The sequence below is a fragment of the Pantoea anthophila genome (assembly GCF_026104315.1).
Classification (GTDB): domain Bacteria; phylum Pseudomonadota; class Gammaproteobacteria; order Enterobacterales; family Enterobacteriaceae; genus Pantoea; species Pantoea anthophila.
The window spans coordinates 114318-171190 of sequence record NZ_CP110471.1; the positions used below are offsets into that span (position 1 = coordinate 114318).

The 56873-nt window shown below is 55.9% G+C and carries 53 protein-coding genes, 3 pseudogenes and 2 riboswitches (1 of these 58 only partly in view); of the genes and pseudogenes, 24 read left to right on the top strand and 32 right to left on the bottom strand.

Annotated features, from left to right (window positions below):
- Positions 1 to 128: the 5' portion of an SDR family oxidoreductase gene (locus OJ965_RS00555; RefSeq protein ID WP_154928879.1), read on the bottom strand. The gene continues 925 nt to the left of window position 1, outside the view; only the first 128 of its 1053 coding nucleotides appear in the window; its start codon is at positions 126 to 128; the stop codon falls past the left edge of the window.
- 103 nt (positions 129 to 231) lie between these two features.
- On the opposite strand from OJ965_RS00555, the gene OJ965_RS00560 reads away from it, so the two are divergent.
- Positions 232 to 1128, top strand: a complete 897-nt coding sequence (locus OJ965_RS00560) for a LysR family transcriptional regulator (protein WP_154928878.1) — start codon at positions 232 to 234, stop codon at positions 1126 to 1128.
- Between the two features lie 192 nt (positions 1129 to 1320).
- Entirely contained in the window at positions 1321 to 1992 is a 672-nt protein-coding gene (locus OJ965_RS00565) for a hypothetical protein (protein WP_154928877.1), read from the top strand.
- Positions 1993 to 2044: 52 nt separating this feature from the next.
- Here the strand turns inward: OJ965_RS00565 and OJ965_RS00570 are convergent, their stop codons facing one another.
- Positions 2045 to 2896: a Vmh family MBL fold metallo-hydrolase gene (locus OJ965_RS00570; RefSeq protein WP_154928876.1), complete on the bottom strand. Its 852-nt coding sequence runs from the start codon at positions 2894 to 2896 to the stop codon at positions 2045 to 2047.
- Positions 2897 to 3040: 144 nt separating this feature from the next.
- Here OJ965_RS00570 and OJ965_RS00575 point away from each other — a divergent pair, with 144 nt between their 5' ends.
- The 3 genes from OJ965_RS00575 (at position 3041) to OJ965_RS00585 (ending at position 5048) form a co-directional block, all read left to right on the top strand.
- Positions 3041 to 3925, top strand: coding sequence for a LysR family transcriptional regulator (locus tag OJ965_RS00575; RefSeq protein ID WP_154928875.1), 885 nt, complete (start codon positions 3041 to 3043; stop codon positions 3923 to 3925).
- Between the two features lie 33 nt (positions 3926 to 3958).
- Positions 3959 to 4378: a bleomycin resistance protein gene (locus tag OJ965_RS00580; protein ID WP_154928874.1), complete on the top strand. Its 420-nt coding sequence runs from the start codon at positions 3959 to 3961 to the stop codon at positions 4376 to 4378.
- Between the two features lie 367 nt (positions 4379 to 4745).
- Positions 4746 to 5048, top strand: coding sequence for a fimbrial protein (locus OJ965_RS00585; protein ID WP_154928873.1), 303 nt, complete (start codon positions 4746 to 4748; stop codon positions 5046 to 5048).
- A gap of 205 nt (positions 5049 to 5253) precedes the next feature.
- Here OJ965_RS00585 and gabP read toward each other — a convergent pair whose 3' ends face one another.
- The gene (gene gabP, locus OJ965_RS00590) at positions 5254 to 6669 is read right to left on the bottom strand and encodes a GABA permease (RefSeq protein ID WP_009092823.1); all 1416 of its coding nucleotides are present in this window, start codon (positions 6667 to 6669) and stop codon (positions 5254 to 5256) included.
- A gap of 78 nt (positions 6670 to 6747) precedes the next feature.
- Positions 6748 to 8034, bottom strand: coding sequence for a 4-aminobutyrate--2-oxoglutarate transaminase (gene gabT, locus OJ965_RS00595; RefSeq protein WP_046102773.1), 1287 nt, complete (start codon positions 8032 to 8034; stop codon positions 6748 to 6750).
- A gap of 110 nt (positions 8035 to 8144) precedes the next feature.
- Here gabT and pdxR point away from each other — a divergent pair, with 110 nt between their 5' ends.
- Positions 8145 to 9635, top strand: coding sequence for a MocR-like pyridoxine biosynthesis transcription factor PdxR (gene pdxR / locus OJ965_RS00600; protein ID WP_186806405.1), 1491 nt, complete (start codon positions 8145 to 8147; stop codon positions 9633 to 9635).
- A 40-nt stretch (positions 9636 to 9675) separates the two neighbouring features.
- On the top strand, positions 9676 to 11052 hold the full coding sequence (locus OJ965_RS00605; protein ID WP_186806404.1) for a glycoside hydrolase family 10-like protein: 1377 nt from the start codon (positions 9676 to 9678) through the stop codon (positions 11050 to 11052).
- Positions 11053 to 11339: 287 nt separating this feature from the next.
- On the opposite strand, the pseudogene OJ965_RS00610 reads toward OJ965_RS00605, so the two are convergent.
- Together OJ965_RS00610 and OJ965_RS00615 are read right to left on the bottom strand one after the other, a co-directional pair.
- A pseudogene (locus OJ965_RS00610) lies at positions 11340 to 11812 on the bottom strand (Hcp family type VI secretion system effector).
- 235 nt (positions 11813 to 12047) lie between these two features.
- Positions 12048 to 12740, bottom strand: coding sequence for a hypothetical protein (locus OJ965_RS00615; RefSeq protein ID WP_154928871.1), 693 nt, complete (start codon positions 12738 to 12740; stop codon positions 12048 to 12050).
- Positions 12741 to 13317: 577 nt separating this feature from the next.
- Here OJ965_RS00615 and OJ965_RS00620 point away from each other — a divergent pair.
- Positions 13318 to 14058, top strand: a complete 741-nt coding sequence (locus OJ965_RS00620) for a nitroreductase family protein (protein WP_154928870.1) — start codon at positions 13318 to 13320, stop codon at positions 14056 to 14058.
- Between the two features lie 165 nt (positions 14059 to 14223).
- Positions 14224 to 15426: an MFS transporter gene (locus tag OJ965_RS00625; RefSeq protein WP_009092830.1), complete on the top strand. Its 1203-nt coding sequence runs from the start codon at positions 14224 to 14226 to the stop codon at positions 15424 to 15426.
- 62 nt (positions 15427 to 15488) lie between these two features.
- Here the strand turns inward: OJ965_RS00625 and OJ965_RS00630 are convergent, their stop codons facing one another.
- Positions 15489 to 15704, bottom strand: a complete 216-nt coding sequence (locus tag OJ965_RS00630) for a YdgH/BhsA/McbA-like domain containing protein (protein ID WP_009092831.1) — start codon at positions 15702 to 15704, stop codon at positions 15489 to 15491.
- A 366-nt stretch (positions 15705 to 16070) separates the two neighbouring features.
- Here OJ965_RS00630 and OJ965_RS00635 point away from each other — a divergent pair, with 366 nt between their 5' ends.
- The gene (locus tag OJ965_RS00635) at positions 16071 to 16751 is read left to right on the top strand and encodes a type 1 glutamine amidotransferase domain-containing protein (protein ID WP_058957080.1); all 681 of its coding nucleotides are present in this window, start codon (positions 16071 to 16073) and stop codon (positions 16749 to 16751) included.
- 917 nt (positions 16752 to 17668) lie between these two features.
- On the top strand, positions 17669 to 18193 hold the full coding sequence (locus OJ965_RS00640) for a phenolic acid decarboxylase (RefSeq protein ID WP_009092833.1): 525 nt from the start codon (positions 17669 to 17671) through the stop codon (positions 18191 to 18193).
- 76 nt (positions 18194 to 18269) lie between these two features.
- On the opposite strand, the gene clcA is transcribed toward OJ965_RS00640, so the two are convergent.
- Positions 18270 to 19658: a H(+)/Cl(-) exchange transporter ClcA gene (gene clcA / locus OJ965_RS00645; RefSeq protein WP_058957081.1), complete on the bottom strand. Its 1389-nt coding sequence runs from the start codon at positions 19656 to 19658 to the stop codon at positions 18270 to 18272.
- 257 nt (positions 19659 to 19915) lie between these two features.
- Between clcA and OJ965_RS00650 the strand changes: the two genes are divergently transcribed.
- Positions 19916 to 21142 (top strand): FAD-dependent oxidoreductase, encoded by a 1227-nt coding sequence (locus OJ965_RS00650; RefSeq protein WP_265135446.1) that lies wholly within the window; start codon positions 19916 to 19918, stop codon positions 21140 to 21142.
- A gap of 146 nt (positions 21143 to 21288) precedes the next feature.
- On the top strand, positions 21289 to 23061 hold the full coding sequence (locus OJ965_RS00655; protein WP_265135447.1) for a sensor domain-containing phosphodiesterase: 1773 nt from the start codon (positions 21289 to 21291) through the stop codon (positions 23059 to 23061).
- Between the two features lie 36 nt (positions 23062 to 23097).
- On the opposite strand, the gene OJ965_RS00660 is transcribed toward OJ965_RS00655, so the two are convergent.
- From OJ965_RS00660 to ascF, 6 genes are all read right to left on the bottom strand, one after another.
- Positions 23098 to 24033, bottom strand: a complete 936-nt coding sequence (locus OJ965_RS00660; protein WP_265135448.1) for an ABC transporter substrate-binding protein — start codon at positions 24031 to 24033, stop codon at positions 23098 to 23100.
- 24 nt (positions 24034 to 24057) lie between these two features.
- On the bottom strand, positions 24058 to 24816 hold the full coding sequence (locus OJ965_RS00665) for an ABC transporter permease (protein WP_265135449.1): 759 nt from the start codon (positions 24814 to 24816) through the stop codon (positions 24058 to 24060).
- Positions 24813 to 25553 carry an ABC transporter ATP-binding protein gene (locus tag OJ965_RS00670; RefSeq protein ID WP_058957086.1) on the bottom strand — a complete coding sequence of 247 codons (741 nt, stop codon included), beginning with the start codon at positions 25551 to 25553 and terminating at the stop codon, positions 24813 to 24815. Before OJ965_RS00670 ends, OJ965_RS00665 begins: the two co-directional genes overlap by 4 nt.
- Positions 25550 to 26251, bottom strand: a complete 702-nt coding sequence (gene tenA / locus OJ965_RS00675; RefSeq protein ID WP_111207281.1) for a thiaminase II — start codon at positions 26249 to 26251, stop codon at positions 25550 to 25552. The genes OJ965_RS00670 and tenA overlap by 4 nt, the downstream gene beginning before the upstream one ends.
- Positions 26252 to 26321: 70 nt before the next feature.
- A riboswitch (TPP riboswitch) is annotated at positions 26322 to 26424 on the bottom strand.
- Positions 26425 to 26530: 106 nt separating this feature from the next.
- Positions 26531 to 27961, bottom strand: coding sequence for a 6-phospho-beta-glucosidase (locus OJ965_RS00680; protein ID WP_009092841.1), 1431 nt, complete (start codon positions 27959 to 27961; stop codon positions 26531 to 26533).
- 36 nt (positions 27962 to 27997) lie between these two features.
- The gene (gene ascF, locus OJ965_RS00685) at positions 27998 to 29446 is read right to left on the bottom strand and encodes a PTS cellobiose/arbutin/salicin transporter subunit IIBC (RefSeq protein ID WP_009092843.1); all 1449 of its coding nucleotides are present in this window, start codon (positions 29444 to 29446) and stop codon (positions 27998 to 28000) included.
- A 256-nt stretch (positions 29447 to 29702) separates the two neighbouring features.
- Between ascF and OJ965_RS00690 the strand changes: the two genes are divergently transcribed.
- Positions 29703 to 30719, top strand: a complete 1017-nt coding sequence (locus OJ965_RS00690; RefSeq protein ID WP_265135450.1) for a LacI family DNA-binding transcriptional regulator — start codon at positions 29703 to 29705, stop codon at positions 30717 to 30719.
- Here the strand turns inward: OJ965_RS00690 and OJ965_RS00695 are convergent.
- Positions 30716 to 31465, bottom strand: a complete 750-nt coding sequence (locus OJ965_RS00695; RefSeq protein ID WP_058957091.1) for a DeoR/GlpR family DNA-binding transcription regulator — start codon at positions 31463 to 31465, stop codon at positions 30716 to 30718. The two genes, OJ965_RS00690 and OJ965_RS00695, sit on opposite strands and share 4 nt — an antisense overlap.
- A gap of 74 nt (positions 31466 to 31539) precedes the next feature.
- Positions 31540 to 32802, bottom strand: coding sequence for a DUF1479 domain-containing protein (locus OJ965_RS00700; RefSeq protein WP_265135451.1), 1263 nt, complete (start codon positions 32800 to 32802; stop codon positions 31540 to 31542).
- A gap of 253 nt (positions 32803 to 33055) precedes the next feature.
- Between OJ965_RS00700 and OJ965_RS00705 the strand changes: the two genes are divergently transcribed.
- On the top strand, positions 33056 to 33877 hold the full coding sequence (locus OJ965_RS00705; protein WP_154928983.1) for a Cof-type HAD-IIB family hydrolase: 822 nt from the start codon (positions 33056 to 33058) through the stop codon (positions 33875 to 33877).
- Between the two features lie 40 nt (positions 33878 to 33917).
- On the opposite strand, the gene OJ965_RS00710 is transcribed toward OJ965_RS00705, so the two are convergent.
- Entirely contained in the window at positions 33918 to 34304 is a 387-nt protein-coding gene (locus tag OJ965_RS00710) for a winged helix-turn-helix transcriptional regulator (RefSeq protein WP_046102752.1), read from the bottom strand.
- Positions 34305 to 34415: 111 nt separating this feature from the next.
- Here OJ965_RS00710 and OJ965_RS00715 point away from each other — a divergent pair, with 111 nt between their 5' ends.
- Entirely contained in the window at positions 34416 to 35465 is a 1050-nt protein-coding gene (locus OJ965_RS00715) for an NAD(P)-dependent alcohol dehydrogenase (RefSeq protein WP_046102751.1), read from the top strand.
- Positions 35466 to 35668: 203 nt separating this feature from the next.
- Here OJ965_RS00715 and OJ965_RS00720 read toward each other — a convergent pair whose 3' ends face one another.
- Positions 35669 to 36352: a RipA family octameric membrane protein gene (locus OJ965_RS00720; RefSeq protein ID WP_140922838.1), complete on the bottom strand. Its 684-nt coding sequence runs from the start codon at positions 36350 to 36352 to the stop codon at positions 35669 to 35671.
- 178 nt (positions 36353 to 36530) lie between these two features.
- Positions 36531 to 36755 carry a hypothetical protein gene (locus OJ965_RS00725; RefSeq protein WP_009092851.1) on the bottom strand — a complete coding sequence of 75 codons (225 nt, stop codon included), beginning with the start codon at positions 36753 to 36755 and terminating at the stop codon, positions 36531 to 36533.
- Between the two features lie 214 nt (positions 36756 to 36969).
- On the opposite strand from OJ965_RS00725, the gene OJ965_RS00730 reads away from it, so the two are divergent.
- Both OJ965_RS00730 and OJ965_RS00735 read left to right on the top strand, forming a co-directional pair.
- Positions 36970 to 37275, top strand: coding sequence for a hypothetical protein (locus OJ965_RS00730; RefSeq protein ID WP_009092853.1), 306 nt, complete (start codon positions 36970 to 36972; stop codon positions 37273 to 37275).
- A gap of 173 nt (positions 37276 to 37448) precedes the next feature.
- Entirely contained in the window at positions 37449 to 38540 is a 1092-nt protein-coding gene (locus OJ965_RS00735; protein WP_154928861.1) for a diguanylate cyclase, read from the top strand.
- 37 nt (positions 38541 to 38577) lie between these two features.
- Here the strand turns inward: OJ965_RS00735 and map are convergent, their stop codons facing one another.
- The 5 genes and pseudogenes from map to OJ965_RS21310 all read right to left on the bottom strand — a co-directional run bounded on the left by map (position 38578) and on the right by OJ965_RS21310 (position 42693).
- Positions 38578 to 39363, bottom strand: a complete 786-nt coding sequence (gene map, locus OJ965_RS00740; protein WP_009092855.1) for a type I methionyl aminopeptidase — start codon at positions 39361 to 39363, stop codon at positions 38578 to 38580.
- Positions 39360 to 39605: a ParD-like family protein gene (locus tag OJ965_RS00745; RefSeq protein WP_009092856.1), complete on the bottom strand. Its 246-nt coding sequence runs from the start codon at positions 39603 to 39605 to the stop codon at positions 39360 to 39362. Before OJ965_RS00745 ends, map begins: the two co-directional genes overlap by 4 nt.
- Before the next feature lie 317 nt (positions 39606 to 39922).
- Positions 39923 to 41851 carry a methyl-accepting chemotaxis protein gene (locus OJ965_RS00750; protein ID WP_111207291.1) on the bottom strand — a complete coding sequence of 643 codons (1929 nt, stop codon included), beginning with the start codon at positions 41849 to 41851 and terminating at the stop codon, positions 39923 to 39925.
- Between the two features lie 416 nt (positions 41852 to 42267).
- Positions 42268 to 42550 (bottom strand): annotated as a pseudogene (locus OJ965_RS00755) (DDE-type integrase/transposase/recombinase); the annotation flags it as partial.
- Positions 42496 to 42693: a DUF7661 family protein gene (locus tag OJ965_RS21310; protein ID WP_419720119.1), complete on the bottom strand. Its 198-nt coding sequence runs from the start codon at positions 42691 to 42693 to the stop codon at positions 42496 to 42498. The pseudogene OJ965_RS00755 and the gene OJ965_RS21310, both read right to left, overlap by 55 nt.
- A 1201-nt stretch (positions 42694 to 43894) precedes the next feature.
- On the opposite strand from OJ965_RS21310, the gene OJ965_RS00760 reads away from it, so the two are divergent.
- The 5 genes and pseudogenes from OJ965_RS00760 (at position 43895) to OJ965_RS00780 (ending at position 48206) form a co-directional block, all read left to right on the top strand.
- Positions 43895 to 44272 (top strand): peptidase, encoded by a 378-nt coding sequence (locus OJ965_RS00760; protein WP_009092864.1) that lies wholly within the window; start codon positions 43895 to 43897, stop codon positions 44270 to 44272.
- A gap of 2 nt (positions 44273 to 44274) precedes the next feature.
- Positions 44275 to 44502, top strand: a pseudogene (locus OJ965_RS00765) (Y-family DNA polymerase); the annotation flags it as partial.
- Between the two features lie 73 nt (positions 44503 to 44575).
- Complete coding sequence (locus OJ965_RS00770; protein WP_265135462.1) at positions 44576 to 45562, top strand: tyrosine-type recombinase/integrase; 987 nt, start codon at positions 44576 to 44578, stop codon at positions 45560 to 45562.
- Positions 45562 to 47679, top strand: a complete 2118-nt coding sequence (locus tag OJ965_RS00775; RefSeq protein ID WP_110412210.1) for a tyrosine-type recombinase/integrase — start codon at positions 45562 to 45564, stop codon at positions 47677 to 47679. The genes OJ965_RS00770 and OJ965_RS00775 overlap by 1 nt, the downstream gene beginning before the upstream one ends.
- A gap of 125 nt (positions 47680 to 47804) precedes the next feature.
- Entirely contained in the window at positions 47805 to 48206 is a 402-nt protein-coding gene (locus OJ965_RS00780; RefSeq protein WP_085016764.1) for a VOC family protein, read from the top strand.
- Positions 48207 to 48373: 167 nt separating this feature from the next.
- On the opposite strand, the gene crcB is transcribed toward OJ965_RS00780, so the two are convergent.
- The 8 genes from crcB to OJ965_RS00820 all read right to left on the bottom strand — a co-directional run bounded on the left by crcB (position 48374) and on the right by OJ965_RS00820 (position 55242).
- Positions 48374 to 48748 carry a fluoride efflux transporter CrcB gene (gene crcB, locus OJ965_RS00785; protein ID WP_010260804.1) on the bottom strand — a complete coding sequence of 125 codons (375 nt, stop codon included), beginning with the start codon at positions 48746 to 48748 and terminating at the stop codon, positions 48374 to 48376.
- Positions 48749 to 48750: 2 nt separating this feature from the next.
- The gene (locus OJ965_RS00790; protein WP_085016765.1) at positions 48751 to 49458 is read right to left on the bottom strand and encodes a 2,3-bisphosphoglycerate-dependent phosphoglycerate mutase; all 708 of its coding nucleotides are present in this window, start codon (positions 49456 to 49458) and stop codon (positions 48751 to 48753) included.
- A 43-nt stretch (positions 49459 to 49501) separates the two neighbouring features.
- A complete protein-coding gene (gene eno / locus OJ965_RS00795) occupies positions 49502 to 50791 on the bottom strand; it encodes a phosphopyruvate hydratase (protein WP_085016766.1) in 1290 nt (429 codons plus the stop codon).
- A 15-nt stretch (positions 50792 to 50806) separates the two neighbouring features.
- Positions 50807 to 51232 carry a universal stress protein gene (locus OJ965_RS00800; RefSeq protein ID WP_085016767.1) on the bottom strand — a complete coding sequence of 142 codons (426 nt, stop codon included), beginning with the start codon at positions 51230 to 51232 and terminating at the stop codon, positions 50807 to 50809.
- On the bottom strand, positions 51229 to 52137 hold the full coding sequence (locus OJ965_RS00805; protein ID WP_085016768.1) for a DHHA2 domain-containing protein: 909 nt from the start codon (positions 52135 to 52137) through the stop codon (positions 51229 to 51231). Before OJ965_RS00805 ends, OJ965_RS00800 begins: the two co-directional genes overlap by 4 nt.
- 78 nt (positions 52138 to 52215) lie before the next feature.
- A riboswitch (Fluoride riboswitch) is annotated at positions 52216 to 52285 on the bottom strand.
- Positions 52286 to 52334: 49 nt separating this feature from the next.
- Positions 52335 to 52934, bottom strand: a complete 600-nt coding sequence (locus OJ965_RS00810; RefSeq protein WP_085016769.1) for a uracil-DNA glycosylase family protein — start codon at positions 52932 to 52934, stop codon at positions 52335 to 52337.
- Complete coding sequence (locus tag OJ965_RS00815) at positions 52931 to 54091, bottom strand: TDT family transporter (protein ID WP_085016770.1); 1161 nt, start codon at positions 54089 to 54091, stop codon at positions 52931 to 52933. The genes OJ965_RS00810 and OJ965_RS00815 overlap by 4 nt, the downstream gene beginning before the upstream one ends.
- A 152-nt stretch (positions 54092 to 54243) precedes the next feature.
- Complete coding sequence (locus tag OJ965_RS00820; RefSeq protein WP_085016771.1) at positions 54244 to 55242, bottom strand: YncE family protein; 999 nt, start codon at positions 55240 to 55242, stop codon at positions 54244 to 54246.
- A 254-nt stretch (positions 55243 to 55496) separates the two neighbouring features.
- On the opposite strand from OJ965_RS00820, the gene umuC reads away from it, so the two are divergent.
- Positions 55497 to 56522: a translesion error-prone DNA polymerase V subunit UmuC gene (umuC, locus tag OJ965_RS00825; protein WP_265135483.1), complete on the top strand. Its 1026-nt coding sequence runs from the start codon at positions 55497 to 55499 to the stop codon at positions 56520 to 56522.
- Positions 56523 to 56873: the final 351 nt, after the last annotated feature.

Below are 56873 nucleotides of genomic sequence, written 5' to 3' on the forward strand. Positions count from 1 at the left end.
CCGACAGCGGCAGCGCGGTGGGTCAGCGCCCTGACCTGCCAGTGATTGTCAGCCAGCGCCTGGCAGAGTTGCTGCCCGACAATTCCGCTGGCGCCTGCCACTAATGCCACCCTGTTTTTCTGCGTCATGCTTACCTCCACTCTCTTGTTGAGTAACGGAACGCATTCTCACCTGCCAAAGATTCTGATTAAATTCCACCAACCGGATATCACTTATCAGGAAAATCATTAAATGCAGAACAAACTTAACGCCATTCAGACCTTCATCCGGGTGGCGGAAGCGGGCTCCTTCTCGGCGGCGGCACGACAGAACGGCATGAAACAATCGGCCGTGAGTCAGCAGATTGCAGCGCTTGAGGAGGCGCTGGGCGTCGTGCTGCTGCACCGCACCACCCGCAGCATGGCGCTGACGGAGCAGGGGCAGCGTTATCTGCAGCAGGTCAGACACCTGCTCAATGCGATGGATGAGCTGGAGCAGCAACTGCGGCCCGACTCGCAACCGCTGAGCGGGAGGGTACACATCCAGTTACCGAGCGGCATCGGCCAGCGGTTGATGCCGTCTCTGATTGCATTCCAGCAGGCGCATCCGGCCCTGCAGTTAACGCTTGCGCTGGAAGATCGTCTGTCAGACCTGATTGCGGAGGGCGTTGACCTGGCAATTCGGCTGAGTGAGTCGCCACCCGCCACGCTGGCGGCCCGGGTACTGACCACCGTTGAAACCGTGCTGGTGGCGTCCCCTGACTGGATCGCCCGTCACGGTACTCTCCAGACTCCGGCTGAGCTGGCGCATTATCCCCATGTCCGTTTCAGCGGCGTTTCCCCGGACGCCCCGCTGCAGTTGCTCTCGGCGACAGAGAGGATTTCCGTTCCGGTGAAAAGTGTGTTTCGCGCCAACAACAGCGATGCCCTGCGGCAGGCTCTGGAGGCCGGGCTGGGGATAGGCGGATTGCAGACCCTGATTGGCGCGGAGGCGCTGGCTTCCGGCAGGCTGGTACGGCTGTTACCAGACTGGCGGCTTCCCGACCGCTATCTCTACGCCATTTTCCCTGATGCCCGTTTTATTCCTCACCGGGTACGCGCGCTGGTGGCGCGGTTGAGTGAAACACTCAAAACCCTCGCGCAGTTGTGATCTCATAAGCCGGACATCGCGCGTCATCAGGACGCGCCTCTCAGCTGCCTGCTCTGTGTGGTGAAAGATCCTCTGTCGTTCCGCCGGACCACATCCGCCACGGCCATAAAGCGGTCACATTCAGAACAGCGACACTTTTCACTCTGATCAGAGCGTGGCAGGATAAGCGCAAACTATCATGGAGTGAGCCTGATGTTACTGAAAGGTATGAACGATCCGCTGCTGAAAGCGTATCAGCATCCGAAGTCACGGATGATGATCAGCCGTTTCAGGGGACTGGCGGGCGATCGACGCATCAGTGACTGGCAGGCGTTCACTATTCTGGTGACAGGCTTTACCAACTACTGGTTTGTGCAGGCCGGTCACTACTCAATTAATGTCACCCTGACCAAAACCCGCCAGTTCGATTTTCTGCAGGACTTTCTGCATTTTACCGTGACGCTGGATGGCCTGATTGCAGATGAGCATTTTCGCAGCCCGGACTTTGTGCTGCCCCATTACGACGTGCCCTACGAATTCTGCCGCTGGCGCAACAAACGCGGCTACGACGCCTTAACCACCTATGTCAGTAAACAGGGCGTGAAATCCCACAAGGGGATCTTTACCGTCTCGGAAGGCCTCTCCCCGGAGGAGCAGGTGATGAAATGGGAAGGGGTGGTAAACGTCTACGACAAAACCTTTTTCAGCGTGACGAACTTCAACACCACGCAGGAATTTCTGATCAAAGATATCAGCCGATCAATTCAGGAAGGTCTGCAGAAACACCTGAGTTTTTACCGCGACCTGTTTCACTACATCTTCCCCACACCCGCTGAGGCGCGATTGCAGGCGCGGGATGACAGACGCTATCTGGCTAAAAAATAGCGCCCTGGTGCACCCCGCGTTGTGCCGCAAAGTCAGCCGTTTCTCTGCGGGTTTACCACTTCATCTCGCCGGTGTTCACTTTCGCGCTGAGCTCCAGCGAACCCGGCTCGGCCAGTCCTGGCCAGGCGGCCGTCATGGCGCTAATCACCTCTGCTGAGGTTTTGTGCTGCGACAGCGCCTGCTCAAAGGACTTCAGGTAGTTGAGGGTAAAATCCACGGCCTGCGACCCGGCAGGGCGCGCACCCAGATAGTGACCCGGGATGACGTTCTGCGGATGCAGCGTCTGCATCTCTGTCAGGATATGACGCCACGCCGCACGGCTTTCAGGGGGCTGGGTGTCTGCTGTCCAGACATGAATGCCGGAAGAGAGGGCCGTCCCACCCAGAATGGTGCTGGCGGAGGGGATCCAGACGTAAGCGGCATACTGATCCGGATGACGCAGCTCCAGCACTTCACCGTCTACGCTAAACCGTGTCTCATGCGTCACCTCTGGCACGGTCAGCGCGTAAGGCGCGCCCTGTTTCATCTGCGGACCCCAGTACTTCAGCTTCGCCTCATGGGTCTCCTGAATATGTTTCACCACAGCGGGTGAGGCCACCACCTTCACATCCGGCCAGGCTCTAACAATCGGTTCCAGGCCAAAATAGAAGTCGGGATCGCCGGAGGTTATCACGATTTCTTTCAGTTTTTTGCCGCTCTGTTTAATCATCGCCACCAGCTTCTCACCATCCTGCGTGCTGAACTGCGCATCAAACAGAATGGCTTCGGTGGGGCCGGAGACCAGCGTAGATGAAACGGCAAACAGGCCCTTTTCCTGCGGATTATAGGTTTTAAGTTTCAGGGTCGTGGCGCTGGCAGAGGCCGAAGCCAGCATCATAATTAAAGCGTGAGCGGCAATTTTCATGTTTATCCTCAGACGGTAATCGCCACACAGGGCGGCGCAAATGATCATGTTCTGTGTCAGTGGCGCTATTTTACGCATTCTGACATCTGTTAGAATTCCCGAAATCAGACATGCTGAGTTTCATAATCCGAACAGGTAAAACAGATGGACAGAGTGACTGCGGCGGCCGTTTTTAACCGTATCTGCGAACTGGGAAGCCTGAGTGCGGCATCACGCGCACTGGGGATCTCCCGTCCCATGGTGAGCCGTTATCTGGAAGAGATGGAGAACTGGGCCGGAACGCGTCTGCTGCATCGCTCGTCACGTCGTCTGACGATCACCCCTGCAGGCGAGGCGATTCTGGAAAAGACCCGCCAGCTGGCACGCCTTTCGGAGGAGATCCGCCAGGAGACCCCGCAGGGAATACCCGCCGGGACATTGCGCATCGCCTGCGCGCACTTCACGGCTGTCCACCTTGTCGGTCCGGTGATCCCCGACTTTCTGGCGCGCTATCCGGCCCTGCGCATCGAGCTGGAGATCAATAATCAGCCTGTCAGCCTGATTGGTGAACGGATCGACCTCGCCATCCGCATTACCGATACGCCGGAGCCGGGCACTATCGCCCGCCGCCTGGGTGACTGCTACTCTGTCCTCTGCGCCTCACCGGCCTATCTGCAGCAGCACGGGATGCCGCAAACGCCTGACGATCTGGCGCACCATAACTGCCTCTGTTACAGCCATTTCGCCGGACAGAGCTGGCACTTTACCTCCCCGCAGGGAGAGAAAATGGCGGTGGCGGTCAAAGGAAATTTCAGCGCCGGGATCTCCTCTCTGTTGTGTGATGCGGCCAGTGCAGACTGTGGGATTGCGATGGTGCCCGAGCAGGAGGCGCGTCACGCTCTGGAAAGCGGAAAAATGGTCACCTTACTGCCCGATTATGAGCCGGGACGCATTGGCATCTGGGGACTTTACCTGTCGCGGGAACATCAGCCTGCAGCACTGCGGCTGTTACTCGATGAACTGCAGCGCAACCTTTTGAGTCATGCCTGAGCCAGCCTCACAACAGACAACAGGGAAGAAGAAATGAGTGACAATCAACCCCTTTACTGGAACCGTATGGTGCCAGAACTCACCGTAACCGATTTTGCCGCCTCACTGCATTTTTACACGACGGTACTGGGATTCAGCATGAGAATACAGCGGCAGCAGCCGGACTTCGCCTACCTGTGCTATGGCGAGGCGCAACTGATGATTGAGCAGTTTCATCCTCAGGGCTGGAACACGGCAGAGCTTCACTGGCCGCTGGGACGGGGCATCAATTTTCAGATTGAAGTGGATGATATCCAGGTCGTACTGGCTCGGGTGCAAAAGCAGGGTATCGCGCTCTATCGCCCGCTGCGGGATACGGGGTATGACACCGGCGGGACAACCGCCTGTCAGCGCGAGTTTCTTCTGCAGGATCCGGATGGTTATCTGCTGCGGTTCAGCCAGTATCTGGAATGAGCTGAAAACATTTTGGGTGAATTCTGCCGGGCAGCGCGGATATATCTCATCCCGGAATGCCTGAGTCAGGTTTTATATTGAACAGGCAGTCAGAATAAAAACCAGCGTGCGCATTTCTGTCACTGCAGAAAGTGCCTCAGCTTATTCAAGTTCTCCTCTTACACGTATTTGCATTTAAATTCTGTTCTTCTGTGTTGATGTTATTTATACCGTTAACGCCAAAAATTCTTTTTTTACTATCGATGTTAAAAAATCGAGGGCGATGAAAAGTCCGGCTGGCGAAGATTTACATTTAATTCTCTTTTCAGTGCTTAATCTTTTGCGATCTGCGCCGATAACTCCTGACACACATTCAGGAGGATGCAGGATGAAATCATTTTTACTCGCTGGCTTTACCACGCTCTTAATGACAATCGCCGGGGCAGCAAGTGCTGGTTCGGATTCAGGCACGATTACCTTTCGCGGCATGGTGACGAATGATTCATGTGATATGAGCACCGGAAAGAATCAGGTCGTGTTCAGTTGTTATGATTCTGGCAGGGGAAAGACTACGCTGACGACGGCTGACCTCAGAAATCTCCACGCCCTTAACAGGTTACCTGCAGAAGTGAAAATGCACTGGTTAAACGCCGAAAAAACCAGAGGGATTCTGTCCCTCACTTATCTTTAATTTTTTCTGCCATTCTGACGAAAATTGATTGCGCCCGGGGCGAAACAGGAATAAAAGTAACGTTACCAAACCCACAGCGAAAAAGTGGGTATCAGAGAAAACCTTATATCGCCAGACCCTTTTTGTCAGCACCAGGGAACCAGATGCAAAAAAAAGCCCACCTTATAAAAGGTGGGCTTTTTCACTGTTAATGCGCTTCAGTTAATTATGACGGGTCAGAGGAGCGCTGCACAAAATAGCGCGTGCTTTTCTGTTCTGCCTTTTTACGGCGCAGCAGCAGGCTGGTCGCAATAATAACCAGCGTTAAACCGCCCGTCGCCACTAATTCTGTCTGGTGTTTAGGATCAAACAGCATGATCACCAGCACCGTGACGATAAACAGAATCGTGACCCAGGTCAGACCGGGAAACAGCCACATGCGGTAAGTCAGGACTTCACCCGCCTGCTCGCGTTTTTTGCGCAGCACCAGATGGGATGCGGCAATCACCAGGTAGACCAGCAGCGCAATGGCACCCGAGGTGGCGAGTAAAAATTCGAAGACCGCGCTGGGCGCCAGGTAGTTGGCGATCACCGCCAGAAACGCTGCCGCAGTCGAGAGCAGCACCGCAACCCAGGGTGTGCCGCTGCGATTGGTGCGTGAGGCCGCAGCGGGCGCATCCTTGCGGCGTGACAGCGAGTAGAGCATACGCGAGGAGGTGTAGAGCGCCGAATTCAGACAGCTGCACACCGCCATCAGCACCACCAGATCGACGATCAGCCGGGCATGAGGAATGCTCATCGCCTGCAGAGCGGTCTGCCAGGAACCCTGTTCAACCAAGCCTGGCGTATTCCACGGAACCAGCGCCACCACGAAGAAAATCGACAGCAGGTAGAATAGCGCGATACGCCAGATCACCGAGTTGGTGGCTTTCGTAATCTGCCGGCCGGGATTTTTCGACTCTGCGGCGGCGATAGTGACAATCTCGGTGCCCATAAAAGAGAACATCGTGGTCAGGATAGCCGCCACCACCGCGCCGAGTCCATTTGGCATGAAGCCGTTGGTGTCATAAAGATGCGACAGGCCGCTGGTGTGACTGTCAGGCAGCAGGCCAAACACGGCGGCACCTGCGACGGCCAGGAACAGGATGATCGCCACGACCTTGATCAGGGCAAACCAGAATTCGAACTCACCGTAGTTTTTCACGCTCAGCAGGTTGGTAATGGTCAGTAAGAGTGTGATGGCGAAGGTGAACTGCCAGATGGCCACATCGGGGAACCAGGCGTGCAGGATCGTGCCTGCCGCATTGGCTTCCAGCGGGATCACCAGCACCCAAAACCACCAGTAGAGCCAGCCGATGGTAAACCCGGCCCAGCGTCCCAGCGCTTTCTCCGCATAGGTGGAGAACGATCCGGAATCGGGTGAGGCCACGGCCATCTCCGCCAGCATCCGCATGATCAGCACGACCAGCAACCCGGCGGCAGCATAGGAGATCAGCACGGCGGGGCCCGCTTCAGAAATAGCATGACCGGAGCCAACAAACAGCCCGGCGCCAATTACGCCGGCAATCGAGAGCATGCGCACGTGGCGCGGTTTCAGGTTCTGAGCCAGCGAATCTTCATTCGCACTCTGAGTCATCGTCATGTCAACGTCTCCGGGGGACGCCCGGCCATGCTGGCCGGACGAACAGGAAAGGGGCTTGCGATTAACGAGCCAGTGAAATCATGCCGGGACGACAGGGTGTCCGGCAGGGGCAACACAGCGATCGATCACCGTGGAGAGAAGGGTCAGCGCCTGGCTGAACTGGGCATCCGGAATGGTAAGCGGGTAGAGGAAGCGGATAACGTTGCCTTTCGCGCCGCAGGTCAGCAGCAGCAGGCCCTGTTCCATCGCCATCTTCTGAACGGCCTGCGCGGTGCTGGCCTGATAGAACTCCATTGCCACCATAGAACCCAGCGCCCGCACTTCGGCGATATCAGGGTGTTTGCGCTGCTGCGCCTCCAGTTCAGCGACAAGCCGGCCACCGAGATCCACGGCGCGCTGACAGAGCTGCTCCTCCTCGATCACATCCAGCACCGCGTGAGCCGCCGCGATGGCTAACGGATTTCCGGCATAGGTACCGCCCAGTCCGCCAGGGGCAGGCGCGTCCATCACCTCGGCGCGACCGGCCACGGCGGAGAGGGGCATCCCGCCCGCCAGGCTTTTCGCCATGGTGATGATATCGGCTTTCACCGGATAGTGTTCCATGGCAAACAGCCTGCCGGTGCGGGCAAATCCGCTCTGTACTTCATCCGCAATCAGCAGGATGCCGTGACGGTCAGCCAGTTCACGCAGCTGCACCATAAATTCTGCCGGTGCCGCATGGAATCCGCCTTCACCCTGCACCGGTTCCAGTACGATTGCCGCAACATCATGGGGCGCAATGTCCTGTGTGAAAATCTCATCCAGGCTGGTCAGTGCCGCCTCAACGCTGATCCCCTGCACCGCGCTGGGGTAGCGGGCGTGGAAAACGGAAGGGGGCATCGGGCCGAAGTCGCGCTTGTAGGGGGCGACTTTGCCGGTCATGGCCATGGTCATAAAGGTGCGGCCATGAAACGCGTTGCCAAAGGTGATGATGCCGTGACGACGGGTATAGGCACGCGCCACTTTAACCGCGTTTTCTACCGCTTCGGCACCGGTGGTAAAAAAGGCGGTTTTCGCTGCACCGGCAACCGGCACCCGCTGATTGATGCGTTCAGCCAGTGCGATGTAGCTTTCGTAAGGGGTGATCTGGAACGCCGTATGGGTAAACTTTGTTAACTGTTCGGCCACTGCCTGCTCGATGCGTGGATGGCGATGACCGGTATTCAGCACGGCGATGCCGCCTGCGAAGTCGATCCAGCTGTTACCAGCCTGATCCCATAAGGTGGCGTTTTCTGCCCGGGCAACGTACCAGTCGCACAGCGTACCGATGCCCTTAGGCAGAGCCTGTGCTTTACGTTCCTGCATCAGGTTATTTTTTTCGCTCATTTGATCCACCTCATTGATATGCGTGTTTACAATTCCCGACAAACACGTTTATTTATGCCTGAGGCGTGGTGAGTTGCCAGAGCCAATTATCAGAGGAAGGATGGAGCCAATTGCGACTCTTGTACGCCGATCATCTATTAGCACGGTTACAGTTTATGAAAACCGGTTCCCTGCATCAGCGACTGCTCAACTGTATGCAGGCCGCGATCACGGAAGCGGTCTTTCCGCGCGGCAGTCGTTTGCCGCCCACCCGCGATCTGGCGCGTGAACTCGGCGTGTCACGAAACACGGTCATGCATGTCTATGAAAGTCTGATGGCGCAGGGCTACGTGACCGCGCGCACCGGCAGCGGCACGTGGATTGCCGAGACGCTGCCGGAGAGTTCGCTGCAGAGTGATGCGATTGCCGACCTGGCCGCCGTGAAGGCGCAGCGACCGGCCACCCTGTCGAAGCGCGGTGCCACACTGCTGGGGCACGCCACCGCGTCCCCTTATCAGTGGGGAGCGTTTGTGCCTGGCGCGCCCGACGTGACCGAATTTCCCCATAAGCTGTTCAGTCAGATTCAGGCGCGCCTGAACCGGGAGCCTGACGTCCATCGGCTGGTTTACAGCAGCGGCGGCGGCTGCCCCGATCTGCGTCATGCGCTGGTCGATTATCTGCGGGTGGCGCGTTCCGTGCAGGCCGATGCGGATCAGATTCTGATCACCGAGGGCGTTCATCAGGCGGTCGATCTGGTCACGCGGGTATTGTGCGACCCAGGCGATCGGGTCTGGATGGAAGAGCCTGGCTACTGGGGAACACGCAATCTGCTGCGGATGAATGGCCTGAAAATCCGGGCCATGCCGGTGGATGAGCAGGGCCTGGTGCCCGACAGCGGGCCGCCACCCAAAATGGTGTTTGTCACACCTTCCCATCAGTACCCGCTTGGGGTGCATCTGAGCCTGGCACGTCGTCAGGCGTTGCTCACACTGGCGCGCCGTCATCAGAGCTGGATTGTCGAAGATGACTACGACAGCGAATTTCGTTTCTCCGGACAGCCGCATCCCTCGCTGCAGGGGCTGGAAGCCGATGCGCCGGTGATTTACATGGGCACGTTCAGTAAAACGCTCTATCCCGCCCTGCGCATTGGCTATCTGGTGGTGCCAAAACCGCTGGCTCAGCCGATGCGCATCGCGGCAGCGGAACTCTATCGCGGCGGACATCTGCTGATTCAGCGGGCGCTGGCGGAGTTTATCCGGCTGGGTCATTACATGGAGCATATCCGGCGGATGCGGCTGCTTTATCGACAGCGGCGGCAGTTCCTCTGTCGGCTGATCGAGCGCTATCTGGGGCCCGCCTTCTTACCGGCTTTTAACCATGAAGCCGGTCTGCATCTGGTGATGCCGCTGCCTGCAGGCAGTGATGATGTCGCCATTGCCGCCGAGGCGCTGAAGCGCGGCGTCAAGGTGCGGCCACTTTCACAATACTATATGCATCCTCAGGAGACGCGAGGTCTGCTGCTGGGGTATGCCTGCGTCAATGAACGACAGTGTCAGGATGCCTTTGGCACCCTCAAAGCCTGTCTGGCGGCGGCCGGTATTGAGTTCAGTCCCCAGCGCTAACACATTGACATTTAATCAGAGTCACCGAGAATACTCCTCTTTGCGTCCCGACCAGATAAAACTGGAGTTTATCATCGCACTGAATCTTATTCCTGCCGCAGCCAGCGTGGCGTTAAGGCGCGGGGCCGCACTGGCTGCGGCACTGTTGCTCGTCAGCTGCGCCTCTGAGCCGCCGCGGTCGCTGGTGACGCCTTTTCCACCGGTCACGAAACAGCCGTTACCGCCAGCCAGCCAGCCGGTGCAGCCTCAGGCCCGGCAACCGATGCGCGGCGTCTGGTTAGCTACCGTGTCCCGTCTTGACTGGCCTCCCGTCGCATCGGTCAATGGTGCCAGCCCGGCAGAGCGCATCCGGATGCAGCAGCAGTCGCTTATCGACAAGCTGGATAAACTGAAAAGCCTGGGAATTAACACGGTCTTTTTCCAGGTGAAGCCCGATGCCACGGCGCTCTGGTCCTCTAAAATTCTGCCCTGGTCCGATATGCTGACCGGCAGAATCGGCGAAGATCCCGGTTACGATCCGCTGCAGTTTATGCTGGATGAGGCGCATAAACGCGGTATGAAAGTCCACGCGTGGTTCAACCCCTATCGGGTTTCGGTCAACATCAAACCCTCTACCACCAGTGAGCTGAACCGCACGCTCTCTCTTCATCCGGCCAGCGTGTTTGTGCTGCACCGTGACTGGATTCGTACCGCGGGCGACCGCTACGTGCTCGACCCCGGCATCCCGGACGCACGCGACTGGATCACCAGTATTGTGGCCGAGGTGGTGGCGCACTATCCGATCGACGGTGTGCAGTTCGATGACTATTTCTATGCGGAATCGGCAGGCTCCCTTCTCAACGACAGTCAGACCTTCAGCCGTTACGGGCAGGGCTTCGCCAGCAAAGCGGACTGGCGGCGTCACAATACGCAACAGCTTATTGAGCAGGTCTCCCGTACCATTAAACAGCTGAAGCCGGAGGTGGAATTTGGTGTCAGCCCGGCGGGTGTCTGGCGCAACCTGTCGCACGATCCGGCGGGTTCAGATACCCGAGGCGCAGCGGCCTACGATGAAGCCTATGCGGATACCCGTCGCTGGGTTCAGCAGGGTCTGCTGGATTATATCGCGCCTCAGCTCTACTGGCCGTTCTCCCGTCAGGCTGCCCGTTATGACGTGCTGGCAAAGTGGTGGGCAGAGGTGGTGAAGCCGACCAGAACCCGGCTTTACATCGGTCTGGCGCTCTACAAGGTGGGCGAGCCTTCGCGGATTGAGCCTGACTGGACGCTGCAGGGCGGAGTGCCTGAACTGAGAAAGCAGCTCGACCTCAATGAGTCCTGGCCCCATATCGACGGCACCATTCTTTTCAGAGAGAACTATCTCAATCAGCCGCAGACTCAGCAGGCGGTGAGTTATCTGAAAAGTCGCTGGGGCGGCTGACATCGACACGGCAGCAAAGTTATGGCTTCTGCGCTCAACGCATACCCGACGAAACGAATGCCGGTGAAGCTGGCGTGAATCATGGCCGCGGTTGCTGCTTTCTCCCTGCGACAGGTGTAACGGTAACGGACTCTCCATTTCGTTACACCTGTTCCCAGGACGGCAGTAATGCAACAGCAGCAGATAACCGGATTGGAAATATTCCGAGGTGACAAAAATTCGCGGGGTGACTTAACTGTGTTATCTATAAATTTCAGAAGTTGATTGGAGAAATCATTCAGGAGCACTTATGATCTCGCGTAGTTATTCCACTCATCACGATATACGATATTGCCATCCGTATATTTCCATGTGATTGCCTCATAGCGTAATTCCAGCGTTTCGAGATGCGTACTGCTCACCCCGCCAGGGGCAAGGTAGGGTGCAACTGTCGTAAATTTGACATTTTCCAGAATGATATTGAAATATTCGGCTTCGACTCCGGATTCCAGAATGCGATACATTCGGATAGTGCCTTTCTTCATTGTCCGGCCTTCACAGACTGCTCTGTAGAGTAGCGGCGTTGTTTGATCAAACTCTTTGACTATCGTTACAGGGCTATGGACCCGCGTTCCCGTGAGCTTTCCCCAGCTGGGATCGACAGGTATGGTTACGCCGTGAGAGAACGATTTTAATTCGATGGAGCCCAACCGCAGTGACAGCTGCCTGTGACGGGAGAACCGTTTTCATCTTCAAGCCATAAATGGGCGGGTGTAGACATGTTATCTCCTTATAAATAAAAGCATGCTAGCGCTTGTGCTTCATCTTCACAATTTCGTAAATCGATAAACCAATCATTACAGACAAAAAGAATATTGGGATTAGCCAGATGGGACTATCCGGAAAACATAAAGCCTGAACTAAGGCGAAAACGAGGGTTAACGCTGTCGGACCATAATCCGCAAGTAATGATCTGAATATCCGTCTAAATAGTCGCTTAATAAGATTTATCATTATTATCTGATCATCTTTGTGATAATTTCTGCAATTTTATTATCCGATGCCCACTGTGCATTAAATGCTTCAGCCCGCTCGAATAATGGCTCTATCAAAAAATACATCATTTCAAGCTCTTGATTGTATAATGCTGAATAGTAAACTGGATTAGAGATGTGAAGGCGGTACGCACTTTCTGCTGCCTTTTGAACAAGGCCATATATGCCCATTGCCCCAACAACCTGCCGTGCTCTTTTTCCTGCAAGCAAACTCATTTCAAGGCTTAGATTCATACCTGTAGCAACAGATGATGCTGTTGCTAAAGCAAATCCAGCATTTGTCAGTGAGCTGGCGGCAATATGTATATTAACAGCCATTAACTTTTGTTTAATGTATTCAAGTTGCTCGGAAGTTCTATCCTTGAAAATCCCTTCAAAATATAACGTTAGCATTTGATGCGCAATATTCCTATGTTGCAATAGATAAATAACGGCATTTTTAAAGCGTACGTCTTCGGTCTTTTGCTGCTGGCAAACATCTTTATATTCATCGGTAAAGCAGGAGGTGTAATAGAGCAAGCGTCTGGCGCCAGCACCTGTCATCTCAATCTGATTTAATACGGCTTCCTTTACGCCTGAGACAGCGTGATCGAGTTGATTAGCTAAAATGTTATTTTGTTGTAAATATCTTATCACCTGATAGCTGTATGGCATTGCTCATTCCCTCGAACCATTCATCCCTGATTTATATCTCACATTATCTGGCCGTTCTTTTTATGTAAATATGGTTAACGCTTCAGTAATGCGCTTGATCAATATAACCTGAAAGATGTGCTGCAATTGTGTGATCCGTTTATTCACATAGTGCTTAAATGGGTTACCTTCGGTTCTTTTTGATAAATTGTCAGAATATGGAAAGGGATTTCAGGAAAGAGCGGTTAATGCCGCAGGTATGATAATGGCCTCTGCTATCTGTCTGCTTTTTAGCCGCGGTCAAACGATGAAGCAGGCGTTAATCGCCTGAATGCTAATGGCTCAATCCGGGCAGCGCGTTTCAGCAGATAGCATTGCATTGTCAGTTGCACACAGCGCTTAAAAGATGTCCGGTAACGGGACTGACTAAATAGCGCACCGGCGGTGAGTGATTCGGTGACTTTAACTCCGGCGTTTTAAACGTGTACACAGACGCAGACGTGTTCAAAAACGGTTACAAAAGGGTGCTCAAAAACCCTCGAAATACTAAGCGTGCGAATACGTTACTGTTATAGTTGCTTTTTAAATGGGAGGAACTATGAGCGATCTGATTGATATTTTCACAAGTCACAAAAGTGAACGCAGTTTCACTGAGCAACCCGTTGATGAGGCTGTACTGGATCGGATTATCAGTACCGCTTACCGTGCGCCAACATCGGTCAACTCGCAGCAGGTTTCTGTTGTCATCACGCGTGACGCAGGCCGTCGCGCGGAGATCGCCGCGATTGCGGGGGGTCAGCCGTGGATTGCTAAAGCACCGGTGTTCATCACCTTTGTACTTGATATGCATAAATCTGCCGTAGCGATGTCTGCGGTCGATCAGCAGCAAATCGCGCATCAGAGCATCGAAAGCATCGTCTCTGGCTCAACCGATATCGGGATTGCGCTGGGCTCTGTGATGGCTGCCGCGCGCGCAGAAGGATTAGGCATTGTGCCAATTGGCGGGATCCGTCGCGATCCACAGGCGATGATTTCATTGCTGGATCTGCCGCCGCTGACGTTCCCTGTGGCAGGTGTGGTCATTGGTCATGTTGATGAACCCGCTCATCAGAAACCCCGTCTGCCGCTGGCGACCTTCCGCCATGACGAGACCTATAAAACTCAGGGGCTGGAGCAGCAGATTGCCGCTTACAACGATGAGATGGTGCAGCACTGGAAAAACATCGGCCGCAACGATGGCGAAAGCTGGAGTGCAAGCGTCGGTGGTTATTACAAAAACATCTACTTCCCGGCTGTGCTGCCTGCACTGCTGAAGCAGGGTTTCGGCACCGATAAATAAGCCGCGCATTTAACGCGAAACACGTCAGGGCCACCCGTATCCAGATACGGGTGGCCTTTTTCATTTTGTTACTATAACGAAATGTGACTTTCCTCGTTGTAACACATAATTTCCTTTTTAACCGAAGCGCAATTGCCTTTAACACTTACCTTCCAGGGAAATAACATGTCACAGCGTTCTCTCTACGCGCTCTGTTTGATGAGCTTTTTTCTGGCCGATGTTCGCGATGGGCTGGGGCCATTTCTGGGCATCTTTCTGACGGAGCGACACTGGCGTCCCGACGAAATCGGTCTGGTCATGACCTGCGGCGGCATCGCCGGGTTACTGGCCACGCTGCCTGCCGGGATCGCGGCCGACGCCACCCGACACAAGAAAATGATTGTGCTGCTGGGTTGTCTGGTGATCACGGTCGCCACGCTGTTGCTCTGGTACAGCAATCAGACCTGGACCGCCATGGTCTCACAAATCGTGGCGGGAATAGCGGCGGCCTTTATCGGCCCGACCGTGGCGGGCATCACCCTGGGACTGACCGGCCAGCGCGGCTTTAACCATCAGATGGGTCGCAATGAGGCCTTTAACCACGGCGGGAATACCATCGCCGCACTGCTGGCGGGATTTTCAGCCTGGTACTGGGGAATGGGCGCGGTCTTTATTCTGATGACGGTGATGGCGCTCTTCGCTGCTGTTGCCACGATAGCGATTCGCGGCGATGAGATCGATAACGACGTTGCCCGCGGTTACGAACAGAATGAAGAGCGTGAACCCGCACCGCGCTTATCGATGTTGATACGCAAACCGGCCCTGCTGGTGGCCGGTGTGACGCTGCTGCTGTTTCATCTTGCCAATGCCGCGCTGCTGCCGATGCTGAGCATGCGCGTCGCCTCAGCAGGCGGGCAGGCGGCGGTCAGCCCTGGCCTCTTTGCTGCGGCAACGGTGGTGATCTCGCAGCTGGTGATGATTCCGGTGGCGCTATGGGTCTCAAAACGGGTCGAAACGCACGGCTACCGACTCTTTATTATGATCGCCCTGATGATCTTACCGCTGCGCGCGGTGATTGCGGCGGGCTTTGCCGCTCCCCTCTTTGTTATACCGGTTCAGGTACTGGATGGGGTGGCAGCCGGGATCCTGGGGGTGGCGGTGCCGGGTTATATTGTCTCTCTGCTGCGTGGCTCCGGCCATGTTAACGCCGGGCAAAGCGTGATTATGCTGATGCAGGGAGCGGGCGCTGCGTTGAGTCCGGCCATGACGGGCATGATCGCCGCGCGTTACTCCTACAGCACCGCTTTTGCTGTTCTGGGCGTGATCGCCCTGGCGGCGCTGATTTTATGGTGGCGCACCGGCAGCGCACCAGCCGCACGCCTCGCCTGACCGACACAAAAAAGGCTGCCCGTTGGGCAGCCTCTTCTGGCAATTCCGTTTGCGACCATCCGTTATTTATACAGTTCTGCGGTCATATGAACACGGTTGTTGGTGTTCGCTTCGGTGATTTTGTATTGCGCGCCCTGTTCCTGCGCCTGAGCAGCGATTTTTGACTCTGCGCCATCCAGTGTTGAGGAGGTCACAGACACGCTCTGCGCGAAGCTGCCAAATGAGATCAGTGAAAGGGTGGCGAGAGCGGCAATTGAAAGTGCTTTTACGTTTTTCATGGTCATATTCCTGTTTATCAATGAGGAGGATGTGTGCCTCCGATGGGAATAATAATAACCATAGTTACCATATCTATATTAACTATTAGTGCGGTAATCGTGATCATGCTAATTAGTTGTGCCGGGTTGTGCTCATCTCAGGCTGGTGAGAGAACCTTTCCAGAGAGTCTGACACGCCTATCCGGCAGAAAAACGAAAAGAATAGTGATGAACTATAATGGGTTGCGGATCACCGAATATTAAGCGGTAAATTTCAGTGATTCCTCAGAGTCCGTCACGACTGACGGACAAAACAGAAGAAGGCGCGATTAACATCGGGTATGACGCGCCTGAACTCTTAACCTGCAACGCTTACAGGGAGCGGACATGAAGATTCTGATGGTTTTGACCTCACATGATGAGCTGGGTAATACCGGCAAGAAAACCGGTTTCTGGCTGGAAGAGTTTGCCGCACCTTACTATGCCTTTCTTGACGCGGGCGCAGACGTAACCCTGGCATCACCACAGGGAGGACAACCTCCGCTCGATCCTAAAAGTGATGAAGCTGACTCTCAGACCGCGGATACCCGCCGCTTCCATAGCGATTCGGCTGCGCAGGCGGTGCTGGCTTCTACCCATAAACTGGACAGCGTGAGCCCGAATGCCTTTGACGCTGTGTTCTATCCGGGCGGCCATGGCCCGCTATGGGATCTGGCAAATGACAAACACTCTATTGCACTGATTGAGCAGACCCTGCAGGCTGGCAAACCGGTAGCACTGGTCTGCCACGCACCAGGCGTATTGCGCGATGTGAAAAATCCGGATGGCACGCCTCTGGTTAAGGGGAAGAAAGTCACGGGATTCACTAACAGTGAAGAGGAGGGCGTTGGCCTGACCGACATCGTGCCATTCCTCGTGGAAGACGCGCTGAAACAGAATGGCGGTCTCTATTCACGGGGAGAGGACTGGCAGTCCTACACTGTCCAGGATGGTCTGCTCATTACCGGGCAGAATCCGGGCTCCTCTTCTGAGACCGCGAAGGTTCTGCTGGCGAGTCTGAAAAAATAGAGTCGGGTCTTTCACAGGGGCGTCTGTCGGCGCCCTTGTAATCGCCTTTTAATCCTCTCTGTCAAAATAGTTACCTGCCGAATTATTCAGGATCAATATATCGATTATTACTCCCTGAAAAATTTCCGGAACACTGAAGATATAAACATGGGTTAAATTCCAGTGTTGACATTATTTATATCAGAGGTAGATTAAGAATTATCAGCGGCATGAAAGTGCCCTGACACACCGGGAATTAACGGTGTTATCGGTGTCGATGGACTTATTCGCTTAAGCTGTCGGCGGTTCTGTTAAACATTGTTGTCATCAGCTCTTTTGAGTTAATCACAATCCTGTTAAATCGAGTCGTAGTAACGCACTGAGAGATAAGCAGTATTGCATCGCGATGATGTAAGGCCTCGTAGTTCTGAACGTGACTTTACGACGGTTACGGTTGCGGATTACACGTCGTAATGAATGTAAGGCAACGCATCAAAGAGTATATATCGCGATGGGGGTGTGCAGATTTATACGGGCCTGACCTGTCTTTGTCTCACGAAAGACTCTCAGGTGGTTGAGACCGTTAATAATAGTGACATTCTGTAACCGTGTTCATTATTATCCGCAGAATCTGTTCATAAATAGCTGTACCAAAGTTGTTCCTGTTAATTAAGTTAGTTAATGTTAAATGTTAAATCAGTAGTAACCTAAAAGCCCTGGCTGTCTTAGTCAGGGCTTTTATCTTTCTTTCAGGCATTTAATCGACTCTTGCTCAGTGACCCTTCTCTTTCAATGTGACCGATCCGGCTCTGTGACAGTCCGATGACAATTTCCGGCTATGGATGGCAATTCAGCCAGTCTGGTCCATAGTGAGTATTTGCCGGCTGGTTTATACATTTATCTGCGCCCGGTTCGGGTGCCTGTCCAGAGAGGGTAACATGTCTGCAGAATCTCCAGAGGATATTGCCAGCGATCTGTCTCAGTTCGTGGGTACGCACTTTGTCTATACCTATGATAATGGCTGGAAATATGAGTGGTACGCGCGTAACGAAACGACCTGTGACTACCGCATTCATCAGGGGCTGGTGGGCGGCCGCTGGGTGACCAACCAGAAGATGCACGCGGTTCAGTTTGCCCCGGGCATCTACAAAGTAGACTGGCATGAGCCGACCGGAACCTGCGTCAGCCTGCTGTTCGATCTTAATCGCACTCTGCTGCACGGGACCATCTTCTTCCCGCAGTGGATCGCCGGAGAAGGTCAGCATCCTGAAAAAACTATCTGCTATCAGAATGACTTCATTGAGGATATGCATCGCTTCCGCGACGAAGGTCCCGCTTACCCCTACGTGATTATTCCTGAGTTCGCTAAGGTCACCTACATGAAAAATGAGGGGCCGGATAATGATGAAGTGATCAATCTGGCACCCGGCCAGATGCCTGCTGACTATTTTGATGACAAGTAAGTGACCGGGCTACCCGCCCTGAGAGGCGGGTAGCCGGTTGGGATAAGAACCTTTATCCCGCGGCGTGAATGTCCGCCTAAGGAGGCGTCACGGCCGACTGTCGGGCCAGCGTGCGGGCCAGAATAGATGAATAGAGCGGTTTGCCCCCCAGGAATTGCGCCAGCAGCGTCGCGCCCAGACAGGTAATAATCATCGGTAAGATCAACTGATAGTTGTCGGTCATCTCCAGCACCAGCACGATGCCGGTGAGAGGTGCTCTGACCGAGGCCGCAAACAGTGCACCCATCCCTGCGATAGCGAACGTACCGGGCTCCAGCTGATAGAACGGAAAGAGATCGGTCATCACCACACCAAAAGCGGTACCCAGCAGGGTTCCCAGCGCCAGCATCGGCGCAAAAATACCGCCCGGCGCACCTGAACTGAAACAGAGCAGGGTGGTAATCAGCCTGACCAGAAAGATCAGCAGCAGCAGCGCGAAGGGGAAGACGCCATGCACAGCCTGGGGGATCAGTTCTGAACCGCCACCCGCTCCTGGGGCGAACAGCAGCGCAAGAATGCCACAGCCGCCCCCTAACAAGCCCCCCGTCAGTACAACCCGTGCGGTTTTACCGGCGTAGAAGCGGGCAAACATATCCTGCGTCAGAAAAATCAGGCGATTAAACAGTACACCAACCATCCCGATAATCATGCCCAGCACCAGGTAAAGCCACAGCGTCTGCACCGGCGCATCCGCCAGTTTGCCTACGGAGATGACCGCCTGTTCGCCGTTAAAGCAGCGAAAGACGATGCTGGCCATAATTACGCCGGTAAATACGGCTTTAATGGATATCAGGTTATAGCGGAATTGCGGACGCATCTCTTCAATAATGAACAGAATGCCCGCCAGCGGCGCGTTAAACGCCGCTGCCAGACCGGCCGCCGCACCGGTTGCCAGCAGCGTATGCCGCGCCTCGTTGCTGCGCATCCCGAGAATATCAATCACCATCCGGCCGATATTGCCGCCCAGCTGCACCGTCGGGCCTTCCCGGCCCAGTACCATTCCGGCACCCAGCGTGCCCATACCACCAAAAAATTTCACCGGAATCACCCGCCACCAGCGCACCGGCCTCAGCTCTTCCAGCGCCCCTTCAATTTCCGGAATACCGGAGCCACCGGCTTCGGGGGCGAAGCGTCTGACCAGAAAATAGCCGATCATCGCCAGTAACGCCGAGATGGCAAAGGCGGCCACATAGAGTGTCCAGCCCTGAAAGTGGGCAGGTATCAGTGTGTCGGCGCGCCATTGCTGAATAGCCTCAACGGCGCGGGCAAAGGCTACCCCGGCCAGGCCAACCAGCGAACCGACCAGCGCAGCGCAAAACAGCATCGCCAGCGGCGTCTTATCGCGGTGGAGCAGGGCGCGGAACATCCGGCTGCGTGCCGCGATGGAGCGGGGAACATAAACCGGTTGCGGTATTTCTTCATTCATTGAGAGGGATTCTTGTTCAACCAGACCAGCGCTCCAGTGTACTGAGAGATAAGGTGAAAACAAACGTCAGGATCAATTTCAGCTGAGGAAAGCGGCTATTTCACCTGCGGTGGACAAACCACTTGCGCCATGCGTTCGCGGTAGGCTGGCGTATCCTGATTTTTCAGTGTCTGAGCCACGCACTATCGACCGACTGTGGCGTTGTCGCCACGGTTGACGCAATAATCATAGCAATACTGGCGTGACAGGGAGCCGACATGCAGCCACATTCTACTGAAATCCTCACCGCTGACTGTTGTATTGTCGGGGGCGGCCCGGCTGGCCTGATGCTGGGCTATCTGCTCGTCCGGGCAGGCGTGCGCGTGGTGGTCATCGAAAAGCACGCTGATTTTCTGCACGATTTTCGCGGTGACACCATTCACCCCTCTACGCTGGAAACGATGCACCAGCTCGGCCTGCTGGAGGCATTTCTCACGCTGCCGCATCAGCGGGTCGAAAAGCTGGAGGCGGAGATTGCCGGCCAGAAAGTCACCATGGCCGACTTTTCCCGCCTGCCGGTTCAGTGCCGCTTTATCGCTTTTATGCCGCAGTGGGATTTCCTGAATTTTATTGCCGATCACAGCGCCCGATATCCGGGCTACACTCTCCTGCGGTCAACCGCCTTTGAGTCGCTTAATGAGGAAAATGGCACGGTCAGTGGCGTCACGGCACTGCGCGGAAATCAGCGCATTCATGTCCGCTGCAAAGTGGTGGTGGGTGCGGATGGCCGACATTCTCAGGTACGCGCAGCGGCAGGGTTGACCAGTCAGGCTTTTGGCGCGGCACGGGATGTCATCTGGTTCCGTCTCAGCAGGCAGCCGCACGATCCTGATATGGGCGTGGGGCACACGGGACCGCGACGAAACTTTATCGTTATCGATCGCGGTGACTACTGGCAGTGCGGGCTGACTATCCCCAAGGGGGAGTTTGACGCGAAACAGGCCGCCGGACTTGATGCGTTTAAAGCGGAGATCGCGGCCCTGTCACCTTTTGAACCCGCGCGAATGGCGGAAATCGAGGACTGGACGGCGTTTAAGCTGCTCTCTATCCGCATTGACCGGCTCGATAAGTGGGCGAAGCCTGGCGTGCTCTGCATTGGCGATGCGGCGCATGCAATGTCGCCCATAGGTGGGGTGGGTGTGAATCTGGCGATCCAGGATGCGGTGGCGACTGCGAATATCCTGACTGCGCCGCTTAAAGCCGGTGAGCTGCAGCTACGCGACCTGGAAAAAGTGCAGAAGCGCCGTCAGTTTCCTACCGTAGCCACGCAGTTTTTGCAAATCAAAATGAGCCGCAAAAAGAGCAAAAAGAAAACCGGTGGCAGCAGTCGCATCCCCGGGATGATCGGTCGGCTGCCCTTTCTGAAGTTTATGGCCGGTCGCCTCATCGGACTCGGGTTCCGGCCGGAATCGCCGCAGGTTGCACGTGGTAAGGACAATAAATGATTTCGACAGCGTTCAGATATCGTGCGACACTGTTTCGCTGTGGAATTACTGTCAGATTGAGCCGCTATTTATCTGATAATTGGGCGCTAATTGAGCATTAAGCAGCGAAATTATTTCGAATTTTGCGCCTGCATAGGAGAGGTTTCGTGCATAACGAGCAAAATGGCAGTGACGTAAAACGACTGAGTGCTATCAAGGCACTGCTGTCACCGGATGAAACCCGGGATGAGGTGCTGGAGAGATTTGTGAATCTTGCCAGTGAGGTCCTGGGTATCTCAGGCAGCTTCATTTCGATTATTGACGACCATAATCAGTATATTAAAGCCTCTCGCAACTTCGATCTTCAGCAATCGACCCGGGATGAGTCACTTTGCCGCCATGTGATTGATGGCGAAGGCCATCTGGTGGTGGTGGACACCCTGCTGGATGAGCGCTTCGTCACCCACCCGTTTGTAGAGGGCGATCCGCATATCCGTTTCTACGCCGGTGTCTCGCTGCAGAATCTTGAAGGTTCGGTACTGGGAACGCTCTGCGTCACGGATACCGAGCCTCACCCCTTTACCGACGAGAAACTGACGGTTCTGCGCTCACTGGCAACGCTGGTCACCTCGTTTCTGGATGCCTGGAACAATGCGGGCTTTACCGATGTCATCACGCATCTGCCGAATCGTCCCCGCCTGCTGCGCGATATACAGCAGCTGACCCTGACCGCACCTCATAGCCGCTTTCGTCTGATCCTGATCGACTGCATCGACATTATTCGCGCGTATGAGCTTTCACGTGCCGTCGGGATCGCCCCGATGGAGAAACTGCTGAAGCAGATGGCGGAAGATGTCGCTCACCGGCTCAATCTGGCTGAAAACGAAACGCTCTACAGCTTTGCACCGGGCCGCTTCGCCATCATTCAGCCCTGGTCTGGTCGCTATACTGCGCAGAATATGGTTGAGCTGTTCACAGGCCTGAAGGCCGATCTGGCTGAAAATATTACGCTCGATCTGGATGTCCACACCGGCGAAACCGAATTCGTGCCAGCGCAGATGGACGCCAATGAAACGATGCGTCAGGCGTTAAGCGCGCTGCACGAAGCGGTTGATGAGAACTTCAGCGCGATGGTGTTTGATGAGAGCTACGATACACGCCGCACCGAAGACTTTATGATCATGAACGATCTGGCGCAGGCGCTGCATAAAAATGAAGAGCTTTATCTCGCCTGGCAGCCCAAAATCTGCCTGAGAACCGGCAAAACTGTCGGGCTGGAGGCACTCATCCGCTGGAATCATCCTGAGCGGGGTGAACTTTTCCCTTCAGAATTTATTCCGTTAGCGGGTAAAACGAATCTGATTTCCGATCTCACCAACTGGGTCATCGATCACACGATAGAGCAACTGGCGCGCTGGAATCGCGAATACGATCTGATTCCGGTCTCCATTAACGTCAGCGAACGTGATTTCTCAAAAGCAGATTTTGCCGACAACCTGCTGGCGAAACTGACGGCCGCGCAGCTCCCCGCCTCTATTATGGGTATTGAATGTCTTGAGAATGAACTAATCACCAGAAGCGATGTGGGGATCAAGGGGCTGGAAGCACTGAAATCGCACGGCTTTGTTATTTCACTGGATGATTTCGGCGTAGGCTACAGCAACATCAGCTACCTGCAGGATATCCCGCTGGATGTGATTAAAATCGATCGCTCCCTGATCTCGCGCATGGGTGAGGATGAGGCATCTAAAATCATCGTCAGGTGCATTATTCAGATGCTGAAAGAGCTGAACTACACCGTACTGGCTGAAGGGGTGGAGACCGAGTCGACGCTGGCACTGCTGAAAAGTTACGGCTGTGACGAAATTCAGGGTTACTTCTTCTCAAAACCGCTGCCCGCCAGTGACATCGAACACTGGCTCTATCAGAAGGTCCGCTAGGAAATCGGCCCGCGGCGCACGCTGCGGGCCGGTCTCTTATTCGCTGTCAGTGGCGTAGCGATCAACCGGGGTCATGCGTTTAATCAGCTGGTTATCGAAGAGAAATTGTTCATAAGCCTGATAGCGTGCGCGATCCAGTTTTGCCGGATCGGAGGCGAACAGCGGCAGCGTCGCCATCCATGACTGGTGATTCAACGGCGTATTCAGTCCCGGATGGGCGCGGGCAAACTGTTGCCAGCTCGCTTCAGGCTGGGCCTGTAACGTCGCATTTCCCTTCTTCAGTGCCCGCAGAAATTTTCTGATCTTTTCTGAATGCGCCTCATCGCGATGGGCCACGATGATCAGCTCGTCATAAGCCGGAACGCCGTAATCTTCAACGTTAAACACCACAGGATCTTTCCCCTGATCTTTCATCTCCAGCGCTTCGATGTTGCGATAGCCACCGATCACCGCATCCACTTTTCCGGTCAGCAGGGCGCTGGTGAGCTGAAAGTTGACGTTAATCAGCGTCACCTGATCGGCCTTTACTCCCTCATGGCTCAGCATGGTCGCCAGCGTCGCCTGCTCAATACCGCTGACTGAATAGCCGATGCGTTTGCCTTTTAACGCCCCCGGACTCTTCATCGATCTGTCGAGTGTGATCAGCGTATTCAGTGGCGTATTGATCAGTGTGCCGACCCGCATCAGGGGCAGGCCCTGGTCGGCAAAGAAATGCAGCTGAGGCTGGTAAGTGATGGCTAAGTCTGCCTGCTTTGCGGCCACCAGGCGCGGCGGCAGCGCCGGATCGGAAGGGGGAATGATGCTGACCTCCAGCCCCTCTGCGGCAAAGGCGCCGGTCTGCTGTGCCACCATGATCGGCGCGTGATCGGGATTGATATACCAGTCGAGCACCAGCGTCAGTTTTTCCATTGCCTGAAGGGGGGTGGCGAAGGCGGCACCCAGCAGCAGGGTAAAGAGCGGTATTTTCGTCATACTTTTTCTCGTCAGTTAAGGTCATTAATCCGTTTCGGGGGCCCAGCTAATCAGGCGACGGAGCAGAAAATCGATGAACAGCCACAGCAGCAGCGTCATCAGCACCAGAATGAACAGCGCGGCAAAGCAGAGATCACTCTGCATCCGGGCATTGGCATTCAGCATGACGTAGCCCAGTCCTTCCGCTGAACCCACCCACTCTCCGATAATGGCGCCAATCGGGGCCACCGCGGCCGCCATCCGTAAACCGGACCCCAGCGCGGGCAGTGCCGCCAGCAGCCTGACATGACGCAGCTGAGTCGCGCGTGAGGCGCCCAGCGTGCGGGCCAGATCGAGATAGCCGGGCGGGACGCGGCGCAGGCCATCAAAAAAGGCGGAGGTCACCGGGAAAAAAATCACCAGCACCGCCATTGCAACTTTGGCGCTCATCCCGAAGCCGAACCACAGCACCAGCAGGGGCGCCAGCGCAAACACCGGGATCGCCTGACTGGTGATCACCAGCGGCATCATCCAGCGCTGCAACCGCGGCGAAAAGGACATCCCCAGCGCGAGCAGGGCACCCAGCAGCACGCCCAGTGCCATGCCGCTGAGGATCTCCGTCAGGGTGATGAGGCTGTGCTGGCTGAGATAGCGGGCGTTCTGCCAGAGCGCGGTGGCGACCGCCGGGGGTGAGGGCAGCAAAAAAGCGGGGACGGAAAGGGAAACGAGCCACCACAATCCGATGAGGCCCGTAAAAAGCGTCACACCCCGGCGTAGTCCGCCAGATCGTTGTCCTGACGTCATCCAGCTAACCTGCTCAGCTGATTCAGCAGGGCAGCCTGACTCCGGATGACGCTGACATCCTCTGCCGCCCGTGGAGGCTGCCCCTGGAGGGAGGGAGAGGCTTCGATACCCGTCGGGCCGATTACCAGCAGATGATGACTCAATCGACAGGCTTCTGCGGCATCATGCGTTATCAGCAACACGGTGTGTCCGGCCAGCACTTCCGCGGCCAGCGTCTGAATCTGACTGCGGGTCAGGGCATCCAGCGCAGAGAAGGGTTCATCCATCAGCACCACGGGCTGGCGGGTATAGAGGGTGCGAGCCAGTGCGGCGCGCTGACGCATCCCGCCGGAGAGCGTCGCGGGCCGTGCGGTGGCATAACGACTCAGACCGACACGCGCCAGCAGGTGCTGCGCCCGCTCACGATCCGGCTTCTCTCCGTTCAGGCGGCTGGCCAGACAAACGTTCTGCTCCACTGTCAGCCACGGATAGAGCAAGTCCTGTTGTCCCATCCAGGCGATGCGTCCGGTCAGCGGCAGGCCATCACTGCCGCTGACCTGGCCGGAGGAAGGCGGTAACAGACCGGCAATCACCCGCATCAGACTGCTTTTACCCACGCCGCTCGCACCCAGCAACGCTGTAAACTGGCCACCCGCAATTTCCAGAGTGAGCTGGCTGAAGAGCTGCTGCTGACCCAACCTGAGTGACAGCTGACGGATTGCGATACCAGGCGGCGCCGAACAGGCTGACGCAATCATGGGCGGACCTGCAGACTGGCCGCATGATTCAGTCCCATCTGCCAGAACGCGGATTCCAGCCGTGTGGCGGTAGTGAAAATCTGCGCCAGTGAGGCAAAACGCTGCTCAGCCGCACGCTCGCCCGCCAGGGTTTCAAACAACGAAAGGGCGTTGCGAACGCCGTTCAGATAGGACTCATCGCCGTAGTTTTCTATCCACGCCGCATAAGGATTATCGCTGAAGCGGGTTGCAGGATCCTGTAGCAGGGTCAGACCCGTTTCAGCGTACCCGGCGACACAGGGCATCAGCGCGGTCAGCAACTCCAGCGCATCGCCGCTGTGGCCCACATCCAGCACATAGCGGGTGTAGTTGAGCGTTTCCACCGCCTCCGGTTCGCTCGCCATTGCCGCTTCGCTGATGCCCCACTGCTGGCAGTAGTCCAGATGCAGCGGCAGTTCGCTGACGATGGCGTTGAGCGACGCCGTCGCGCTGCGCAGGGCGTCCGGTGCGGAGAGCTTGCTTATCAGCAGGCCCCAGGCGCGGGCGAAGTGCAGCAGAAACAGATAATCCTGGGTGAGATAATGGCGAAACGCGGCGGGGGGCAGCGTACCCTGACCGAGCTGCTGTACAAAGTCATGTGCCACATAGGCATGCCAGTGAGGGCCAGCCTGTTGACGCAGACGACCGTAAAAGCCGGTTTCGAAAAGCGGATGTGTCATCAGATCTCCTGTCACAATGGAGATCCGGGCATACGGGCTGGAACAGGGAGTGATGCAGGAGATGACGCAGAAATATCTGCCGACCCGTCCCTTCGCTGGCATGACCCAGATCAGGTTCAAAGGGTTCGGCTTACGCCATCTCAGCCCATGACAGGACACCCCTCGGAGACATCGGTTATACGATAATTACCGGCAGAGTACAACGGCAGGTTGACTGCATACCTGCGGTGTCGCTGACAGGCGTATCACCGCAGACACAATACTCAATAAGTGACGTTGTCACTCTAGATCGGCTCCGTTGCTGGCAATGACCTTCTTATACCACCAGAATGACTTTTTACGCGTGCGGGCCAGCGTACCACGCCCGAGATCGTCGCGGTCAACATAGACAAAACCGTAGCGTTTACTCATCTCGCCGGTTGAGGCCGCCACCAGATCGATGCAGCCCCAGCTGGTGTAGCCCATGACCGGCACGCCATCTTCAATCGCGTCACCCATCGCGCGGATGTGTTCACGCAGATAGCTGATGCGGTAGTCGTCATGGATTTCGCCACTGGCATCGGGTTCATCGCGTGCGCCCAGACCATTTTCGACCAGGAAAAGCGGCTTCTGATAGCGGTCATACATCATGTTCATGGTGATCCGTAATCCGAGTGGATCGATGCCCCAGCCCCATTCACTGCGCGGCACATGGGGATTCGTCAGAGACTTCACCACATTGGCGGCGCTGCTGTTCTGCTCGTTCATCTCCGCCGAGGCGCAGCGTGAGGCGTAGTAGCTGAACGAAACAAAATCGACGCTGTTTTTCAGAATCTCTGCGTCACCCTCCTCGATCTTCAGCGTTACGCCTTTCTCCCGAAACAGCCGGGCCGCGTAGGCGGGATAGGCGCCGCGTGCCTGCACATCAATAAAGAAGAGGTTTTCGCGATCTTTCTCCAGCGCGGCCCAGACATCCTCCGGTTTACTCGACCAGGGGTAGAAGTTGCCGCCCGCCAGCATGCAGCCAACCTGGTTAGCCGGATTGACCTCATGCGCAATGCGGGTCACCTGCGCGCTGGCGACCAGTTCATGATGCGCCGCCTGATATTTCACCTGCTCCGGATTTTCGTCGGGTTCAAACACCAGTCCGGCACCCGAGAAGGGGCTGTGGAGCAGGATATTAATCTCGTTGAAGGTCAGCCAGTACTTCACCAGACCATCAAACGCCTCGAAACAGCTGCGGGCATAGCGGGCAAAAAAGTCGATCATTTTACGGTTACGCCACGAGCCATACTCCGTCACCAGATGCATCGGCACATCGAAATGGCAGAGGGTGACCAGCGGTTCGATCTGATGTTTCCGGCACTCTTCAAACACCGAACGGTAAAAAGCAATGCCTTCCGGGCAAGGTGTCAGCTCATCGCCGTTGGGATAGAGACGGCTCCAGGCAATCGAGGTGCGGAACACGCTGAAACCCATCTCCGCCATCAGCGCGATGTCCTCCCGGTAGCGATGATAAAAATCGATCGCATTATGGCTCGGGTAGAACTCGTCGTCGCGAAGCGCAAACCGTTTTTCAAGACCGAGTTTGACCGGCATCCGGTGCGGGCCATGCGGGATCATATCGACGGTGGTTAACCCTTTTCCGCCTTCGCGAAAACCGCCTTCGCTCTGGTTGGCGGCCAGTGCACCGCCCCATAAAAACCCTTGCGGAAACCTTGATTCAGACATGCATTCCTCTTTTCCGGGTCGCTAAGACCCTTTCCTTTAGTGGCTGTTAATGGCGTTGACGCGTTCGGGTACGGCTGCCGGTTGTGCCGCGGTGGTGGCGTCGGTTTCAGGGATATCTTCAAAGCCTAACAGCAGCGTCAGCACAAACGACAGCACCACAGACAACACCATCACCGCGCCGACCCAGACAATACTCATCGGGTTGGTGGGATCAAAAAACTGCACGCTGGTGAACAGGCCAGGCGACGCCATCGAGTGGCTGGCCAGACCGCCAATGCCTGCTACCGCGCCGCAGATAAAACCGCTGATCAGACAGGCGACCAGCGGGCGTTTCAGCCGGACGGCCACACCATACAGCGCAGGTTCTGAAATGCCGGCAACGATAGCGGAGGCCGCCGCCGCGAGCGCGGTCTGACGCAGTTCCCGGTTTTTGGTGCGGAAGGCTACCGCCAGAGACGATCCCCCCAGCGACAGGTTGGCACCAATCTCGGAGGGCATCACCATGCCCTCTTTGCCGGTTTCAGCAATGGTCTGAATGATGGTCGGGGTAAACACCCGGTGCATACCGGTCATCACCAGCAGGGGCCAGATCGCGCCCATAATCGCAACCGAGAGCCAGCCGAGATAGCCATGGACGGTGTAGACCAGCGCAGAGATGCCGCTGCCGATCCAGATGCCAATCGGACCAATCAGCACGATCGCGATGGGTGCGGCAATCAGCACAATCAGCATCGGTTTCAGGAAGTTTTTGGTGACGGCCGGGGTAATGCGGTCCACGCCGCGCTCAATGTGTGACAGGATCCAGGTCATCACCAGCGCCGGAATCACCGTGTAGGTATATTTCACCGCCGTGACCGGAATGAAGGCAAATTCTACGGCCTGACCCTGCGCCGCTTTCGCCATCAGATCGATAAAGTTAGGGTGCACCAGCACGCCAGCAATGGCGATCGCCAGCGACATATTGGTTTTAAACTTCAGCGCGGCAGAGGCGGCTACCATCACCGGCAGGAAGAAAAAGGCCCCGTCGCCAATCACGTTGAGGATCACCAGCGTGGAGGAGCCTTTTTCAAACACACCGGCCATATCCAGTATCATCGCCAGCAGCTTAACCATCGACCCGCCGATAATGGCCGGGATCAGCGGTGACATCGTGCCGACCAGCGCATCCAGAATGCCTGCGCCGATGCTTTTCAGCGTGATTTTGCGTTTCACCGGCGTGGATGAGTCGGCGGCAGGGGATCCCATCGCCTGCAGCGCCTGAAAGGCCTGAGAGACGTTATTTCCAATGATCACCTGACACTGGGTGTCGTTGTGAACCACGCCCATCACGCCATCGATCGCTTTCAGCCGGGGATAGTCCACCTGGGTTTCATCTTTCACCACAAACCGCAGTCGGGTCATGCAGTGCGTTACGGCTTCGATATTGTTGAGGCCGCCTAGCGCATCGACGATGGCGCGTGACACCTCGGCATAGTTTCTGGGCATGATCGCTCTTCTCTGTAGGGTAAATCGGTCAATGTTGTTATGTTTTTGCGCCTGCATGCAGGCAGATAGGAAACCGGTTTCACAAAATCATGAAGGGCTTTTATGAGCGGGACAAGCCTAAAAATCAGCCAGATTTTCGTTTTGTGACCGGCGTCACCTGCCATTGGCGCAAAGGCCGGCTGAGCGCGAGGGTAAATATTTCCAATATTGAGAGGCTTAGGTAGACTGCAGAACGACGCAGTAAAGGAGCATCAGCATGGCAACGATTCAGGAAGTGGCGAACAGGGCGGGCGTCTCAAAAGCGACAGTGTCACGCGTGCTCTCCGGCAACGGGTATGTCGGTCAGGAAAAGCGTCAGAGAGTTCTCGACGCGATTGCCGAAACCGGCTACCGCCCTAATCTGCTGGCGCGCAATCTGGCAACGAAAAGCTCTCAGACTATCGGGCTGGTGATCACCAACACCCTCTACAGCGGAAGCTACTTTACGGAACTGATGGCGCACTCGGCGCGCATACTGGAGCAGCAGGGCCGCCAGCTGATTCTGGCCGATGGCAAACATACGGCGGAGCAGGAGCAGGCGGCAATTCAGTTTCTGCTCGATCTGCGCTGCGACGGCATCATCATCTATCCGCGCTTTCTGTCCATTGATGCGCTGGATGCCATTATCTCCCGTCACAAACAGCCGATCCTGGTCATTAACCGGCGGCTGCGTGTCAATCAAACCTACTGCATCTACAGCGATCAGCACGCCGGCAGCGTCACGGCGGTGAGTCATCTGCTGAATCAGGGGCATCGCGACATCGCCTTTATTACCGGATCGCTCGATTCCCCGACCGGGGTGGAACGCCTCTCCGGCTATCGTGCCGCGCTGGCGGCACAGGGTATCGACGCCGATCCGGCGCGTATTGTGTCAGGCCGCTGGACGGCTCAGAGCGGGATGGAGGCCGTGGATACGCTGCTGGCACGCGAGGTATCCTTCTCTGCGCTGGTGGCGAGTAATGATGAGATGGCGATCGGGGCGATCAAACGGCTTACAGCGTGCCGGATAGCGGTGCCGGATCAGGTTTCAGTGATCGGTTTCGATGATATCCCGCTGGCACCCTACATCACCCCGTCATTATCCAGCATGAAGCTGCCGGTGACAGAGATGATCAATGAGACGATTCATCGCCTGCTGACCATGCTGGATGGCGGTGACTGGTCTGCCCATCCCCCCTTTACCGCCAGCCTGATGCTGCGCGATTCGGTCACGCAGGGGCCAGGCGCGGTCTAACCCGTGGCGACCGTTATCACGTTAACCGCGCGCGCCTTAAGCTGCTCTGCCGTGACGGCATCCAGCGTTTCATCGGTAATCACATGCCCGACCTGATAACCGGATGAGAGCGGATAGGGATGAATCTGGCCAAATTTAGAGGCGTCGGTCAGGGCGTAGTTTTCCGCCCCTTTTGCCAGAACGGCATCCACCACATCACAGCGCAGCATGTTGCGACCGGTAAAGCCGGTTTCCGGATGCCAGCCATCCACGCCGACAAATGCCCGGTGAAAGTGAACCTGCTGAATGGAGTAGCGGGTCAGCGGGCCGACGACCGACTCACTGCTTTTCTGCAGCATCCCACCCAGCACAATCACTTCACAGGCCGCCTCACGCAGAAGCTGGGCAATGTAGTGGCTGACGGTAATCAGGGTCAGATCGGCACGGTCGGCCAGCGCGCGCGCCAGCAGGGCGTTGGTGCTGCCGCCTTCAATAAATACCGACTCCCCCGGCTCAACCAGACGGGCGGCGTGAAGCGCCAGCGCCTGCTTGATGGGATAGCGGGTGTTCAGGCGGGTACCGACATTATCGCTGTCCAGCGCCAGCGCAGAGCCGTGAACCCGCCGCAGCAGACGGTCACGCTCCAGCAGCGTGAGATCCTGACGCACGGTAACTTCAGAAACCCCGGTGAGCTGTGCCAGTTCACTGACCGTCACGCTGCCCCGGCTATTAACCAGTTGAATAATCTGATGATGTCGCGGATTCATAATGGGATGTCGCAGAAAAACAGGAGTGGCAGTGTATCAGGGTTTTCCCCGCGCCGGTGCAGCGCGGGGGCAGATCAGGCTAAATCCAGCGAGCGACGTCCGTTAAGATTGAGATCTTCCGGCCTGAAACGTTGATCCCACGCCGCTTCATAATGCTCCGGGGGAAAATCGCCTGGCGAATGGCCCTGCGCCAGCGCCTGTGCGACATGGCGGGCATAGAGGCGGTTTTTTTCACACAGCGGGGCAGCCGGAATGTACATCACATTGCTCCAGCCCTGCTGATCCCTGACCGGCGCCACGGCGTGAATCACATCACAGTGCCACCACACCGAATCCCCTGCCTCTAAGGCCGGTATCGGACAGAGTCCGGCCATCAGGTGCGGATGCCACAGCTCGTTAACCGGTAAGACCCGGCCTGGGGCGACGCCGCAGAGCTCATCCTCCGGCACATCTGAAAGCAGTGGACGCAGCAGCACATAAGCCATCGCCTGCGGCACCGGCACGACGTGCAGCTGGCCCTGACCGGGGATCATATCAGAGAGGGCAGTCCAGCCCTGAAAGGTGCGGAACACAGAACATTTGGTGGTGCCAGGCAGATCATACTCATCCACTTCAGTGCGGTGTGCCGCGTCCCAGGGGTCATAAGCGGCAAAGTCACCGTGAAACAGCTTACTGAAAACCTGCTGATAAGCCGGGAGCAGCCAGCGTTCCAGCGCGCCGGAATCGGTATGGGCCCCTAATCCGCCGGAGGTGGTGCCAGGCAGGCGACGGCGAATGCGATCGGGATAGATGATGCTGACATCCGGGTCAAACCACTCTTTGCCCTGTGAATCGAAGGTCCATAACCTGTTCAGGAAAGATTGTGCGTGCGCCATTGCCGGGCTTTGTCGCGCCTGCATTTGCGCCTGCGACCAGTAAACAGGATAAATTTCAGGACGCGAGGCGGCCAGCGTGCCAAAAAAATCATCGCCTGGCCCGCGATACTGTTCGTCAAACCGGTTGAGCTCCAGGTAGTCGAGCATTGACTTATCCCAGGCCAGCGCCTGGTCCCGGGGAAAGTGCTGCTTAATCACGACACAGCCGCGCCGTTTAATCCGCGCCCGGGTTTCATCTGAAACCTGTCCCTCTGCAATATCCTGCATCGGCACCACTGGCCAGGCGCTGCCCGTCCACTCCTCATCCGCTTTTGCCTCCGCAATCGCCGCTTCGATGCTGTCACACACCTGCCGGAACAGGCCTTCAACGTCACCTATCTGCTGCCGCAACTGCTGTTTCACTGCGCGTATTGCCGCTTTGACGTCTTCCGGCAATGGGGTCGATCGGGTCTCATCACGCATCTCATGCTCCTCAATATTCGGGTTGAGTTACGAATGTAATTAAAATAACCTTCATTCGTAATTAATGGCTGAGATTAACATCTTTTTAACGCTCCGAAACGTGCGTGATAACACAACTCCGGAACCGGAAGGCTCCGAAAGCCGTTAGCAAGGTCACTATTTGCATTCTCATTAATCCACACAGCGAGTAAGCTTTATGAATCAAATCAATCAGCCGAAAGGACAGAACGGCGACTCTATAGGGGCAGGCGAGATGGCGGTTAAGATGATTGCGGTGGATATGGATGGCACCTTTCTGGACGACGATAAAGCGTACAACGTTCAGCGGTTTTCACGGCAGTATGCGCTGCTGAAGCAGAAGGGCATCCGCTTTGTGGTCGCCAGCGGAAACCAGTATTACCAGTTACAGCGCTATTTCCCCGACATTAAAGATGAGATCGCGTTCGTCGCGGAGAATGGCGCGTGGGTCTCAGAGTGCAATGAAGAGATCTTCTGTGGCGAGCTGGCCCGCGAGAAGGTGCACAAGATTCTGGATATCCTGGCGCATGAACCCGATATTGCGGTGGTGGTGTGCGGGCGCAATGGCGCTTACATGCACGCATCGGCTTCTGACGAGGTGATGGCTAAGCTCTCAAATCACTATCACCGGCTGGAAAAATGCGATGACCTCTATGCCATTGACGATACAATTTTCAAATTCTCGCTGAATCTGGAGCATGAAGGGGTGGATGCCCTGCTGCAACGGCTGCATGCCCGACTCGGCGAGCTGGAAAACATCATGCATCCGGTCTCCAGCGGGTTTGGCTTTATCGACCTGATCATTCCTGGCTGCCACAAGGCGCATGGCATTGCGCTGCTGCAGGAGAAGTGGGGCATCAGCGACTGCGAAGTACTGGCCATCGGTGACAGCGCCAACGACATTGAGATGCTGCGTCAGGCCTGTTTCAGTTTCTCAATGGCGAATGCCGCCGCTTCTGTCGCCGCCGTGGCGCGATATCAGACGCAGAGCAACAATGAAGAGGGGGCGCTGAATGTGATCTCCCGCGTGCTGGCGCGCGAATTTCCCTTTGAGTGAGGCCGGGCCGGGCTGGGCTGACTGGCGCACCTGGTCCTCCTCACGCCTCCCGATGGCTGCGCGCGTGATTCTCCATTTCATCCAGCGCAGCCTGATTTTCCAGGCCCCACTGATACATCTGCTCAATCGGCCCGGCAAATGTCATGCCCAGCGCGGTCAGGCTGTACTCCACTTTCGGCGGCACCACCTGCCAGACATGGCGTGCAACCAGCCCGCGCTGCTCCAGCTCGCGCAGCGTCTGAATCAGCATCTTCTTTGAAATTCCCTGCAGGCTCCGCTCCAGTTCACCCGTGCGCGCACGGTGTTCCGGCCAGTGATAAAGCGCATGCAGCACCATCGTGCTCCACTTGACGGAAAAGAGTTCCAGCAGGCGGCGCGGCGGTGAATCCGCATAAAACAGCAGTTTTCCATCAACCCAGGCGGGCATCATTGCCTCCTTAGCAGGGTGGTAACCAAAAGGTAACTACTACCAAAACCGATCCCATGTGTCTATAGTGTGCCGCTTTCTTTACGACCATCAGGTGAGAAGAGGCAACAGATGAAGATTAATGCACTGGTCGCCAGTCAGGCAGATCAACCGCTGCGCGCAGGTCAGGTGGAGTTACGCGAGCTGCAGGCTGACGATGTTAAACTCGAGATCCTTTACTGCGGCGTCTGTCACTCCGATTTGCATATGGCGCGCAATGAGTGGGGCGTAAGCCGCTATCCCCTTGTGCCGGGTCACGAAATTGTCGGCCGGGTGGTGGCAGTGGGTGAAAACGTCACTCAGTTTGCGGTCGGAGAGATTGCCGGGGTCGGCGTGATGGTTGACGCCTGTCGCGAGTGCCATTTCTGCCAGCAGCATGAAGAGCAGTACTGTGAGGCAGGCTTTACGCCGACCTATAACGGAACCGATAAGTACACCGGTAACACGACCTTTGGCGGCTATGCCCAGCATGTGATTGCCGATCACCATTTTGTCGTGCGGGTGCCTGATAACCTGGCGCTGAACGCGGTGGCACCGCTGCTCTGCGCGGGCGTCACCGTCTGGTCACCGCTGCGCCACTTTAACGTCAAAGCGGGGGATCGCGTCGGGGTAGTAGGCCTGGGCGGCCTGGGCCATATGGCGGTTAAGCTGGCCAGTGCGCTGGGCGCAGAGGTCACCTTATTTACCACCTCGCCAGAGAAAGGGGCGGATGCCCGCCGGCTGGGCGCTAAAAACGTGGTGGTTTCCCGTGACGCGGCCCAGATGGCGGCCTGTCAGGCGTCGCTGGATATCATTCTGGACTGCGTGGCTGCGCCACACGATCTCGATCCCTATCTGAATGCGCTGAAAACCAACGGTCAGCTGGTGCTGGTGGGTATCCCCGATCAGCCTCATCCGTCACCGAATGTGACACCGATGGTGTTCCGCCGTCTGAGTATTACCGGCACCTCAATTGGCAGTATTCAGGAGACGCAGGAGATGCTCGACTTCTGTGGGCAGCACAACATCACGGCGGATGTTGAGATGATAACCGGTGAAGAGGTCGAAACGGCCTTTGAACGTATGCTGACCAGCGATGTGAAATATCGTTTTGTGATTGATATGCAGAAAACGCGCTGGTAACGCCAGGGGGCACGCTGTGAAGGCGTGCCCTGTACGATGCCCGCGTTGCTGAATGAGCGATGGTAGTTACAACATACTTTTACGTTTTTGGATCAGGTTTCAGATAGCCGGGTGCGAAAGGGCTGAGCAGCCAGACCGGGCCTGTTGCAGCAAAAAAATACCCGGCTTGCGGGCCGGGTATCCTCTCGATTCTGGCGTTTTAGTTACGCCTGCGCGTCATCCGCTTTATCCTTCGCCGCTTCCTCTTTCTCTGCGGCATGAGTGAAAGGTTTGAGCAGCTGTATATCCAGAATCACATAGACCATGGTGCTGATGAACAGAGAAATCACACTGCCGAAAACGCCGCTGGTGGTGAAGGTCAGATAGTTATAGGTGACCAGCCAGGTCAGGCAGATAAACAGCGCGAGAGAAATGTAGAGATTGGGCACGGAGTAGTTACTGGTGCCGCCCCCCTGGGTATGGGTAGCTTTAAACAGATTACCGAGAGAATATTTTTCCAGCACCAGGATGGCATTTTCCCAGTTGCGCTGTTTACGCGCGCTGGCGCGTGTCAGAAACAGATAGAGTATAGAGACAAAAAAACCGGAGAAGGCGATCAGCACCGGAATCGCCTCCAGAGCATATTCGATGCTCTTATGGCCGGTGGTGGTGCTGAGATCCAGCGTCAGCGAGGCACCGAGCGCAGCATATAAAAACAGGAACAGCAGCATAAATGTCAGAGTGCGTTTCCAGTCACCGTCGATCTCTGCTTCTTTTTGCTGGATAGCCAGCTGAAGCGATTGCTGAATCTGTCGTGCCTGAGGTGAATCTGTGTCGAGCGTGTCGCAGGGCGCAGCAAAGAAGTTATGCATAAACAGCGCATCTTCTTTCTGAATAGTGATTTTCATCAGAAACCTGTGTGCGGAGAAATTTCCCTTATTCTAATCGGCACGACATGAATTAACAGTCACTTTGCCTTTTAATCCCGCATTAATGGGAAATATACCTTCCCCCGCTTGTCCTTATGGGTGAGATTAACGGCCATGATTTCACGGCCTTTCTGAAGCACGCAGTAATCGGGCATGACTATTTCTCCACAGGTGTGTCGAGCGCCTTAAACTGCTTGATGGCGTCATGAATGTTATTGGTTTCCACGGTCGCAATGCAGCGGTCACCGTTGAAAACATCATAACGGGCATTGCGCAGCTGAAACAGCAGATCGCGTCCCCGAAAGTGGATGCGTTTCTGTCTGACGCCAATGCCATGCCGCCGTAACAGGGCCTGTGACAGGCGATCGGTCTCTTTAGTCATTCCGTTAGCCTCCCGGCAGTACGTGGTCACTGCCAGTAAACCTGCTAAACATTAGTTTTATATTAAGAGACAACCCTGTTTTTCGCATGGCCATCCGATGAAGCGGGATGGATGCGCTGCAAAGTGAAGAAGATGCAGGACAGAGGCGGTTTCTGACTTAATAAACCGTAAATGCGGTACACTCATCTCACCCTTCGCCACGAGACAGAGTGCTATGAACGACAAGAAGATGATTTCCATTGATCAGTTCAACGCTGATGAACGACTGGCCGTCGAACAGACCGTTAAAGGGCTGATGGAAAAGTATCGTCAGCGCACCGGTAAAGAGCCGGATAGTAAAAAAGAAAAAGAATTCAGCAGTGAAGCGCGTCGGATCGTTATGACGGCAAAGCAGGAAAAAGAGAAAGCGCAGGCGCTGAAGGCGAAAAAACCCCTCCGCAAAAAGAAACCCTCCTCACTGACAGCCAGTGAAGTCAGCGACTTCAGCTGGTCCGCCTCGGTTGCTAAGGGCCGCAGATAAAAACCTAGCCTTCGTGCTGGCAGGCGACAGCAGTCATCTGTCAGCCGAACAATACCGGCTTTAACGCGTAGTCGATCAGTCTTAATCCGGCAATAAGAATATTCTGCAAACATATTACTTTTATTCACCAGTTTGGATAAACTGACGTAACCTTTCGCTGCTTCAGTCTGCATATGAACTATTACACACCTGACGATGCTCAACTGAGGCGGCGCGCCAGCCGATTCGTGCGCCGTATGTTTATGATGCGTCAGCTCGGTACGCTGCTCTGCTTTTTGCCCATCCTGTCAGTGCTGATGGAGCGGGGGAAATGCGCGGAACTCTGCCTGCTGCTGTTCATCAACGCGTTTATCTGGCCCTATGCCGCCTACAGGCTGGCCTTACGATCGCGCGACCCCACAGGATTTGAACGCAAGAGTCTGACGCTGGATGCGGCTTTTGGCGGCGTCTGGGTGGGGATGATGGCGCTGAGTCCTTTCCCCTCACTGGTTATCATGGCCGTATTGATTTCTGACCGCTATTCCGCGGGCGGCTGGGTACAGCTGAAATCTGCGCTGCAGGCCTTTTTGCTCACTTTTGTGCTGGTATGGTCAGTCACGGGTGCACCGATCATGCTGAACTTCTCTACCCGTACCGCCTGGCTGACTCTGCCACTGGCCAGCGTTTATCTGCTGGCGCTCAGTGTGGTTTCGCACAATCTGACGCTGAGCCTGCGTAAAAAGAATCGCGAGCTGGAGCGCATCGCGCTGATGGACCCCGGCCTGAAAATCCCGAACCGTCGTCTGTTTGAGCAGCGACTGGAAAGCGAATTTCTGCGCACTCAGCGAGGCGAGGGCAACGCCTGGCTCATGCTGCTGGATGTGGATCACTTCAAACAGGTTAATGACACGTTTGGCCATGAGGCGGGCGACTTTCTGCTGACAGAGATTTCGGCACTGTTACGAAACAGCGTCGGTCTGAAAGATATTCCCGCCCGATTTGGCGGGGATGAGCTGTGCGTCATTGTGCGTGAGGCCGATGAAGCCAGCATCCTGCGACTGGCTAAAAAGATCCAGGAAGGCATTACCTTGCTGCGGTTGCCTGCTTCGTCCACTTTTCAGAGTTCGGTGAGTATCGGGATTGCTTCAGCGCGCGAAGCGGCTTCGATTCATGAATGGCTGCGACGCGCTGATGAGGCGCTTTATCAGGTGAAGCGCGCCGGACGCAATGATGTGCATGTCTGGCGGGCTTCCTCCCTCAACACACTTAGTGAAGTTCGCGACTGAAAAAGTCCAGAGCCTGAGACACTCTCAGGCCACTGGATTAAATTGCCGGGTAATCACCGGTGCCTTCCGGCCAGGGCGTCAGCAGATCGAAGCCGCTTTCCGTCACGGCGACCGTGTGCTCCCACTGCGCCGAGAGTGAACGATCTTTCGTCACCACCGTCCAGCCATCAGACAGCACGCTGGTGCCCGCTTTACCGGCATTGATCATCGGTTCGATAGTGAAGATCATGCCCGCCTTGAGTGGCATACCCTGGCCCGGTGTGCCGTAGTGCAGCACCTGCGGTTCGGTGTGGTAAATCTCACCCACCCCGTGACCGCAATATTCACGCACCACGGAGAAACCGGCCGCTTCTGCCACACGCTGTATTGCGGCGCCGATATCGCCCAGCGTTGCGCCCGGACGGACCGTTTTGATCCCGGCCACCAGCGACTGATAGGTGATCTCAACCAGCCGTTTCGCCCGGACTGATGGCGTGCCGACGAAGTACATGCGGCTGGTGTCGCCGTACCAGCCATCCTTGATGACCGCTACATCGATATTAACGATATCGCCATCCTTGAGCTTTTTCCCGGCCGGAATACCGTGGCAGACCACATGATTGACCGAGGTGCAGGTAGTGCGGGTATAGCCTTGATAGCCGATGTTGGCTGGCGTCACCTTCAGTTCGTTCACAATAAAGTCGTGACAGATATCATCCAGCTCTTCGGTGGTGATGCCAGGCCGGACGTGTGGCGTGATCATGGCCAGCACCTGCGCGGCAGCCTGTCCCGCTGCCCGGGCCATCTCGATTTCTGCTGCGGTATGAATTTTAACGCTGTTCATGACACATCTCCTTGTGTGGCGAGGATCTCTTCAGGAAGCATATTCCGGATATCGGTGCGGCCTTCCACCTCCAGCCGGATCAGCATCTGCGCCAGTTGGTGTTGGGTCTGCTGGGGATAGAGTTCCGCCAGCATGCCGATTTTAAGCCAGTGTTCAGCCTGTGCATTGATGGAGCGGCTCATCGCCTGACTGGCGATGCGCAGATTCTCATGCATCAAATCCGAGATTTTAACGATACCCATGCTAATCCTATATAAAACGTATATGTTTCGTATATAGCATATCCTTAACCTCATGAGTTGAAAAGGCAAATTTCAGCCCGACCGAAAATGTCCGAAATTCGTCCGTAATTACAGAGACATCATACGAGTAGATACGTATCGCCACGTGAAGCGAGGTCCTTCTGAGGGAGTGTGAGATCGCTGCGTGCAACCGGAACACATTGCTTTCAGCTGCAGCCATGCTTGCAGGTTAGTGAATCGCCCGGCGCCAGATAGCTGGCCCGGGCAGTAATGCAGGATCAGTTTACGGGCTCAGCCCAGCCAAACCCTGATTTGCACTATCCGTTAACCACTTTGAATACGGATATTTCCTGTGCGAGCTGTGCTGCCTCGTCACGCAGAACCTGAGTGTTTTCTGCAGTCTGGTTGATGAGTGACAGGTTTTGCTGAATACCGCGCTCCATCTGTGTAACCGCCAGCGTCATTTCAGAAATGCCTTTGCTCTGCTCATCACCGGCGACCCGCATCTCCCCAACAACCTGTCTGACGCGATGTACGTCGTTGACCAGTTGTTTCAGTTGCTCACCAGCACCTTTCACCAGCTTGCTGCCAGCAATGACCGTGCTGTCGGAATCGGAAATGAGGAGTTTAATTTCCTGTGCTGCGTTTGCGCTACGCTGCGCCAGCGCACGGACTTCTGCTGCGACAACGGCAAATCCTTTTCCCTGCTCGCCGGCGCGCGCCGCTTCTACTGCCGCATTCAGCGCCAGTATATTGGTCTGGAAGGCAATGCTGTCAATCAGTCCCAGGATTTCAGCGACGCGTTGTGAGGAGTTCTGAATGGCTGCCATAGTGTGCACCATTTCCTCCATTGTTCCTGAACTGGTCTGCGCAATCTGCGAAGTTTTTTCCGCGACCGTATCAGCCAGCCGGGTGTTTTCAGCGTTCTGCTGTACTGTTGCGTTAAGTTGTTCCATCGCAGCAGCACTCTGCTCAAGCGCAGCGGCCTGCTCCGCAATCTTGTCTGAAAATGACTGATTGCTCTGAGCCAGCCCCGATGCATTAAGCGCTACCGTTTCGCTGCTGCCTTGAACACGCGTGATTACACCCGCAATCTTATCAACGAAAATGTTGAAGGCTCCGGCAATGTCGGCAAGTTCGTCGTGACCATTACGCTCAAGACGGCGCGTCAGATCGCCATCTCCTGTCGCAATCTCGTTCAGAGCATCATAGGTATGACGCAGGCGCTGACCAATACGCTGTGTAAACCACCAGGTGAGAATAAGCAGAATAATCATGGCAGGCACAAGGAATATGAAAATATCCCACATGATCGTGCGGGCCATGCCACTGACCACTTTCTCTGGCGTAACCAGACCTATGATCCAGCCAGTTCCCGGCATGCGGAACAGGGTAACCTGTGCGGATTGATTCAGGTGTGCATCATTAATACGGTCGACTCTGGCCAGGGTTGCATCAGGCCCGAGGCTTTTTAGTTTTGACACAACGGGCTGCAGCCAGCTCTCTTTCTGAGCAACAGTGGATAAGGTATTCAGCACTTTGGTATCCACGCCAGGGTAGTAGAGCAGCGTACCGGTCTTGTCTGCCGCAAGGGCATAACCCCCCGTCACATTACCCTGAGTTTTCACAAACTGTGCCAGGTTATCCAGCATCACATCCAGTGTAGCGACACCCGCGAAACGGTCACCGGCATAGTAGGGTACGCTGCAGGTCACCATTTTGACGCCTGAAACCTGATCCTGATAAACATCGGACCAGGTACAGCGATCGCGTGGTGCATTGCGTGCCTGTGTATACCAGCTTTCCTTGTGATAATCGCCGGTAGCAGGCTGATTATATCCGTCAGAGTAAGCGAGTTTGCCACTCTCTTCACGCGCCCAGAAGAAGCTGCGCAGTGCAGTGCCTGCAACAAACGCATCCGGCTCAGGCCAGATACCTCCACCGGCGATAGTATGATTACCATTACTGTCGATCATTTGCGGAAAACTGTTCTGCCACAGCGAAACATCGTGTGGCAGCACCTCTGCCAGACGCGCCATGCTGACTGCCTCTCCCTGAATGCCCGCCAGCTGCTGGTCCAGCCTGCTGACCAGGTTTCCACCGGCTTGCTCAATTAATTTATTGCTGGCTTCAATAATGCGTGGCTGGCCACGTAACAACAGTACAAGACAGACAATTGCGGTCGTCACGCCTAACAGCAGGACGCCACCCAATGTCATTTTTGTAGCAATACGTGCAGGAAACATATTTATCCTTATTTATCAGGAAATTATTTTCTTCATGTGACGAGCTTTCTGTGGAAAGCAACCTGGTGATATACCCCTTATTGATTATCGGCAGGCGCCTGCGGATGTTCAGAAAATGTCCAGTTTATTTAGCTGGTCAGAGGAGAACTGCCCGTTCCACGGTATTTGCCCTGTCTGCGTCTGGCACGAAAAAGCGCTGAGTGTGAGGACATCAATAACTTCCGGAGATCCAGTGGTGCTTCAGAAATGTCAGTCTCTGATGCAAATTAACGGGCAGGCAGGGTGTTATCAGACGCAGTCGGGCAATGAGGACAGAACGTACAGCAGTTGCTCGCAGGACAGCGTTTCACTGTTCTGGCCGTTACCGGATGAGTTCATTGAATGGTGCAGGGAGGGGGATTTGGCGCTGCGGGCTGTTCACGCGATTCGTAGATCTTTTTCTTTATCCGTTCACGCTTCAGCAACTGAAAAAAGCTTTCTGCAACTGCATTATCGTGGCAGTTACCGCGATGGCTCATGCTGACTTCAACTCCATGTGATTTCTGGAACGACCACCACTCATGGCTTGTGGACTGACTGTCCTGATCAGAGAACCAGCGCCTGTTTTTGGGGGGTATGCCGCCTTACAGCCATCAGCAATGCGTTCAGGACACTCTCCTTTTCCATCTGCGGTTGCATTGACCAGCCAGCAATCCACCTTCTGTCATCTGGTTCGGGATTGCGACGTCATAGAGCCGAGAAAGCTTTCTCTCTGACAGGTCTGCGCGAAATATTAGCCACCGATCATCCTCACGCTGAGCACCAAAATGCCGCTCAAAAACGTTATGGATCAACAGATGCAACCTCCGGGCATACTTAGGAGTCGCTGAATGGATGCTATACGTCTGGGCGGGTCAACGTAACAATCGTCGCGATATGAACGAACAACATCCGTTTCTCGCGCTTAACAGACCCCGGCCTGCGTATCAGTGCGCTTTGTGTCAGAATCGGACGTCACTAACAACGGTATACAAGTATTAATGAGGAGCAAATCAGTCACACTAAGGATATTTATTATTGAGTATTGAACAGAAATTGTTTGTACTGGATTTATAGTCTTTTGCGGGTGGGGTATAAGAATTGAGTTTTTTACTGATGCTTGAAATTTTCACAGCACAAGCAGCAACCCAACACCATACTATAAAAGCCATAAAAAAGACAAACAGAGATAGTAAAGCCTTTACGCTATAACTGTGTAAATAACCCCTATATATCTCAGTAACGCTAATCGATAGTAACCATACAAATACTAAAGATACTAACCACTTGTGGAATTTATGAGGGTATATGTTTCCATCAGCAATTGTGTACATCCCTTGGTAACGTAAGACTGCCCTGAGGGAGGGCATCAATGACTGCGTATGTTCTGAGTAAAAACATATGATTTTGTAAGATAAATCCCGGTCTCTGTGTAGTCCGAACGACTGTAGACGGAACTGCTGTTCCGCCTTAGCTAACGGATCGGACATTGGTACAGATGAGTTCCTAAGCCACTCGACTGCATTTATCTGCTCGGAAGATGAGCGTGAAAAAAAATCTCTGCGATGAAATTGAATATACTTTTTTGTAACAGCTCCGATGATGCTAAGAACTACTGCGGAAACCACCGGATTACTTAAAAGATCCTTTATTAGAGCTATCATAGATTTTCTCCTGCTTATCTATCTTCTGGAAGGGTATTATCTCATTTGTTACAAGCCAATTAGAACCTGTCTCCTCAAGAAAGTAAATTCTATAGCGACCGCGATCCCTATCAAAAGAACTCGGCCTTAAGAATGTCTATATCTTCGAGAGCAAATCAATTACCTGGGGTTTAACACACACCTTAATTTATTTATGTAGTAATACCATGCCCAAACTTCAGCTTTTCCGCCTGTAGCAGACACCGGCGTACACATATGAGCATTGCCGGCTGTAACGACTTATACTCATCACAGGAGTCATAAATGTGTATGCCTGTTGGATGCAGACAGGCAGCAATGCTGGTCAGAATGGAGCATTTTAATGGCCTTTCAGAATCCCGCTCAGAACTACACCGAAACGCGCCTTAACCTGGGCGATCTCGTTCATCTTTCCCCTTACTCAACCTATTTGATGCGCAGCGAAAGCGACTGCCCCGATGCCGGTATTGTGAAAGGATCTGTGCTGGCTATCGATCGTGCACTGACGCCTGTACACCGCCAGCTAATCGTTGCTGAGGTTGACGGGGAGCTGACGCTGAGACGACTGCTGCTCAATCCGGTTCCCGCCCTGCAGGCGCTGGACGAGGACGAAACGGTAACAGTGCTGGATGTGAACCAGACGCTGCCCGTCTGGGGTGTGGTTGCCTATGCGCTCACTGATGTGGCCGGGGTGGGATTCAACGGGCCGGCAGGAGAGTAGGGATGTTTGCGCTGGCCGATGCCAATAATTTTTACGCCTCCTGTGAAACGGTATTCCGACCCGACCTGCGCGGAAAACCCATTGTGGTTGTGTCGAATAATGATGGCTGCGTTATTGCCCGCTCGGCTGAAGCAAAGCGAATGGGCATAAAAATGGCGGCCCCGTTGTTTAAGAATGAGCGTTTCTTCAGGGAGAACGGGGTATACGTATTCAGCTCCAACTACGAGCTGTAGTAAGTTAAGTGGAATGCAACATTGAGTGAGTAAACTTTGAGCAGCGATATTGCTGTCAGAGGAGAACACGATGCTGATCCCACCGAATGAACAAAGCCTATTGCTGGCAGAGCGCTGGCTGAAACTGTTATCCGATCTCGGGCGGGCGCAGGGCACACTCACCGCCTACCGTAGCGCCCTTCATCATTACTTTTCGTTCTGCAGCGAGAACGGAATTGAACCTGAAAAAGCCCGGTTTGAAGACCTCGCCGCCTACATCCGCCCTCAGCTGCCTGGCATGCCTTACCCTGCGGCCAGTGCCACGCTCCAGCTGCGCCTGTCTGCTATCCGTCTCTGGTATGACTTTCTTGTTTATCAGGATATATGCAGTCTCAATCCGCTACCCCGCGCGGGTTTACCGGGTGCCATTTATACCGGGCGGGGGCTTGTCCCGCGTATCACCCGCTTACCTGTAATACCTGACAATGAACAATGGCTGAGATTTCTTAAACATGTTTCAGCTGCTTCCCTGCGGGACCGGCTGATGCTCGCACTGGCCTATTTTGGTGCACTCCGCCGTGCAGAGGTGACAGCCCTGACGCTTGAGGATATCGACCCTGCTCATCGCCTGATCCGTATCCGCCCGGAAACAACGAAAAGCCGGCGTGAAAGGGTTGTGTGCTATGGTCCGGACATTACGCCGGTACTGGCAAACCTTTTCCGGCAGCTGAAGCGGGCTGGCCGGACACAGGGGGCGTTGTTCCGTTCATTTTCTGATCGTAATTACGGCACTCCTCTTTCTGTGTGGAGCTGGAGTAAAACCGTGCGCAGATGGGCTCTGGATACGGGGCTTCCACAGATTACAACCCACACCTTTCGCCATCTTCGCCTGACCCATCTGGCTCGGGCCGGCTGGAAGCTGCATGAGCTGGCGACTTATGCTGGACACAGAGATCCGTGCACCACACAGATTTATATCCATCTGTCAGGGTCCGATCTGTCTGGCCGGATAACCGCAGCCGTAGCTGAAACCGACAGGAAAATCGCTGGCCTTATTTTTCAGGCGGGGGCTTACTGATGAGTGGAAAAAAAAACACAGTCACTTATATACCTTTCAAACGCACAGATTATCAGCTGAGCGATGCGCTGAGTCCTGAGGAAAAAGACGCGATACGTACAGGCTACCGGCGGTCTGCTGCGCTCGATCGGCCAGATTCCCTGCCATATTTGCTGCTGCCTCTGCAGGACATTGCCTCACGAAGCAGTATCAGTGTCAGACTTGCCAGAATTACCCTCCTTGCCGTTCTTGCAGAAACGCACCGGTCGGGTCAGCCCTGCTGGCAGTGGACGCAGGAAAGATGGTTAACGCTCTGTGAGCAACACTGTTCCGGCAGGCCCCTGCTTGCTGCTTTTGCCTTTCATCTCGGTCCGTTTTCTTCTCCGCTCAGCCTGCCAGTGCATGGCGCACCGTCGTTGTACGCCAGTGCTATATATGGCCGGAGTATTGTCAGTCATGAAATTAACCGGCTGACAGACGTTCTGATCTCAATGGGATATGCCGGGCAGAATCAGAAGCACAATATGTCCGGTATGCTGGGTGTACTGATGCTGATGAACAACGACCCGCGTCTTGAAACTTTTACGACAGACCTCCTGTGGCGGGGGCAGAACTGCCACGACCGGGGAATCGCAAGAGCTACGGGGAAAATATCCTGTGCGCTTGCTGCTATGGGAATTATAGAGAGCCCCCTGAGAATGCGTAACTATCAGGAATGGCATGAAAAGCCAACACAAGGTATCGCACCTGACTGGGCGCGGTGGTGCCGGATGTGGCGGGAAACGTCGGTACTCCGCCCCCGCTCCAGAGAAACTCAGTACAGTTTTATTCTCCGCTGTGGCCTGTGGCTTGCCCGGGAAAAGCCGGAAATATGCGAGCCCTCTGACTGGACAATGGAAACCTGCGCCAGCTTTATTGCAATGGTCGGCAGACTGAAAGTAGACGAGCTGTCACTGGATACAAAGAAAGGGGGCAGACAATCAAAACGCTCAGGAGAACCCCTGATGCCGCATTCCCGCAGCCGGTTTGTTTATGCCATTCGCCGTTTTATGCTTGATTATGAAAGCTGGGGATGGGGGCGATTAAAGTTCAGTCCGGCCCGCCATCTGTCCACGCCTGATACACCGCTGTTTCGTCAGGGCGTGAGCCCCCGCGTTATTGATGATCCGGTCTGGCTCAGACTGGTCTGGGCGAGTCTGAACCTGCGTCAGGAAGATTTGCTGAGCGAAATTCATTATCCCCTGTCTATGCTTCAGGCTATGGCGGTTATCTGGACGCATGCCGGGCTGCGACAGAACGAGCTGTTGCGCCTGACAATGAACTGCGTTACCCCACAGGTGGATGACATTCTGCAGGAAAACAGCAGCCCTGTCCCGGCCGGTACTCTGTGCTATCTCAGCGTACCAGCCGGCAAAACGTCTAAAGCTTTTGTTAAGCCAGTCTCGTCTGTTGTGAAAAAATATGTCGATATCTGGCTCAGTGAGCGTCCTCAGGAGCAGGCAGCATTTACGGATGAACGCACCGGTGAAAAAGTTCGTTATCTGTTTCAGAACCGGGGTAAACCGGTGGGAAGAAACATAATAAATCTCACTGTCATTCCGCTTCTCTGCGCCAGAGCGGGTATGTCTGTGGAAGATTCACGCGGTCCCATTACCAGCCACCGCGGCCGTGCTTCTGCCGTTACAGCACTGGCCAGTGTTGCCGGGGGGATGTCTTTACATGAGCTGATGCAGTGGTCCGGCCATTCATCCCCACAGTCAACCCTGCATTATATTCGTATACGTCCGACTCAGCTGGCCGCTTCGTTCGTCAAAGCCGACAGGGTCTCTCATATGATAAGCGTGCTGATTGACCACGATCCGGAAGCCGCCAGTCTGACCGGACCCGCGACGTACTATGATCTGGGTGACTCATACTGCACGAACCCTTTCTGGAGCAGCTGTCAGCACCGGATGGCCTGCATCGGCTGCGATTTTAACCTGCTTAAAGACAGCGCGCGCGGGCTGATAATGGAGAGTAAAGCATCCATCCGGCGTTACCTCGAAGAGGTTCCGCTCACTCCCGATGAGAGATCCATACTGGAGCAGGATGCTGAAAAGGTTGAGCGGGTTCTTACAAGACTGGATCCACAATCCTGACGGATCAGATGCTTACAATGTCCGGCCTGAGGGTGTCAGCGCAGAGTCAGTACAGACGACCGAACGTCGTATCTGATATAAATCTGATTATAGCGGGCGTGATGCCGTAACTGATGGAGCCGCAGATGAGAAAACAGAAGCGATGTATGGGGTATGTGGCTGTTGTGGTCGATGACTACGATCGTGCAATTGAGTATTACACCGATAAGCTGGGCTTTACCCTGATTGAGGACACGCCGCAGCCGGGTAAGCGCTGGGTCGTGGTGACGCCGGACCCTGACAGCGACTGTGCTATTCTTCTTGCCCGCGCGTCGAACGATCGGCAGGAAGGCTTTATCGGCAATCAGTGCGGCGGACGGGTTTTTCTGTTCCTGCAGACCGACAACTTCTGGCGCGACTACAATGCTATGAAGGCAAAAGGCGTCCACTTCTGTCAGGAGCCGCGGGAGGAAGAATACGGAATGGTTGTCGTGTTTGAGGACATCTATGGCAATCGCTGGGACCTTTACCAGAACAGACAGACCTGAAACTCTGTCACGACAGTGCCCCGGATTTACGAGAAGCATTACAGGCGTAAACCCTGTCGGGTCAGGCCCGCAGAGAGCGCTTCTGAACAATATACTGAACTGTCTGACCTCAGTGCAGCGGTCGCTGCACTGAGGTCTCGCCTGGATTAAAGGCCGTACGGTCCGGGTTAACCACACAGCGTCATGATATAAAATCCGGCCGCCGTCATGGCCAGCGAACCCAGCACGTGTATCAGCACCGAGGCGGCTGCCCAGGCATAGCTGCCTGACTGCAGCAGGGCAAAAACCTCAGCTGAAAATGTGGAGAAGGTCGTCATTCCTCCACACAGCCCGGTGGTAATGAGCAGCCGCCAGGCCGGATCGAGGCCGGGATGGCGCAGAAAATACGCCAGGGCCGCCCCGATGATAAATCCACCCAGCAGGTTGACCAGCAGCGTCCCCGGCGGCAGGTCCGGAAAAAGCGCATTCAGGCGCGCGCCCAGCTGCCAGCGGATAACACACCCTAAAGCACCGCCGGTGATGACGGCAAAAAGCTGATTCACGTTCACTCCTTTTTTTTAATATTCAGAACATCACGGGACACGACCTGGGCGGCCGCATCCATCTGATATACGACCGGCACGCCGGTCGGGATGTGCAGCTGTGCCACGCTGTCGTAAGGCATGCCGTCCAGGAAGGCGGTCAGGGCGCGCAGCGTGTTGCCGTGCGCCACAACCAGAACGGAACTTCCGCAGCGTAACTGCGGTACCACAGCATGCTGCCAGTACGGCATGACGCGGCGCAGCGTCATTTCCAGGCTTTCCGTTGCAGGCAGGTCGGCCAGCGCAACGCGGCGGTAGCGCAGATCCCGACGCAGCTGCGCCGGAGCCTCCGCGTCCGCGGGCGGAATGCCGCTGAAGCTTTTGCGCCAGAGCCGGACAGTCTCTTCCCCCATTATCCGGGCAGCGTCGTCCTTGTTCAGCCCCTGCAGCGCCCCGTAGTGGCGCTCATTCAGTCGCCAGCTCTTTTCCACGGGCGTCCAGCTGCGGTCAAGACGGTCCAGCACCCGCCAGACCGTGTGAACGCAGCGTGTCATCACCGAGGTGAAGACACGGTCGGGCATCAGGCCCGCTGCCCGCAACGCGTCACCGGCCCGGTCGGCCTCCTGCCGCCCCCTGACCGTCAGCGGCACGTCTGTCCATCCGGTAAAACGGTTTTCCCGGTTCCACTGGCTTTCGCCGTGACGCAAAAGGATCAGCGTTGCAGAGGCCACAGGCATTCCTTCTGTGCCGGACGGGGACCGTCCGGCGGATGTGCTACGTGCGGCGCACAAACGCATGAAGCCCCGCGTAGTGCGCATCGTCACCCAGCGCCTGCTCAATGCGCATCAGCTGGTTGTACTTTTCCACGCGTTCGCCGCGGCACGGCGCGCCGGTTTTCAGGTGTCCCGCGCGCAGGGCCACCGTCAGGTCGGCAAGGAACGTGTCCGTGGTTTCCCCGCTGCGGTGGGACATGAACGCGCCCCAGCCGTGCCGCTGGCAGAGCGCCACGGCGTCCAGCGTTTCGCTGAGCGAGCCTATCTGATTGAGTTTAATCAGTGCGGCGCTGGCGAGGTTTTCGTCAATGCCGCGCTGGATATACTTCACGTTGGTGACAAACAGGTCGTCACCAACCAGTTCGGCCCTGCCCGCAAGCTGCCGGTGCAAATGCTTCCAGCCCGCCCAGTCGTCCTCGGCCAGGCCGTCTTCCAGCAGGATGACGGGAAACTGGTCCATCAGCTCGCCGTAGTATGCCGTCATTTCCGCCGCGCTCAGCGCGCTGCCCTCGGTGCGCAGATGATATTTGCCGTCTGCGAAAAACTCACTTGAGGCAGGGTCCATGCAGATGCTGATGTCTTCTCCGGGCCGGTATCCGGCTTTCTCAATGGCCTGTACGATAAACGCCAGCGGGTCGCGGTTTGACGACACGGCGGGCGCAAAACCGCCTTCGTCGCCCACTGCCGCCGACAGGTTGTTGTCCAGCAGGATCTGGCGCAGCGCCTGGTAGACCTCGCTGCCCTGACGTACGGCCTCGCGCAGCGTGGGTGCGCCGTGCGGGGCTATCATGAACTCCTGAAAGTCCGCGCCCTGACCGCGGGCGTGCACGCCGCCGTTGATAATGTTCATGCACGGCACGGGCAGCAGGTTCGCCTGCAGGCCACCCAGGTAGCGCCACAGCGGCTCGTGGGAGGCCTGTGCCGCCAGCCGGGCCACCGCCAGCGACACGCCCAGAATGGCATTGGCACCCAGGCGACTCTTGTTCTCCGTGCCGTCCAGCGCCAGCATGATGTTGTCCAGCTGACGCTGTTCGCGCACGTCGCTGCCGCGCACGGCCTGGCAGATTTCCGTATTAACCGCCCTGACGGCATCCAGCACGCCTTTACCGCCAAAACGGTGTGCGTCACCGTCGCGGCGCTCTGCGGCCTCGCGCGAGCCGGTACTGGCCCCGGAAGGCACCGAGGCGCGCGCCATCATCCCGTCCGTAGTCCGGGCTTCAACTTCAACGGTGGGGTTGCCGCGCGAGTCAAGAATTTCACGGGCGGTTACGTTATCCAGTGTAAAGCGCATGGTGTTTCTCCCGGTTCAGTCAGTCAGGTGAGTGATAAGCACATCCACCGTAAGGTGGTTGATGTAGTCCGCCGAGCGGGAGGTGAGCATTCCCATAAAGCGGTTTCGGTGCCCGGCAAGCACGAGGTCCACGCCCAGCTCCGCGATGCACTTCTCCACGTCCTCAACGCGGCGCATGGTCACCAGCTCCCGCGTGTCTACCGTCTCAGGCACGGAGGCCGCCAGCTCACTCATAAACGCTTTGCCTTTCAGCACCTCCTCCGACACGACGTCGTCCATCAGGCTGTCAGACACGTAGTTCATCTCCCGGTAGTCGTCGCTGATGTGCGCCAGGGTGATTTTCATGCCGAGCGGCTGCGCCAGCGCGACCGCCCGTTTCAGCAGAAGAGTGCCGTCGTTTTTATCGTTCACAAGTATCAGTGCGTGGGTGTAGCAGGTCATAATGAACCTCCGTTCTGGTTAAGGCGGGACTCAAGCCACGGCAGAAGCTGCTTTTTGCGGCTGAGCATGCCCGGTACGGAGCAGGAGGCGACGTTAACGCTCTCCCGCCCGGCGAAGTAAAGCGTTGAGAACCCGGTACGAATGTCGGTCAGCATCAGCACCGCCAGGCCAGCTCCCGACTGGTCTGCCAGATACGCCAGTGCTGCGAGCAGGTCGTTCATCACGGGGGCAACCTGTGACGGTGAGCTGACCTCAATCTGGGCTATGCGCACGTCGGTGCCGGCAATGACGAAGGCCTTGAGGTCCCTGTCCAGCAGCTGCTGTGCGCTGAGGCCGCTGACGTCTGTTTTTGCGGTGAGGAGGTCACGGGCGAAGGCTCTGCGGTTTACGCCAGACAGTGCGCCCAGTTCGGTCGCCGAACGGATATCGTCTTCGGTGGTGGTCGGCGAGCGAAGATTCACGGTATCACTCAGGAGTGCGCCCAGCAGAAGCACGGCGAGCGTCGGGGGCAGCATGCGGCGCGCTTCTGCGTCCATCAGCAGCCAGAGCAGCGTGGCGCTGCTGCCAACCGGGCGAATATGTACCTCCGGCGGCAGTTGCGTTATCAGCCCGCCCAGCCGGTGGTGGTCAGTGATGCCCACGACGTTGCTCCGGAGCAGGTCGTCAGGCCCCTGTGCCGGTTCGGTGAAATCGACCAGCCAGACCCGTTCATCCTTTAGCGGAAAAGCGAGCAGCGGCGGCAGCGTGAGGCCGGCGGCGTCAAAGATAAAGCGGGTTTCCCGGTTAGCCTCGCCGAGACGCCATGCGCGGGCATCCATTCCGCGCCCGGTCAGCCAGTGTGCGGTGACGACGGTCGTGCAGATGGCGTCGCTGTCAGGATTAATGTGGCCAAAAACGTGTATCACAGGTCTCTCCCCATAGAGGGAAGTACGCAGGCCGGGAGGAAAGTAAGGACGGCCTGACGCACCTCCTGAAAATCAAGAGTCACATCAGGCGTCATCAGCTCCTGAACGGAGCGGTTGGGAAGGGTGGAACGCCATCACCCTGTACTGTGAGTATAGAGCCGGTTGCAAAACCTGTCAGTATTATTCCGGCGGCGCTCTCAGCCCGCCAGCGCAGTGCGTGCCTCGCGGAGCACCTGGCGGATGTTTTCCGGCACTGCCGGGCTTGTGCAAAGCGACAGCGGGCTGGGGTGAGGCATAGTCAGCACCGTGACGCCGGGGCGAAGGCAGCTGACCGTCCCGCGGGCCTGCGCCGCTACGGCACCGGCCAGCACCACCACGCGCAGCGCGGGCAGATACGCCAGCACGCCCTCAAGCCAGGCGCAGCCGCTGCGGATGTCCGCCGCTGAGGGCCGTTTCTGCGGCCCGTCACTGACCCAGGGCACCGTATTCCACAGCACGCTGTCCCGGCGCGCAATACCGGCCTCCGCCAGAAACCGCCCCAGATTCTGCTGGGCCGGCCCCGGGTTATCTCGCGAAACGAACCGGGGTGACGGGCTGCTGCGCGCCGGCGACTGCAGCAGGACAAGCAGTCCGGCCCCGGTCCCGCCGTCGGCCGGATCAAACCACGGCAGTTCCACGCCGGCCTGACGCTGCCCGCTGACCCAGCGATTCAGCGCGGCTACGTGCGGCGCGGTAATCGCCGCGAGGCGCTCCTCGCGCAGAAAGGGGTCCAGCAGCGACGTGCAGGTTTCACTCACGACTTCCGGTCCAGGCCTGCCAGGCAGGGGGAAACAAAGAGTTTCCCGCTCCATGCCCCGCGCACCGTCTTCACAGCGACAAGCAGCCACATGGCGGCCAGCATGACGACAAGAAGCGCGCCGAAGCCTTTAAAGAACGCCAGGTCAACGAGGGTGGACAGCTTCAGCGTGGCGACGGTGTACACGCCCAGCGGGAAGGTAAAGCCCCACCATCCCAGGTTGAACGGAATGCCTTCACGAAAGTATCGCACGGTTATCAGCGTGGCCAGCAGCATCCACCACAGGCCGCAGCCCCAGAAGAGAATGCCGGCAACGAACCCCACGCCCTGCGCGATGTGAGCGATTTCCGGCATGCCCGCCGCGGCAAACACCCCGGGCGCATCGCCGCCGATGACCAGCATACCGAGCGAACCGGTGCCAATCGGCCCCAGGGCCAGCCAGCTTGAGGCTGCCATGCTTTCGTGCGGCAGCTTGTGCAGGGCCATACGCAGCAGCAGGATGGCAAGGATGCTCAGCGCCACCGGTACGGAGTAAGCCCACAGCACGTAGCTGGTAATAATGATGCCGAGCTGCGCGTGGGTGTCGGCAATGTGCGGCGCCAGCAGGCCGCCGCTGACCGCTGCGACCTCGGCAGCCACAACCGGCAGTAACCAGACGGCCGTCATCTGGTCAATGCTGTGCTGCTGCCGGGTAAACATCATGTAAGGAATACACACGCCGCACAGCAGCGACATCGCCACGTCCAGCCACCACAGGGCGTGCGCCACCGGAATGACGTCTGCGCCCCACCGGGGAAGACCGAACGCCAGCAGGCCGTTGATGATGGTCGCCATGCCCATCGGGATGGTGCCGAAGAACATGGACACGGTTGAATGGCCGAAGATGCGCTTTGCCTCACCGAAGTACATGACCCAGCGGGCCAGATACATCACGGCAAAAACGCTGAACAGCAGGATGTTAAACATCCACAGCCCTTCCGCGACGAGGCGCAATCCCGGAACCGGCCAGGGGAACTGCGCCAGAGACAGCGACAGGATACCGGTTCCCATGGTGGCGGCGAACCAGTTTGGCGTGAACTGACGTATGGCCTCTTTCGGGCTGCTCAGCGCGCTCAGCGGGCGTGCTCCGTTATGCAGGGTAAATATTTTATCGTTCATGCCGGGATCTCCTGTGTAAACAGAAACAGTATAGGCATGCAGACGTAAATCTTTAAAACAGGTTATTCAGCTAAAATAAATCTGTAAAAGTGGTTTATCCTCCCTCACCCTGCGAAAGACTGTTACTGCACCGGAGTGAGGGAGGGACTGAATCAGGCCTTCGGCGGGCTTTTAATCGTGGCCGTGACGCGGTTCTGTTTCAGGTCAACCACCGAAATACTGAGGTCTTTATTCAGCACCCACGCGCGGGCACTGTCTTTACTGAAAACGATGGCCTGACGGGGCGCATCCAGTCCGGTAACAGTGGCGACCACCTTACCGGCGGCGGTATCAATAACGGAGAGGCTGTTGTCACCCAGGTTGCCGCTGTAAACATAGCGGTTATCCGGTGTCAGGGCGGCACCGTAAGGGTCCTGCCCCACGGGAATGGTTGCCGTAATGGCGCGCTTCTGCGTGTCAACCACTGCGATGGTGTTGCTCCCGCTGTTAGCCGCGTAAAGCGTGCGGCCGTCGGCGCTGACAGAAATGGCGCGCAGCTTGCTGAAGCCGGTTATCTCGCCGCGAATCTCACCCGTTACGGCGTCAACGAGGGTGATTTTATCGCCCTTAAAGTTGGTGACGTAGACGGTTTTGCCGTCCGGGCTGATTTTGATGCCCTGACGGGGCTGAGCAAAACCCGTCACAACCGAAACGGGCCGGTTGTGGGTCAGGTCATACACCGAGAGTGTGCTGGCGGCTTCGTTATTCACATACAGACGCTGACCGTCACGGCTGATGGCTGTACCGAATGCCCCGGCCCCCAGCGGCAGCGTGGTCTCCACGTCAAGCGTCCCGGTGCTGATTTTTCTGACCACGCCGAGGCTGCTGTCTGAAAGATATACAGCCTTCCCGTCGGGGGAGAAAAGCGCATTGCGGGGCGTGACGTATCCCTTCAGCACCTTTCTGACTTTGCCGTTAACCAGGTCGTAAACCACCACGTCAGGGCGCTCACTGTAGGAGGCCACCGCCGTTTTTTCATCGGGACTGACAGCAAGAGAATTGTTGTGGATATCGCCGTCAAACGTCCAGCGCGCCTCTGCGGCACCGGCGAGGGTGCTGATGAGAAGAAGCGCCACCGCGGTCAGTCCCGGGATCCTGTATTTTTTTATCATCATTTTTTCCTGCATAGGGGGTGGTAAGGGATAAGACTCATTGCCCGCTTAAGGGCTTCAGAAGAAGCGTGGCAGATAACCCCCTCTCAGGGAAATCGATTTTCCGGCTATGTCTTACCAGTTCACTTCTTTATGCTCTGAGCGGAGGTAAACTGCAGCAATTTAAGGCTGAATAAGTGGGGCTCTGGATTTCAGTCCATGAGGAATAGTTGCTCATTTTTTTTGTTTAAATTGCATTCCACATAAATGGCGACATGTCGGCACGCATGATGGCGATACTGGGGGAGATGGCTGCAGGGCAGGAAGTTTACTCAATTGACGAGTGTTTTCTGGACGTTACAGGGATTAACAGCCTTATCCCGCTTGAGACCTTCGGACAGCAGATGCGCGAGCGTATCCGCAGGGAAACGGGACTCATCATTGGCGTGGGGTTTGCGCCGACGAAAACGCTGGCGAAACTGGCCAACCATGCGGCAAAGAAATGGACACAGACTAACGGCGTCGTGGACCTGTCCGACAGACACCGGCAGCGAAAGCTCCTGCATCTGACCGACGTCAGCGATATCTGGGGTATTGGTCAGCGCATCAGCAAACGCATGAATCAGCTGGGAATAACAACGGCTCTGCAGCTGGCAGACAGCAACATCAGCATGATACGGAAAAATTTTGACGTCATCGTTGAGCGTATCACCCGTGAGCTGAATGGTGAGTCCTGCATCGCGCTTGAGGATGCACCGCCGCCAAAAGAGCACATACTGAACTCGCGGTCTTTTGGTGAAAGAGTCACAAAACTGGAAGACATGCAGCAGGCAATCGTGCTGTATGCCACGCGTGCGGCAGAAAAGCTCAGGGAGCAGAATTCACGATGCAGGCATATCAGTGTCTCAGTTGCCACCGGCAGACATGGCGATGAGCCGCGATATTCCAACACGGCATCCTGCATGTGCGATTATCCGACCAGTGATACGCGGGACATTATAGAATCAGCGCTTCGCGGTCTTGGAACTATCTGGCGGGAGGGCTTCCGCTATGCCAAAGCTGGGGTGATGTTGGGAGATTTTTACCCGTCCGGCATGACGCAGTTTGACCTGTTCAGTGAGCAGCAGCCCCGTGCAAACGCAGATGCTTTAATGGCGGCACTGGACAACATTAATCGTTCAGGGAAAGGAAAGGTCTGGTTTGCGGGGCAGGGAGCGCGCGACAGCTCATGGCAGATGAAGCGCGAAAGGTTGTCGCCACGCTATACAACGCGGCTGAAAGATATTCCGGGAATAAAATAATTTCACCTGATGATGCGAAGGCAGATCGCGAGAACCTCTCCGGATTAAAGATGTTCAGGGAAGAATAGCCTTATCCGAAGGCTGCCAGAAAATACAAATGCCTCATACCTGCAATGTTGCAAAAATGATATTACGGCTTCAACGTTTGCTTCTGGCACAAAGCGGACTGACGTCAGGCCAGCTTCCGCGATGATCGAAAAGCGCCGGGCGGATAAACCTTTTCTGGGCCAGCACATTATGTTTTTCTTCGCCTGGCAATCATAACAAGGACACTATCGTGAAAATCTACTGGACCCAAAAGAGTATTCCCGAACTAAAAGACCTATCTTTTCGGGAGCGGGGCCCTCGGTG

What these genes read in the sequence shown, in the direction of transcription:
- OJ965_RS00680 (WP_009092841.1), bottom strand. Translation starts at nt 27,961, where the DNA reads ATGTCTGAATCAAGGTTTCCGCAAGGGTTTTTATGGGGCGGTGCACTG.
- OJ965_RS00695 (WP_058957091.1), bottom strand. Translation starts at nt 31,465, where the DNA reads ATGAATCCGCGACATCATCAGATTATTCAACTGGTTAATAGCCGGGGC.
- OJ965_RS00715 (WP_046102751.1), top strand. Translation starts at nt 34,416, where the DNA reads ATGAAGATTAATGCACTGGTCGCCAGTCAGGCAGATCAACCGCTGCGC.
- OJ965_RS00625 (WP_009092830.1), top strand. Translation starts at nt 14,224, where the DNA reads ATGTCACAGCGTTCTCTCTACGCGCTCTGTTTGATGAGCTTTTTTCTG.
- OJ965_RS00560 (WP_154928878.1), top strand. Translation starts at nt 232, where the DNA reads ATGCAGAACAAACTTAACGCCATTCAGACCTTCATCCGGGTGGCGGAA.
- eno (WP_085016766.1), bottom strand. Translation starts at nt 50,791, where the DNA reads ATGCGCTTTACACTGGATAACGTAACCGCCCGTGAAATTCTTGACTCG.
- OJ965_RS00670 (WP_058957086.1), bottom strand. Translation starts at nt 25,553, where the DNA reads ATGATTGCGTCAGCCTGTTCGGCGCCGCCTGGTATCGCAATCCGTCAG.
- OJ965_RS00660 (WP_265135448.1), bottom strand. Translation starts at nt 24,033, where the DNA reads ATGACGAAAATACCGCTCTTTACCCTGCTGCTGGGTGCCGCCTTCGCC.
- OJ965_RS00650 (WP_265135446.1), top strand. Translation starts at nt 19,916, where the DNA reads ATGCAGCCACATTCTACTGAAATCCTCACCGCTGACTGTTGTATTGTC.
- OJ965_RS00620 (WP_154928870.1), top strand. Translation starts at nt 13,318, where the DNA reads ATGAGCGATCTGATTGATATTTTCACAAGTCACAAAAGTGAACGCAGT.
- OJ965_RS00775 (WP_110412210.1), top strand. Translation starts at nt 45,562, where the DNA reads ATGAGTGGAAAAAAAAACACAGTCACTTATATACCTTTCAAACGCACA.
- OJ965_RS00760 (WP_009092864.1), top strand. Translation starts at nt 43,895, where the DNA reads ATGGCCTTTCAGAATCCCGCTCAGAACTACACCGAAACGCGCCTTAAC.
- map (WP_009092855.1), bottom strand. Translation starts at nt 39,363, where the DNA reads ATGAACAGCGTTAAAATTCATACCGCAGCAGAAATCGAGATGGCCCGG.
- OJ965_RS00735 (WP_154928861.1), top strand. Translation starts at nt 37,449, where the DNA reads ATGAACTATTACACACCTGACGATGCTCAACTGAGGCGGCGCGCCAGC.
- OJ965_RS00720 (WP_140922838.1), bottom strand. Translation starts at nt 36,352, where the DNA reads ATGAAAATCACTATTCAGAAAGAAGATGCGCTGTTTATGCATAACTTC.
- OJ965_RS00705 (WP_154928983.1), top strand. Translation starts at nt 33,056, where the DNA reads ATGGCGGTTAAGATGATTGCGGTGGATATGGATGGCACCTTTCTGGAC.
- ascF (WP_009092843.1), bottom strand. Translation starts at nt 29,446, where the DNA reads ATGCCCAGAAACTATGCCGAGGTGTCACGCGCCATCGTCGATGCGCTA.
- gabP (WP_009092823.1), bottom strand. Translation starts at nt 6,669, where the DNA reads ATGACGATGACTCAGAGTGCGAATGAAGATTCGCTGGCTCAGAACCTG.
- OJ965_RS00800 (WP_085016767.1), bottom strand. Translation starts at nt 51,232, where the DNA reads ATGACCTGCTACACCCACGCACTGATACTTGTGAACGATAAAAACGAC.
- OJ965_RS00710 (WP_046102752.1), bottom strand. Translation starts at nt 34,304, where the DNA reads ATGCCCGCCTGGGTTGATGGAAAACTGCTGTTTTATGCGGATTCACCG.
- OJ965_RS00780 (WP_085016764.1), top strand. Translation starts at nt 47,805, where the DNA reads ATGAGAAAACAGAAGCGATGTATGGGGTATGTGGCTGTTGTGGTCGAT.
- OJ965_RS00565 (WP_154928877.1), top strand. Translation starts at nt 1,321, where the DNA reads ATGTTACTGAAAGGTATGAACGATCCGCTGCTGAAAGCGTATCAGCAT.
- OJ965_RS00690 (WP_265135450.1), top strand. Translation starts at nt 29,703, where the DNA reads ATGGCAACGATTCAGGAAGTGGCGAACAGGGCGGGCGTCTCAAAAGCG.
- OJ965_RS00770 (WP_265135462.1), top strand. Translation starts at nt 44,576, where the DNA reads ATGCTGATCCCACCGAATGAACAAAGCCTATTGCTGGCAGAGCGCTGG.
- OJ965_RS00820 (WP_085016771.1), bottom strand. Translation starts at nt 55,242, where the DNA reads ATGATAAAAAAATACAGGATCCCGGGACTGACCGCGGTGGCGCTTCTT.
- OJ965_RS00665 (WP_265135449.1), bottom strand. Translation starts at nt 24,816, where the DNA reads ATGACGTCAGGACAACGATCTGGCGGACTACGCCGGGGTGTGACGCTT.
- umuC (WP_265135483.1), top strand. Translation starts at nt 55,497, where the DNA reads ATGTCGGCACGCATGATGGCGATACTGGGGGAGATGGCTGCAGGGCAG.
- OJ965_RS00730 (WP_009092853.1), top strand. Translation starts at nt 36,970, where the DNA reads ATGAACGACAAGAAGATGATTTCCATTGATCAGTTCAACGCTGATGAA.
- OJ965_RS00750 (WP_111207291.1), bottom strand. Translation starts at nt 41,851, where the DNA reads ATGTTTCCTGCACGTATTGCTACAAAAATGACATTGGGTGGCGTCCTG.
- OJ965_RS00725 (WP_009092851.1), bottom strand. Translation starts at nt 36,755, where the DNA reads ATGACTAAAGAGACCGATCGCCTGTCACAGGCCCTGTTACGGCGGCAT.
- clcA (WP_058957081.1), bottom strand. Translation starts at nt 19,658, where the DNA reads ATGAATGAAGAAATACCGCAACCGGTTTATGTTCCCCGCTCCATCGCG.
- OJ965_RS00575 (WP_154928875.1), top strand. Translation starts at nt 3,041, where the DNA reads ATGGACAGAGTGACTGCGGCGGCCGTTTTTAACCGTATCTGCGAACTG.
- OJ965_RS00585 (WP_154928873.1), top strand. Translation starts at nt 4,746, where the DNA reads ATGAAATCATTTTTACTCGCTGGCTTTACCACGCTCTTAATGACAATC.
- OJ965_RS00745 (WP_009092856.1), bottom strand. Translation starts at nt 39,605, where the DNA reads ATGGGTATCGTTAAAATCTCGGATTTGATGCATGAGAATCTGCGCATC.
- tenA (WP_111207281.1), bottom strand. Translation starts at nt 26,251, where the DNA reads ATGACACATCCGCTTTTCGAAACCGGCTTTTACGGTCGTCTGCGTCAA.
- OJ965_RS00630 (WP_009092831.1), bottom strand. Translation starts at nt 15,704, where the DNA reads ATGAAAAACGTAAAAGCACTTTCAATTGCCGCTCTCGCCACCCTTTCA.
- OJ965_RS00570 (WP_154928876.1), bottom strand. Translation starts at nt 2,896, where the DNA reads ATGAAAATTGCCGCTCACGCTTTAATTATGATGCTGGCTTCGGCCTCT.
- OJ965_RS00700 (WP_265135451.1), bottom strand. Translation starts at nt 32,802, where the DNA reads ATGCGTGATGAGACCCGATCGACCCCATTGCCGGAAGACGTCAAAGCG.
- OJ965_RS00635 (WP_058957080.1), top strand. Translation starts at nt 16,071, where the DNA reads ATGAAGATTCTGATGGTTTTGACCTCACATGATGAGCTGGGTAATACC.
- gabT (WP_046102773.1), bottom strand. Translation starts at nt 8,034, where the DNA reads ATGAGCGAAAAAAATAACCTGATGCAGGAACGTAAAGCACAGGCTCTG.
- OJ965_RS00615 (WP_154928871.1), bottom strand. Translation starts at nt 12,740, where the DNA reads ATGCCATACAGCTATCAGGTGATAAGATATTTACAACAAAATAACATT.
- OJ965_RS00640 (WP_009092833.1), top strand. Translation starts at nt 17,669, where the DNA reads ATGTCTGCAGAATCTCCAGAGGATATTGCCAGCGATCTGTCTCAGTTC.
- OJ965_RS00815 (WP_085016770.1), bottom strand. Translation starts at nt 54,091, where the DNA reads ATGAACGATAAAATATTTACCCTGCATAACGGAGCACGCCCGCTGAGC.
- OJ965_RS00580 (WP_154928874.1), top strand. Translation starts at nt 3,959, where the DNA reads ATGAGTGACAATCAACCCCTTTACTGGAACCGTATGGTGCCAGAACTC.